At 63.1% G+C, this 57671-nt stretch carries 46 protein-coding genes (2 of these 46 only partly in view); 24 read left to right on the top strand and 22 right to left on the bottom strand.

Annotated features, from left to right (window positions below):
* A protein-coding gene (locus ABD687_RS04160; protein ID WP_310293284.1) for a glycosyltransferase family 2 protein crosses the window boundary here: on the top strand, positions 1-1386 show its 3' portion. 114 nt of this gene lie to the left of the window's left edge; only the last 1386 of its 1500 coding nucleotides appear in the window; the start codon falls outside the window, past its left edge; its stop codon occupies positions 1384-1386.
* A gap of 107 nt (positions 1387-1493) precedes the next feature.
* On the opposite strand, the gene ABD687_RS04155 is transcribed toward ABD687_RS04160, so the two are convergent.
* Positions 1494-2312: a serine hydrolase domain-containing protein gene (locus ABD687_RS04155; protein WP_310293285.1), complete on the bottom strand. Its 819-nt coding sequence runs from the start codon at positions 2310-2312 to the stop codon at positions 1494-1496.
* Between the two features lie 136 nt (positions 2313-2448).
* Between ABD687_RS04155 and smc the strand changes: the two genes are divergently transcribed.
* On the top strand, positions 2449-6033 hold the full coding sequence (gene smc, locus ABD687_RS04150; RefSeq protein ID WP_310293287.1) for a chromosome segregation protein SMC: 3585 nt from the start codon (positions 2449-2451) through the stop codon (positions 6031-6033).
* A gap of 69 nt (positions 6034-6102) precedes the next feature.
* On the opposite strand, the gene ABD687_RS04145 is transcribed toward smc, so the two are convergent.
* On the bottom strand, positions 6103-7422 hold the full coding sequence (locus ABD687_RS04145; protein WP_310293289.1) for an MFS transporter: 1320 nt from the start codon (positions 7420-7422) through the stop codon (positions 6103-6105).
* A gap of 36 nt (positions 7423-7458) precedes the next feature.
* On the opposite strand from ABD687_RS04145, the gene ftsY reads away from it, so the two are divergent.
* The 3 genes from ftsY to ABD687_RS04130 all read left to right on the top strand — a co-directional run bounded on the left by ftsY (position 7459) and on the right by ABD687_RS04130 (position 10570).
* Positions 7459-8655: a signal recognition particle-docking protein FtsY gene (gene ftsY / locus ABD687_RS04140; RefSeq protein ID WP_310293290.1), complete on the top strand. Its 1197-nt coding sequence runs from the start codon at positions 7459-7461 to the stop codon at positions 8653-8655.
* Positions 8656-8903: 248 nt separating this feature from the next.
* A complete protein-coding gene (locus tag ABD687_RS04135; RefSeq protein ID WP_310293292.1) occupies positions 8904-10235 on the top strand; it encodes an ammonium transporter in 1332 nt (443 codons plus the stop codon).
* The gene (locus ABD687_RS04130; RefSeq protein ID WP_264269762.1) at positions 10232-10570 is read left to right on the top strand and encodes a P-II family nitrogen regulator; all 339 of its coding nucleotides are present in this window, start codon (positions 10232-10234) and stop codon (positions 10568-10570) included. Before ABD687_RS04135 ends, ABD687_RS04130 begins: the two co-directional genes overlap by 4 nt.
* Before the next feature lie 158 nt (positions 10571-10728).
* Here ABD687_RS04130 and ABD687_RS04125 read toward each other — a convergent pair whose 3' ends face one another.
* The 4 genes from ABD687_RS04125 to ABD687_RS04110 form a co-directional block, all read right to left on the bottom strand.
* Positions 10729-13071 carry a cell wall-binding repeat-containing protein gene (locus ABD687_RS04125; protein WP_310293294.1) on the bottom strand — a complete coding sequence of 781 codons (2343 nt, stop codon included), beginning with the start codon at positions 13069-13071 and terminating at the stop codon, positions 10729-10731.
* 333 nt (positions 13072-13404) lie between these two features.
* Entirely contained in the window at positions 13405-14856 is a 1452-nt protein-coding gene (locus ABD687_RS04120) for a glycosyltransferase family 2 protein (RefSeq protein WP_310293295.1), read from the bottom strand.
* Between the two features lie 81 nt (positions 14857-14937).
* The gene (locus ABD687_RS04115) at positions 14938-16203 is read right to left on the bottom strand and encodes a CDP-glycerol glycerophosphotransferase family protein (RefSeq protein WP_310293297.1); all 1266 of its coding nucleotides are present in this window, start codon (positions 16201-16203) and stop codon (positions 14938-14940) included.
* 217 nt (positions 16204-16420) lie between these two features.
* On the bottom strand, positions 16421-18142 hold the full coding sequence (locus ABD687_RS04110) for a glycosyltransferase (RefSeq protein WP_310293298.1): 1722 nt from the start codon (positions 18140-18142) through the stop codon (positions 16421-16423).
* 407 nt (positions 18143-18549) lie between these two features.
* Between ABD687_RS04110 and ABD687_RS04105 the strand changes: the two genes are divergently transcribed.
* Positions 18550-19062, top strand: coding sequence for a hypothetical protein (locus tag ABD687_RS04105; protein WP_310293300.1), 513 nt, complete (start codon positions 18550-18552; stop codon positions 19060-19062).
* 22 nt (positions 19063-19084) lie between these two features.
* Here the strand turns inward: ABD687_RS04105 and ABD687_RS04100 are convergent, their stop codons facing one another.
* The 4 genes from ABD687_RS04100 to ABD687_RS04085 all read right to left on the bottom strand — a co-directional run bounded on the left by ABD687_RS04100 (position 19085) and on the right by ABD687_RS04085 (position 25341).
* Positions 19085-20107 carry an NAD-dependent epimerase/dehydratase family protein gene (locus tag ABD687_RS04100; RefSeq protein ID WP_310293302.1) on the bottom strand — a complete coding sequence of 341 codons (1023 nt, stop codon included), beginning with the start codon at positions 20105-20107 and terminating at the stop codon, positions 19085-19087.
* Positions 20104-22692, bottom strand: coding sequence for an alpha/beta fold hydrolase (locus ABD687_RS04095; RefSeq protein ID WP_377700411.1), 2589 nt, complete (start codon positions 22690-22692; stop codon positions 20104-20106). The genes ABD687_RS04100 and ABD687_RS04095 overlap by 4 nt, the downstream gene beginning before the upstream one ends.
* Positions 22689-23714: a 3-oxoacyl-ACP synthase III gene (locus ABD687_RS04090; protein ID WP_310293304.1), complete on the bottom strand. Its 1026-nt coding sequence runs from the start codon at positions 23712-23714 to the stop codon at positions 22689-22691. Before ABD687_RS04090 ends, ABD687_RS04095 begins: the two co-directional genes overlap by 4 nt.
* A gap of 169 nt (positions 23715-23883) precedes the next feature.
* Entirely contained in the window at positions 23884-25341 is a 1458-nt protein-coding gene (locus tag ABD687_RS04085; protein WP_310293307.1) for a glucose-6-phosphate dehydrogenase, read from the bottom strand.
* A gap of 115 nt (positions 25342-25456) precedes the next feature.
* On the opposite strand from ABD687_RS04085, the gene ffh reads away from it, so the two are divergent.
* The 4 genes from ffh to ABD687_RS04065 all read left to right on the top strand — a co-directional run bounded on the left by ffh (position 25457) and on the right by ABD687_RS04065 (position 29959).
* A complete protein-coding gene (gene ffh, locus ABD687_RS04080; protein WP_264269753.1) occupies positions 25457-27007 on the top strand; it encodes a signal recognition particle protein in 1551 nt (516 codons plus the stop codon).
* Complete coding sequence (locus ABD687_RS04075; RefSeq protein ID WP_310293308.1) at positions 26997-28214, top strand: hypothetical protein; 1218 nt, start codon at positions 26997-26999, stop codon at positions 28212-28214. The genes ffh and ABD687_RS04075 overlap by 11 nt, the downstream gene beginning before the upstream one ends.
* A gap of 774 nt (positions 28215-28988) precedes the next feature.
* Positions 28989-29507 carry a hypothetical protein gene (locus tag ABD687_RS04070; protein WP_310293310.1) on the top strand — a complete coding sequence of 173 codons (519 nt, stop codon included), beginning with the start codon at positions 28989-28991 and terminating at the stop codon, positions 29505-29507.
* Positions 29504-29959 carry a phage holin family protein gene (locus ABD687_RS04065; protein WP_310293311.1) on the top strand — a complete coding sequence of 152 codons (456 nt, stop codon included), beginning with the start codon at positions 29504-29506 and terminating at the stop codon, positions 29957-29959. Before ABD687_RS04070 ends, ABD687_RS04065 begins: the two co-directional genes overlap by 4 nt.
* A 531-nt stretch (positions 29960-30490) precedes the next feature.
* Here the strand turns inward: ABD687_RS04065 and ABD687_RS04060 are convergent.
* The 6 genes from ABD687_RS04060 to ABD687_RS04035 all read right to left on the bottom strand — a co-directional run bounded on the left by ABD687_RS04060 (position 30491) and on the right by ABD687_RS04035 (position 37084).
* On the bottom strand, positions 30491-30700 hold the full coding sequence (locus ABD687_RS04060) for a hypothetical protein (RefSeq protein ID WP_264269748.1): 210 nt from the start codon (positions 30698-30700) through the stop codon (positions 30491-30493).
* An 850-nt stretch (positions 30701-31550) separates the two neighbouring features.
* Positions 31551-32543 (bottom strand): DNA topoisomerase IB, encoded by a 993-nt coding sequence (locus tag ABD687_RS04055; protein WP_344760961.1) that lies wholly within the window; start codon positions 32541-32543, stop codon positions 31551-31553.
* Positions 32544-33509: a non-homologous end joining protein Ku gene (gene ku / locus ABD687_RS04050; protein WP_310286996.1), complete on the bottom strand. Its 966-nt coding sequence runs from the start codon at positions 33507-33509 to the stop codon at positions 32544-32546. It lies immediately after the preceding gene.
* Positions 33510-33569: 60 nt separating this feature from the next.
* Complete coding sequence (locus tag ABD687_RS04045; RefSeq protein WP_310286999.1) at positions 33570-35105, bottom strand: FAD-dependent oxidoreductase; 1536 nt, start codon at positions 35103-35105, stop codon at positions 33570-33572.
* 67 nt (positions 35106-35172) lie between these two features.
* Positions 35173-35529, bottom strand: a complete 357-nt coding sequence (locus ABD687_RS04040) for a DUF6098 family protein (RefSeq protein WP_310287001.1) — start codon at positions 35527-35529, stop codon at positions 35173-35175.
* A gap of 1024 nt (positions 35530-36553) precedes the next feature.
* Positions 36554-37084, bottom strand: coding sequence for a DUF1118 domain-containing protein (locus ABD687_RS04035; protein WP_310287003.1), 531 nt, complete (start codon positions 37082-37084; stop codon positions 36554-36556).
* A gap of 109 nt (positions 37085-37193) precedes the next feature.
* On the opposite strand from ABD687_RS04035, the gene ABD687_RS04030 reads away from it, so the two are divergent.
* The 5 genes from ABD687_RS04030 to ABD687_RS04010 all read left to right on the top strand — a co-directional run bounded on the left by ABD687_RS04030 (position 37194) and on the right by ABD687_RS04010 (position 42812).
* Positions 37194-38405: an integrase catalytic domain-containing protein gene (locus tag ABD687_RS04030; RefSeq protein WP_007273073.1), complete on the top strand. Its 1212-nt coding sequence runs from the start codon at positions 37194-37196 to the stop codon at positions 38403-38405.
* Between the two features lie 1042 nt (positions 38406-39447).
* Positions 39448-40362, top strand: coding sequence for a hypothetical protein (locus tag ABD687_RS04025; protein WP_310287010.1), 915 nt, complete (start codon positions 39448-39450; stop codon positions 40360-40362).
* Positions 40359-40814 (top strand): phage holin family protein, encoded by a 456-nt coding sequence (locus ABD687_RS04020; RefSeq protein ID WP_264269742.1) that lies wholly within the window; start codon positions 40359-40361, stop codon positions 40812-40814. The genes ABD687_RS04025 and ABD687_RS04020 overlap by 4 nt, the downstream gene beginning before the upstream one ends.
* Positions 40811-41452 carry a DUF3618 domain-containing protein gene (locus ABD687_RS04015; protein WP_264269741.1) on the top strand — a complete coding sequence of 214 codons (642 nt, stop codon included), beginning with the start codon at positions 40811-40813 and terminating at the stop codon, positions 41450-41452. The genes ABD687_RS04020 and ABD687_RS04015 overlap by 4 nt, the downstream gene beginning before the upstream one ends.
* 187 nt (positions 41453-41639) lie before the next feature.
* Entirely contained in the window at positions 41640-42812 is a 1173-nt protein-coding gene (locus ABD687_RS04010) for a zinc-dependent alcohol dehydrogenase (protein WP_310287014.1), read from the top strand.
* A gap of 69 nt (positions 42813-42881) precedes the next feature.
* Here the strand turns inward: ABD687_RS04010 and ABD687_RS04005 are convergent, their stop codons facing one another.
* Positions 42882-43805 (bottom strand): YihY/virulence factor BrkB family protein, encoded by a 924-nt coding sequence (locus ABD687_RS04005; RefSeq protein ID WP_344760960.1) that lies wholly within the window; start codon positions 43803-43805, stop codon positions 42882-42884.
* A 16-nt stretch (positions 43806-43821) separates the two neighbouring features.
* Between ABD687_RS04005 and ABD687_RS04000 the strand changes: the two genes are divergently transcribed.
* Both ABD687_RS04000 and ABD687_RS03995 read left to right on the top strand, forming a co-directional pair.
* Positions 43822-44061 (top strand): hypothetical protein, encoded by a 240-nt coding sequence (locus ABD687_RS04000; protein WP_344760959.1) that lies wholly within the window; start codon positions 43822-43824, stop codon positions 44059-44061.
* Between the two features lie 486 nt (positions 44062-44547).
* Positions 44548-45342: an ANTAR domain-containing protein gene (locus tag ABD687_RS03995; protein ID WP_310287020.1), complete on the top strand. Its 795-nt coding sequence runs from the start codon at positions 44548-44550 to the stop codon at positions 45340-45342.
* 320 nt (positions 45343-45662) lie between these two features.
* On the opposite strand, the gene speB is transcribed toward ABD687_RS03995, so the two are convergent.
* Entirely contained in the window at positions 45663-46661 is a 999-nt protein-coding gene (speB, locus tag ABD687_RS03990; protein ID WP_310287023.1) for an agmatinase, read from the bottom strand.
* Positions 46658-48055 (bottom strand): MFS transporter, encoded by a 1398-nt coding sequence (locus tag ABD687_RS03985; RefSeq protein WP_264269736.1) that lies wholly within the window; start codon positions 48053-48055, stop codon positions 46658-46660. Before ABD687_RS03985 ends, speB begins: the two co-directional genes overlap by 4 nt.
* Before the next feature lie 207 nt (positions 48056-48262).
* Here ABD687_RS03985 and ABD687_RS03980 point away from each other — a divergent pair, with 207 nt between their 5' ends.
* From ABD687_RS03980 to ABD687_RS03965, 4 genes are all read left to right on the top strand, one after another.
* On the top strand, positions 48263-49768 hold the full coding sequence (locus tag ABD687_RS03980) for a PucR family transcriptional regulator (protein ID WP_310287026.1): 1506 nt from the start codon (positions 48263-48265) through the stop codon (positions 49766-49768).
* Between the two features lie 427 nt (positions 49769-50195).
* Positions 50196-51065: a VOC family protein gene (locus ABD687_RS03975; RefSeq protein ID WP_302265963.1), complete on the top strand. Its 870-nt coding sequence runs from the start codon at positions 50196-50198 to the stop codon at positions 51063-51065.
* Positions 51066-51232: 167 nt separating this feature from the next.
* Positions 51233-52015 carry a CatB-related O-acetyltransferase gene (locus tag ABD687_RS03970; protein ID WP_310287031.1) on the top strand — a complete coding sequence of 261 codons (783 nt, stop codon included), beginning with the start codon at positions 51233-51235 and terminating at the stop codon, positions 52013-52015.
* 340 nt (positions 52016-52355) lie between these two features.
* Positions 52356-53426 carry a 2,3-butanediol dehydrogenase gene (locus tag ABD687_RS03965; protein WP_310287033.1) on the top strand — a complete coding sequence of 357 codons (1071 nt, stop codon included), beginning with the start codon at positions 52356-52358 and terminating at the stop codon, positions 53424-53426.
* A 20-nt stretch (positions 53427-53446) separates the two neighbouring features.
* On the opposite strand, the gene ABD687_RS03960 is transcribed toward ABD687_RS03965, so the two are convergent.
* Positions 53447-54061: a flavodoxin family protein gene (locus tag ABD687_RS03960; protein ID WP_310293312.1), complete on the bottom strand. Its 615-nt coding sequence runs from the start codon at positions 54059-54061 to the stop codon at positions 53447-53449.
* A gap of 242 nt (positions 54062-54303) precedes the next feature.
* Here ABD687_RS03960 and ABD687_RS03955 point away from each other — a divergent pair, with 242 nt between their 5' ends.
* Positions 54304-54858, top strand: a complete 555-nt coding sequence (locus tag ABD687_RS03955) for an isochorismatase family protein (RefSeq protein ID WP_264269730.1) — start codon at positions 54304-54306, stop codon at positions 54856-54858.
* Between the two features lie 74 nt (positions 54859-54932).
* On the opposite strand, the gene ABD687_RS03950 is transcribed toward ABD687_RS03955, so the two are convergent.
* A complete protein-coding gene (locus ABD687_RS03950) occupies positions 54933-55811 on the bottom strand; it encodes a class I SAM-dependent methyltransferase (protein WP_310287035.1) in 879 nt (292 codons plus the stop codon).
* A gap of 68 nt (positions 55812-55879) precedes the next feature.
* Here ABD687_RS03950 and ABD687_RS03945 point away from each other — a divergent pair, with 68 nt between their 5' ends.
* Entirely contained in the window at positions 55880-56446 is a 567-nt protein-coding gene (locus tag ABD687_RS03945) for a helix-turn-helix transcriptional regulator (RefSeq protein ID WP_264269728.1), read from the top strand.
* 227 nt (positions 56447-56673) lie between these two features.
* Positions 56674-56784 (top strand): hypothetical protein, encoded by a 111-nt coding sequence (locus ABD687_RS03940; protein ID WP_344760958.1) that lies wholly within the window; start codon positions 56674-56676, stop codon positions 56782-56784.
* Positions 56785-56881: 97 nt separating this feature from the next.
* Here the strand turns inward: ABD687_RS03940 and ABD687_RS03935 are convergent, their stop codons facing one another.
* Positions 56882-57671, bottom strand: the end of a protein-coding gene (locus tag ABD687_RS03935; protein ID WP_302265967.1) for a peptide chain release factor 3. 836 nt of this gene lie beyond the right edge of the window; 790 of the gene's 1626 nt are visible here — the last part of the coding sequence; its start codon lies off the right edge, out of view — the gene reads right to left on this strand; it ends in the stop codon at positions 56882-56884.

Here is a 57671-nt window from a genome sequence, read left to right as displayed (position 1 = left end):
AAGCCAGGGGATTTCGATAACGGCGCGTCCTCCCCGCGCTCGGTGTCGGTCATCATCCCGGTTTACAACGCGATGCCGTATCTGACGGAACTCCTGAACTCCCTCGAAGCGCAAGACTTGGCTTCAACCGACTTTGACGTGATCGCCGTGGACGATGGATCCACCGACTTCAGCGGCGAGATTCTTGACGTGTATGCAGCCAGGAATGCGAACTTCCGAGTAATACACCAGGAGAACAGCGGCTGGCCAGGCAAGCCACGAAACGTGGGCATCGAGGCCAGTCGATCCGAATTCGTCTTTTTCTGCGATGCGGATGACCACCTTGGACCGGAAGCATTGCGTCGAATGGTGGACTTTGCCCGGGCACATTCCTCGGATGTTGTCGTTCCCAAAATGATTGGTGTAGGTGGGCGACGAGTGCAGGCTTCGCTGTTCACGAAGACCGTCGAAGACGTACCCCTACGCACAATCTTGCGCTCCCTGTCGCCCCAAAAACTCGTTCGACGGTCGCTGTTGCTGGAGAACAACATCAGGTTTCATGAAGAGAAAGTTCGTTTGGAAGACGGAATCGTCATGTCTGCCTGCTATCTCAAGGCTCGCAAGACTTCAATTCTTGCCGACTATGACTACTACTTCATTCGGACCCGGACAGTCGGAACGAATATCAGTAGTGCACCGATAGAACCCGCAGGCTACGTTCGTTCACTCACCGAGATTTCGAAGAATTTGCTTGATGGCGTCCAGGATAGGGACCTCGCGGACTTGCTCGTGCTCGACCTGTTCAGGCGAAAGGGACTGCGGTTCTATGAGCCTGCCAGGTTCCTCGCGATGGCTCCCCGCGTGCAAAAGCAGTGGGTCGTATCCCATGCGGCTTTCATCGATCGTTTTCTTCCGGCGGAGTCACAGCAGAAACTCGACGACGCGGACAGGGAACTGACAGCGCTTATCCACCAGCAAGACCTCGACGCGATCTTGGCAACCGTCAAAAAGCGAGAGTCCGTCAATGGTCCGATGGAGACCGTTGAAGCAAGAGCCAGTGGCGATGGCGTTAGTTTCCGGCTCTCCAGCCTAGCGCCGTTGAGCAGTGCCGACCTGGTGCTGAAAAACCGTACAGGGACCAAGCAAAAAACGTTCGACGTAGGGGTTGATGGGTCGGCAGTGGATTCCGGTAGGAACCTGCACACCGTTTCGATCAGCGCTGACGACTTGAAGGCTTTTGGGAAAGAGATCATCGATGTCTGGACGGTCGCCCGCGATGCCGCCGGTCAGGAAGGAGCCCCGGCACGGACAACTTGTCCGGCAGGAGTCGCCCTCCCGCCGCCACTGCCGGGCATCCGCGTTTACGCCACGGTCCACGGCAGCCTGAGCTTGGACCTCCGGAAATAGACCGAAAACACTGGTGAGTCCTCAGCTGGCGGTTTCGTGGATACGCTTCATCGCATTCACGAAACCGCCCGTTAAGTCGCCGGGGGAGCCGTTCGACTGTCGACCCTTCAGCTGCCCATGACTTCTCTGACTACTTCGTCGTTGAACGGCGTCCATGCCTCGACCGCCCATGGGCCAAAGGGTTTGTCGGTCAAAGTCACACAGGCCGCACCCAGTACCGGGTCGACCCAAAGGAACGTTCCAGCCTGACCAAAGTGTCCGTAGGTTTCCGGCGAGTTCAGCGTGCCGGTCCAGTGCGGGGACTTCTCCGACCGGATTTCAAAACCCAGTCCCCAGGTGTTGTTCTTTTGCCGTCCGTAGCCCGGGAGGATCCCGGGAAGCTCCGGGAAAACTACGTGAGTTGCCTGGGAGTGGGTTTGCACGTCCAACAGTGTCGGGTCCTGCAATTCGGCCGCGAACGTCATGAGATCGCCCAGGGTCGAGACGCCGTCCGCTGCGGCGCTGCCGTCCAGGGACGTGGAGTCCATGCCGAGCGGTTGCAGGACGGCTTCGCGAAGGTAGTCGGTGAATCTCATGTCGGTGGCTTTCTCCAACGTCTCGGCCAAGACCTCAAAGCCGGCATTCGAATACAGGCGCCGGTCACCAGGGGTAAAGCGCACCTTGCGTTCGGCAAAATCGTAACCGGAGGTGTGGGCCAGGAGATGCTTGACGGTGGAGCCTTCGGGGCCGGCAGGCGTGTCGAGCTCAAAAGCTCCCTCCTCCACCGCGACCAGAAATGCGTAGGTACTGAGCAGCTTGGTGACCGAGGCAAGTGCAAAGCGGTGCCCAACATCGCCGTGTGATCCCAGGACTGCGCCGTCAGCGGCAACCACTGCCGAAGCCGCCTGTGTCGAAGGCCATGAATCGATGGCCGTAAGACTCTTCAAAGGGTCTTCTCCTAGCATTCTTGATGAAAATACCTGTATGCCGGGCTTGACCTACGCTCTTGAGCCAACCTGACTCGATAGTATGGAAGGCAGCCCTCCGACCACTTTAGCCACCAATTAGCCAGGACGCTCCCACGTGCATTTGAAAACACTCACCGTTCGCGGATTCAAGTCGTTTGCCTCGGCAACGACCTTTGAATTCGAACCGGGTGTCACCGCCGTGGTCGGCCCCAATGGTTCGGGCAAGTCAAACGTTGTCGATGCACTTGCCTGGGTCATGGGGGAGCAGGGCGCCAAGACCCTGCGTGGCGGCAAGATGGAGGATGTCATCTTCGCCGGCACCTCCGGCCGCGCGCCGCTGGGCCGCGCCCACGTCTCCCTGACGATCGACAACAGCGACGGTGCGCTGCCCATCGAATACGCCGAAGTCACCATTTCCAGGACCCTGTTCAGGGCGGGAGGCTCCGAATACGCCATCAACGGCAATTCCTGCAGGCTACTGGATATCCAGGAACTCCTCTCGGACTCCGGCCTGGGACGGGAAATGCACGTGATCGTCGGCCAAGGACAGCTTGACCGAATCCTGCATGCCACGCCCGAGGACCGCAGGGGCTTCATCGAGGAAGCCGCCGGTGTGCTCAAGCACCGTCGGCGCAAGGAAAAGACCGTACGGAAACTTGACGCCATGCAGGGCAACCTGAACCGGCTCGAAGACCTCACCAGCGAGATCCGCCGCCAGCTCACACCCCTTGGCAAACAGGCCAAGATCGCCCGTCGCGCCCAGAGCGTCCAGTTCGACGTGCGTGATGCCAAGTCCAGGCTCCTGGCCGATGACCTGGTGACCTTACGCGGCACACTGGAAAAGGACATCGCCGACGAAGAGTCACAGCGGGCAGCCCAGCAAGTGGTCCAGGCCCGGCTCGAAGAAGCCCGGGCTGAGCTCACCAAGCTTGAAGTCGCGGCCGCCCACGCCACCCCCGCCCTCAATAAGGCGCGGGACCTCTGGTTTGGCTTGACCTCCACGCGGGAACGCTTCAGGTCCCTGGGTGCCCTGTCAGCGGAACGCTCCCGCCTGCTCGGAACCGACGGCATTGACGTCGACCCGAGCCGTGATCCAGACCGGCTCGAAGCACAGGCCGAGCGACTGCGCGAAGAGCTGGAGGCACTCGAGGAAAACCTCGAGATGCGCCAGGACCTGCTGGAGGAAGCCCTCGAGGCCAAATCGCAGGCCGAGAAAGCAGCACATGCCGAACAACAGCGCCTGACCAGCGAATTGCGGGTGGCAGCGGACCGCAGGGAAGGGCTTGCGCGGCTCGCCGGGCAAGTGGGCGCCTCCCGCAGCAAGGTCGAAGCGGCAGAAGGTGAATTGGGCAGGTTGCGCGATTCGCTTCAGGGCTGGTCAGCGCGTCGCGAGGGTACCGCCAACGAGTTTGCCGCCCTCGAGCAACAGGCGGCATCCGTCCAGGACGGAGAGGAAGACCTCGATACGGCCTACGAACATGCTGCCGACCGCCACGAGGCGCTGGTAGCCCAGATGGATACCCAACGCCGGACTGAACAAGAACTTGCCACGCAATTGGGTTCCCTGCGCGGAAGGCTTGAGGCACTGCGCGAAGGTGCCGTCCGCAAGGATGCCTCGGAAGACATCCTGGCCGGCGGACATGAAGGCCTGCTGGGTCGGCTGTCGGAACACCTGGAAGTCGAGACGGGCTATGAGATTGCCGTTGCGGCCGCCTTGGGCCCGATTGCCGAAGCCATTGCCGTCCAGGAACTGGACCACGCCCTGGAGATCCTGGGCGGGCTGCGCGCATCAGAGGGAGGACGTGTCCATCTGGTCAGTGGAAATCTTGACGCCTCTGCCCACGGCATATCGCCTGTGTCTTCGGGGAAGCATGTATTGGACGTCATCAGTGCACCCGAAGCATTGCGCGGCACGTTGGCACACCTGTTGGGAACCACGGTGGTCGCCACGGACCTTGCCGAGGCGAAGCATTTGTTGTCGCAGGATGCAGGTACCCGCGCAGTGACACTGGCCGGAGACATTCTCACTGCGGGTTCCGCCAGTGGCGGCACTACTGCCGCCCCTTCGCTGATAGAACAGAATGCGGCCATCGCCGAAACCGAAGCAGAACTGGCTCTGATTGAGGAACGCCTTGGCTCCTTGCGCCTGGAGGCAGCTGACCTTACCGCCGGGCTCATGGCCGCCGAGGAGGCCGCAGACACGGCATTGAGCCGTTTGCACGATTCGGATGCGAGGATCTCTGCCGTAGCCCAGCGGATGGAGCACCTGGGATCGCTGCTCCGGCAGGGCCAGGACGATCGCGAGCGCCTCGAACAGCAGATTGCCGTTGCCCAGGAAAAGCTGGAAGTCGAGCAGGAGAGGCTCGCCGAACTCATCGAGCGCCTGGACATGGCCCAGGAGTCGCCGCAGGACGATGAACCCGAGACCGACCAGCGCGATGAACTGGCGGCTGCCGCCTCAAGCGCGCGGCAAAAGGAACTGGATGCCCGTCTGGCCCTGCGCAGCGCGGAGGAGCGTGCCAACGGGCTGCGCGGTCGGGTCGAGTCCCTGAAACGTGCGGCGGAAACCGAACGCCGGGCACGTGCCGAGGCGCGACGCCGGGCCGAGATCCGCCGCAGGCAGGCCGCCGCTGCCCGCGAGGTCTCGGCCAAGGTCGAACGCGTCGTTTCGTTCATGGACATATCGATCGAGCTGGCCGACAGGGAGCGGGAAGAATTCCAGGCCCGGCGCGAGGAACTGGAAGCCGAACTTTCCCTCGTGCGCGGACGCGTCGACAAGCTGGGCCATGAGTTGGCGGAGCTGACGAATTCGGTCCACCGCGACGAGATGGCACGGGCGGAACAGCGCATGCGCATCGAGACGCTGGAAAACCGGTCCATCGAGGAACTCGGATTGACCAGCGAGCACCTCATTGAGAACTTCGGTCCGCACCTGCCGGTTCCGCAGCCCGCTGCCGAGGACGACAAATGGGCTGCCCTGCGCGCTGAAGTGGATGACGAGGGCAACGCCATACCCGAAGGAATCCCGTTTGACCGGGTCGAGCAGGAAAAAAGGCTGAAAAGGGCCGAACGGGATCTTGCTGCGTTGGGCAGGGTTAATCCGCTGGCGCTGGAAGAGTTCGATGCGCTTGAGGAGAGGCACAAGTTCCTGACCTCGCAACTGGAGGACCTGCGGAAGAGCCGCAAGGACCTGCTCGATATCATCAAGGACGTCGACGAGCGCGTGGAGCGTGCCTTCACGGAGGCCTACAACGACACCGCGGCACAGTTCGAGCGGGTCTTTGGGAGATTGTTCCCCGGGGGAGAAGGGCGCTTGGTCCTCACGGATCCGGAGAACATGCTGACCACCGGCATTGAAGTGGAAGCCCGTCCCGCCGGGAAGAAGATCAAGCGGCTTTCCTTGCTCTCCGGTGGCGAGCGGTCGTTGACGGCCGTCGCACTGTTGGTGGCGATCTTCAAGGCTCGTCCGTCACCCTTCTACGTCATGGATGAAGTGGAAGCCGCGCTGGACGACACCAACCTGGGTCGCCTGATCACCATCTTTGAGGAGCTGCGCGAATCCAGCCAACTCATCGTGATCACGCACCAAAAGCGCACCATGGAAGTGGCGGACGCGCTCTACGGCGTCACCATGCGTGGAGACGGCGTTTCCATGGTGATCAGTCAGCGCATCGAACGCCAGGATGCACAAAGCGCCTAAGGCAGCGTTCCCGCTGCTCGTCGCCCCCTGGGGTTCGGGGAGCTTCCCTTCCGATGTGGGCTGGCAGCGCTATTGCCTGTCGTCGAGGCCATCCCGGAAAGGGCCGGGCTCGCTTATCGCCCTTGAGGAATCGGTGGCAGCAGCCGGACGCTTTTCCTTCACCGGCAACCACGCGATGACCCCCATCAGACCCAGGGCGCCACTGACGGTGAATGCCCACCCGAAGCCTGCCCGGTCGGCGATCAAACCAGCCAGGATCGGACCGATGATGGAGCCGAAGTCGGTTGCCATCTGGAAGGTGGCCATGACCTTTCCGCCGTTGCGGCCCTGGCCGACCACGTCGGCGATGGCTGCCTGCTGGGCCGGGCCCATCAGCCCGGTCCCGAGGCCTCCGATGACCGACAAGGCGATGAAGAGGGGAATGGTGTCGACCCAGCCGATCGCGGCAGTGGCCAGCGAGGCAACGGTCAGCCCGACCAGGATCGGCAGGCGGCGGCCGTAGGTGTCGGTGAGCCTGCCCGCCACAGTGAGGGCAGCACCGTTGCCCACGGCGAAGATCGCCAGCGCCAGGCCGGCGAGCAGAGTGCCCTGCGAGGCGAAGGCCGCAACGGCAAAGAGCGGAATCAAGGACATCCGCACGCCGAAGGCCATCCAGCCATTGGTGAAGCCGGAAACCAAAGCAGCCTTGAAGGACGCCGCACCCCAGGCCTCGGAGAGGGGTATGCGGTCCACAGTCGGAGCCGCCTTTTCCGCAGCCGTCTTCATGGTAGCGCGGCGCGAGTGGGACAGAGAGAAATAGACGATGGAGGCCGCCACTACTAGCGCCCCGCCGTAGATGAAGAAGGGAATCCGGAACCCCATGCCGGCGGCAAGGGAACCGAGCACCGGACCTGCCACGTTCCCGAGCAGGAACGAGCCTGAATACAGCCCGGCGATGCGTCCGCGGATTTGCGGCGGCGACATGCGGGCAATCAACGCCATCGCCGAGACCGTGAACATGGTCGAGCCCAGTCCACCCAGCCCGCGGAAAATGAGCAGCTGCGTGTAGGACTGGGCAAAGCCACAGAGAATGGTCGAGGCGGCAACGATGAGGACACCGGTGACGTACACGGTCGGTTCGCCGAGCCAATCGGTCAACTTTCCGCTGACTGGGGCAAAGATCAATCGGGCAAAGGCAAAAATGCTGACAATGACGCTGGCTGCGGCAACGCCGACATTAAAGCTCGTTGCGAATTGGGGCAGGATCGGTGCAATGAGGCCGAATCCGAGGGCGACGACAAAGGCGGCCGCGACAAGCACGCGGATTTCACGGGGAACCGACGGCAACTTTTCGGAACCGGCATTAACCGGCTTTTCCGGGAAGTTGGGGGTCGAGGCATTCTTAGACATAAGTAAGACAAGTTTAGTCTGTGAGAAGCTTGGACGGTGTCAGAACAACTTAACTTGATCATTGTCCTCGTTGCAGTGGTTGCCGTCATCGGTATCGGTGCTGCCTTCTTCCTTGTCCGGGGCCGCAAGGCGCCCAAGGGAACGTACACCGGTCCGCGAGACGCCAACGACCCAGCGCCCACGCTCACCACGGACGCGCCGTCCACCGAAGCCCCCGAAGTGGTGGCCCCGACTGAAACCGCGGAAGCCCCGGCAACGGATGTTGTCGACGAAACCGTCGGCAAGGTCGTCGTCCCCGTCGATGTACCCGAGCCCGTCCAGGGACGGCTGGCACGCCTCCGGGCTCGCCTGTCCAAGTCAAACAACGTCCTGGGCAAGGGTCTGCTGGCCCTGTTGAGCCAGGACAAGATTGACGAAGACGTCTGGGACGAAATCGAAGAGACCCTGCTCCTGGCTGACTTGGGGACCGAACCCACCCTCGAATTGGTTGATGCCCTGCGCGAGCGCGTCAAGGTGGAAGGAAGCCGGGATCCCCAGCGCGTCCACGACATGTTGCGTGAAGAACTCATCAAGCTGGTCGACCCGAGCATGGACCGCAGCTTCATCCCGGTTCGCCATGCTGACCGTCCAAATGTGATCATGGTCGTTGGCGTCAACGGCGTTGGCAAGACCACCACGATCGGCAAGATGGCACGCGTGCTGGTTGCCGAGAACAAGGACGTCATCCTTGGTGCCGCCGACACCTTCCGTGCCGCCGCCGCCGAGCAGCTTGCAACCTGGGGAGACCGCGTAGGCGTCCCCACGGTCAAGTCCGATGTCGATGGCGCCGACCCGGCTTCCGTAGCCTTCGAGGCAGTAAAGGCCGGCATCGAGCAGGAAGTCGACATCGTCATGATCGACACCGCGGGCCGCCTCCAGAACAAGGTCGGCCTGATGGACGAACTTGGGAAGATCAAACGCGTCATCGAGAAGAAGGCCACCGTCGACGAAGTTCTCCTGGTTCTCGACGCCACCACCGGCCAGAACGGCCTGAACCAGGCCAAGGTCTTCTCCGAGGTTGTCAATGTCACCGGCATCGTCCTGACGAAGCTGGATGGCACCGCCAAGGGCGGCATCGTTGTTGCCATCCAGCGCCAGCTCGGTGTCCCGGTGAAGCTGGTCGGCCTGGGCGAGGGCCCCGACGACTTGGCGCCATTCGATGCTGCGGCATTCGTCGACGCACTGCTCGACTGACCCGGCAGCGGGGTTCTTGACCAGCTAACTGCCTCAAAGGCGGCCACGGATTTTTTCTTCCGTGGCCGCCTTTGCCATGCGGACAAGGTTTCGGAAACATCGCCGAAATGAGTGCGACACCGGCCTTTTACCTCCGGGGGGAATCGGTAACCACCGCGAAATGCTTGGCCGTGCCGGACGTAACACCGAGAGGGGATTCTTGAATACAGGCGAGAAAGACTCGCAAGCGATTCAGGGAGGCGTTAGACATGGAGCTAACAACGACTCAGGTATGGATGATGGTGTGCGCCGCACTCGTCCTGCTGATGACCCCGGCACTGGCATTCTTCTACGGTGGAATGACCCGGGCCAAAAGCGTGCTGAACATGATGATGATGAGCTTCTCGGCCATCGCCCTCGTGACCGTGGTGTGGGTACTCTGGGGCAACTCCATGGCAGGTGGCGGAGCAAACGTGGGCGGCTTGTTTGGAAACCCGGCAGACGGTTTCGGGATGGGATCAATGCTCGGCACCGATGGCTTCATCGCCGCCGGTTACGGAGCGACCTTCGCGATCATCACCGTCGCCCTGATTTCCGGGGCCGTGGCGGACCGAGCCAAATTCAGCGCTTGGTTGGTCTTCGTCCCGGTCTGGGTGACCCTCGTCTACGCTCCCATCGCCTTCTGGATCTGGGGTGGCGGAATCCTGGGATCCGAGGGAGCCATTGGCTCCGTGGTCGGTGAGGCCATTGACTTCGCCGGTGGCACCGTAGTCCACATCAACGCCGGTGTCGCAGGCCTGATCCTCGCGCTCATCCTCGGCAAGCGCCGCGGCTTCGGGAAGGACCCGAGCCAGCGCCCGCACAACATCCCCTTCGTCATGCTCGGTGCCGCCCTGCTCTGGTTCGGCTGGTTCGGATTCAACGGCGGCGCAGCAAGCACCGCCGAAGAGGCCGGCTTGATTTGGGTCAACACCCTCGCTGCGCCCTCCGCCGCCCTCCTGGGCTGGATCCTGGTTGAACGCTTCCGCGACGGACACAGCACCTCCCTGGGTGCAGCATCGGGCATCGTTGCAGGCCTGGTGGCCATCACCCCGGCCTGCGCCAACATCAGCCCCGTCGCGGCCATTGGCCTGGGTCTCATCGCCGGCGTTGCCTCCGCCCTGGCAGTTGGCTTGAAGTACCGCTGGGGCTACGACGACTCCCTGGACGTCGTCGGCGTGCACCTGGTATCCGGGATCATCGGCACCCTCGCCCTGGGCTTCATCGCACTTCCCGTCGACGGGATCGGCGGCGGCCTGTTCTACGGCGGCGGATTCGCCCAGCTCTGGGCCCAAGTCGTTGCCTGTGTCGTGGTCATGGTCTTCACCGCCGTCATGACAACCATCATCGGCCTGGCCATCCACAGGATCATGGGCTTCCGCATCAGCACCGAGGAGGAAATCGCCGGCATCGACCTGATGCAGCACGCCGAAACCGGCTACGAGTTCGGCGGCCTGGGCACCGGTGGAACCTTCGTTCCCCACCCGGCCACCTCGGCACACCTGAAGTCCTCTGCAACCGAAAAGGATGCGGCCCGAGCCAAGGAAGAGGTCAGCGCATGAAACTCGTGACAGCCATCATCCGACCCGAAAAGACCGACGAGATCCGTCAAGCACTGGAAAACTACGGAGTCCAGGGCATGACCATCAGCCAAGCCAGCGGCTACGGCCGGCAGCGCGGACACACCCAGGTCTATCGCGGAGCCGAATACACGGTCGACCTGTTGCCCAAGGTGCGCCTTGAAGTCCTGGTGGAGGAGAGCACCTGTGACGACATCCTGGACGTCCTGATCTCCACCGCAAACACCGGCAGCGCCGGAGACGGGAAGATCTGGGTCACGAACGTCGAGGAAGTGATCCGGGTCCGTACCGGAGAACGCGGCATGGCAGCCGTCTAAAAAATCCATCAGCGGGATCGATGCCCACCGAAAAGCCCCAACCACATGGTTGGGGCTTTTTGTGGATGTCGGGCGGGATCAGAACCTCGAGCCGATCGAGATCCAAGACCGCTTGTGGCTTTCAGCCGGAGGAAGCGGTGCGTGGTTCCCGTTGGCTATCAGCAGACGTTGGGCTGGCCGTTTGTCCGGTAGGCGACCGTTGAGTCAAGTGCCACCGGTCCGCCGAGCAGGATATTGGTCCAGCCCTTCATGGATACCAGGGCGTCGGACACCGAGGCGGGCAGGCACGACTTCCGCGCCAGCAGCAACGGCGCCCCGTTGTAGCCTGCTGCAACGGCCCCGGTCAGCCCGTCAGGGAAGTCCGAGCCGGTGGCGATGAATTGGCGCTGCGAGCCGCCGGACCAGAATGCCTTGGCGATCATCGCGCTGGTGTCGTAGCGGTTGCTGCCCCCATAGCGCACCACCGTTGCATTTGGCACCGCCTTGCGTAGTTGCGTCTCTGCGGCGGCGGAGATGGCAACGGGGCCTCCGGCCAGGTACACCCGGCTCGGATTCAAGCGCTTGAGCTCGTTCAGGGTGCTCGTCGGGATGAAGGATTGCCGGGTGAGCAGCATGGGGGACTTGCGCCCGGCCGCGACGGCTGCCATGGACAGGGCATCCTCAAATCCCTGACCGGTGACCACGAAAGCGGTTGAAGCGGAGCTCCAGTTCCCGGAGATCTTCGCGCTAGTGTCATAGCGGTTGCTGCCATAGACCCTGGTGACCGGCGCATAGGCCTTGAGCTTCGCGACGGTTGCATCACTCACGGCGATCGGGCCTCCGAGCACCAAGATGTTCTTGGGGCGAAGTCGCTGCAGCTCGGTGGCCACGGCCGCCGGCAGCACATCCTTCCGCGTCAGCAACAGTGGCGCGTTCTTCAAGGTGGCCAGCGGGGAGCCGGCCAGGGCATCGGGGAAGTTCTCGCCCGAGGCGACGACAACTGTCGCTGCGGTGGATGGGAAAGTGCGCTTTGAAATGGCCACGGGGGTCTCGTACCGGTTGGCCCCGGAGAGCCTGACCGGAGCAAGGCGTGTTGGCCACACATCGGCGTTGCCCAGATAGTCGGTGATCATCCGGTACGGGGTGGAGCGCGTGTTGCGCGCGAAGTCGCGCAGCGAGGTCAGGTCGCCGTTCCACACATTCGCGTCCACGTTCTTGTCCGAGCCGATCAAATCGGCGTTGGAGGAGTACTGCCAGACGTTGAACGTCGTCCAGCCTTCTGGCAGCTCGCGCGGGTTCTTGGGGACTTCGGCGGTGGGGAACAGCGAAACGTGCAACGGCCAGCCCTTGAAGGCGGTGGAGTCGCCGGTGCAGTCATCCCACCAGGACTGGGCGGTATAGATCATCGGCAGGCGCCCCGTCGCGGCCTTGACGGTGTTGCCAAAATCCGTGATCCAGGCAACCATCTGACTCGGCGTCATGCCGTAACAAGCATCGCCCTTGCCCGCGCCGTAAGCATCGGCGGTGTAAGGGTTCCACTCAATGTCCAGCAATGGCGGGAGGGTCTTGCCGTCTGCGGACCAGCCGCCGCCGTTGGCGAGGAATTGCTTTGCCTGGGTGGCACCCGAAGAGTGGGCCGGCATGGCGAAGTGGTACGCACCGCGCATGAATCCTTGATTGAAGGAACCGGAGTAGTTTTGCCCGAACTTGGGATCCTTGAAGAGCGTGGTCGGCCAGGACTGGGTTGCCTTGATGTAGGCGAATCGGGCACCCTTGCCCCAAGCGTGTGACCAATTTACGTCGCCTTGGTGATGGGAAACATCAACGCCAAGTACGCCCGGGGGACGCCAGGTGCGCAGATCCGCCAGCGAGGTGGGCATGGCGATTCCGGCCAATGAAGCCTCGAATGCCGCTGCGGTGTCGGTGGTCCGTGAGGCGCTGTCGACGTTGAAGGAACTTACGGCTTCGGGTGTCGTTCCGGTGGCCGGTGGGCTCGCCTCCTCGGACGGGCCGGGCACTGCTGCGTCGTCGTTCGACGGTTCGGGGGCCGATTCGGCCAGCTCCTGGGTGGCGCTTGCCAAGGACTCTAGTTCCTCCAGCGTTGGGGCCTTGGCGTCTCCGGATTCCTCGATGCGTCGCTGGCCCTGTCCGAGCTGGGCATCCAGCGCCTCGATTCCCACGGCCGTGAGCGCCTGATCGGACAACTCGATGCGTTCAGTTGCCGTGAGCTTGCCGCCGGACTTGAGCTCGGTTCGGATTTCCTTGGCGGCGATGGTGGCCGCGCCGGTATCGACTTCCGTGAGGGCGGGGGTTTTCGTGGCAGGCTTGAGGGCCGAGTCCAATAGGGCGGCGGCACCGGAGCCCGGGGGTGGCTGTTGAACAGAATCGGTGGCGGCAGCTCCGAGTGTAGTGTCGACAACGGGTGCCGCGGCGGCCGTGCCGGCCAGCGCAAGGGGTGCGACCAGCGATGCCGCGAGAGATAGTGTGAACAAACGAGACAGTGGCAACCGGAATTCCGGCATGGGTGGTCCTTGGGGTTGGGGGCAGGCTGCTTGGTGGTCAGTCTACAAAGCCCGGCACTTTCCCCGTGGGAAGCTCGCCGCATGGGTCGTCTTTCGCCGGGTGACCTCTGACTCAAGCGATGTCACCCCGCTGGATATGAGGACTGCGCGGGAGCACTCCTTGTCGCCACCTGTATCCCAGGGCGGCCCGTTGCGGACGGTTCTGTTCGTTCCTCATGGGAGTGGAACGAACGAAGGCAGACTTGCCCCGGCGCCATCAAGCGACGACCCGCCCAGAGAACGCCGGTATGGGGCCCAATGGTTCGGCGGAGATTCGGAAGTCGGCGCCTGAGGTCAGCGGCGCCGATCGATGCTGAGATTTCCATTGACCGTTGCGTAGAAGCGAGTGCCACCCAGTTCAAGGGGCAGGCCGGTGTCCGGCGCGGCAACGCGACGCAGAGGGCCCTGAAGCCCGTCGATTTCCAATCGCACAAAAAAGTCCGCCACGAAGTTCTCCAGGCTTTCAAGCTTATGGACCGGATCGTCCAGGACGTATTCATGGCCATCGTGCCGGAGGAGATGTGAATGGATGGTTTCGGGTGCCCGGCCCTTGATCACCAAAGTGACAGATTCGAAGTCCGCATCGGGCGCCAACCAAAATCGAAGTCCGAGCGGGTCCGGGTCAGACGGGGCTGCCCGGCAATTCGCATTCAATTGTTGTTCGGTCGCGGCGAGCCGCAGCAACCCGGCCGCATCTTGACGTCGAACCAGGCGGGATCGCTGCAGGAAGGGGAATCCCAAATCCGTTTCAAGGGTTTCGGGAATATTGTCCCGGATGAATGGTGCATGTGCCTTGACCCAGCGCTTCCGCCGCCGGGGCGACATGGCCGGGTAGCGCACGGGGTCGTAGAAGCGAAGCGCCTTGCGCCGGTAGAGATCCAGCACCAATTGATCCGCGAATGAGGGATCAGGGTGCATTTCCTTGATGATCCTGGCAATTTTCGACACCGACGAGGTATAGCCTTCGGGGTTGGCCCGTCCGCTACTGATGTTGCTGCCGTTCAATCGGGTGCGGATGAAGTAGTAGTCATAGTCGGCGAGGATTGAGTTGCGGCTGGAGGCCAAGTAGCACCGAGTGAGCATCATGCCGTCTTCGAGTCTGATCTTGCCTTCGGGGAACCGGATTCCGTGCTCCTCAAGGAGGCTGCGCCGGATCATTTTCTGCGGGGAGAGGGTGCCAAGGATCGTTCGCAGAGGCGCATCGATGAGTGTGGAAGTAAAAAGACTGTTCGCGACGTTGCGCCCGCCGATGCCGACCAACTTGGGTGCCAACACATCAACCTGGTGGGCATCGGCGAAATCAACCATCCTGCGCAGTGCTTCCGGACCCAACATGTCGTCGGAGTCGCAGAAGAATACGTAGTCGGACCGGCCTGCGTCGATCCCGACGTTGCGTGGTTTTCCAGGCCAGCCGCTGTTGCGCTGGTGAATGACACGCATATTGGGCAGCCGTGTCACATAGGAATCCAACAGCTTGCCACCGCCGTCAGTGGAACCGTCGTCCACGGCGATCACCTCAAACATATCCGGTGCCAAGTCTTGCGCCGCCAAGGACTCCAACAGCTCCCTCAGGTACGGCATCGAATTGAACACGGGGACGATGACCGCGACTCGCGCAGTGTGCGCACTGGGGCTGGGCCCGGAGTCGGACTCCCGGATCCGCAGCTGGCCGAGCCTGACGCTGATCCTTGAAGTCAACTTGGCCAGCCTGCGATGCAGGGATCTCCGAGCCGTCGTGATGGCCATTCTCGCCCTTTCTCCGATGCTCATTGATGTGCCGGTCAAGCGCCTCCGCGCGGCTGGCGGATATTCCGCAGCTTGTTTCGCTTAGCCGACTTCCCCGGAGTCTACGGGTTGTCCATGGAACTCGTAACCACGCATCGCCACTGCGCGGTCATTGATGAGCTTGCCGATGGCTTCGATGAACGAAATTGTCGAGGATCCTCGCTCCCGATCGCCGAAATAGTAGCTCCGCATCTGGAGCCGTTGCTCGGCACTGGAGGATTCGAGCAACGACTCCAAACCGGGCAAGATCTCTTCCCGGGTTGTTTCGCTGATGACGGGGCAGGCACGGCTGACAGGTACTTCGCGGTTGAGCTTTTCGAGGTCGTCTCGCCGGTCTGTAAGAATCAGCGGCTTTTCCGGGTGCAGGTACAGGTAGTCAAGGCCCACACTCGATACGTCCGTAATCAATCCGTCAACGTCATTGAAGAGAGCCAGGATGTTCTCTTTCTCCGTTATCAGGTGCTGGCCGCCGGCAGCAATCTGCTCTTCGAGGATCTCCCTGATTCGCGCGTGTGCGGCGGCGATCGCCGGGTTCGAGGATGTGGTGATTCGTGGATGCGGCTTGTAGATGACCCGCGTATTGGGCAACGCGACCAGCCTCTCGATGATGGCCTCACCGAAGACATCCATGGAGGTGTAGTTGTTTGCGTCGTTTTCGCCCTCCCATGTAGGCGCGTACATGATGGTGCGGCCATGGAACGCTGGTAGCTCGGCTACGAAATGGGTATCCAGTTGGGGCCTGCCGACGCTGGTCAGCCGGTCCAGATCGAAGTCCAGAAGGACTGTCCGGTGCCTCTCGATGGCGGCGGGACCGGCAACAAAGATCTTGTCGTAGGCCTTGGCTTGGTTGGAGACCATGGAGAGCTTGTCGCTTTCGCCATGGTTGATATGGACATGTACCGGCCTGGCTGCGCTCAAGGACTGGAAATTCGCCACACCATTGTTGACGTACAAGCAGAGTTTAAAGTTGTTGAATTCGTAGAAGTTGACCAAATCGTCAAGACGCCGGACGAAAATTTTCGGCAATCCGGTCAGCTTGCGAAAGTGCCGCAACGTGGGAACCTTGCGAAACACCAAGACCACGCGATGGGTTTCGTGGAGTTTTTCCAAGGTGGGCAGCCACTGTTCGAGCTGATAGGCCTTGTTCACGACGTCGCTGAAATAAACCACCACATCGGCGGCCACAGGTATTTGGTCGAGTTCGTGGTTGGCGACCGGAGCGCTGCCCAGCCCCAGCCACCGACGCGTCTTGACCCCGTGTGTGGAGCTAATTGCGGCTCTGAGTTGTTGGCCCAGCCAAGCTTTCACTAACATCAACTACTTTCGTGATTTTCGTGCTCGTGCGCCAAGAGACGCGCTTGCCCGGTACCCGGGCGATGATTGCAATTCTTCTGTCAAAAACGCTGTCACGCCAAAATGTGCAAAGCATGATCGCGCCCTTAACGGACCCTAGACGGCGGCATTGTGCTGAGCGAATACGGCATTCGTGTTCTCGAAGGACTCAACATGGCGGATGGCGGGCAGTCTACTTGAGGCTGAGGTTGCCGTAGACGGTGAAGTAAGGCGTCGTCTGCATCGATGGGCTTGCCCCCAACCGAATTGTGCGAGTCATTGAGCCGATGCCAAGAACTAGATTGAGGTCCAAGGCATCTCCGGCGGGTTGTTGCGCCCGTAGGTCGGCGGGCAACCTAAAGTGGAAGACGCTGTCGTCGCCATGGTGGGGTTGAATCTCAATTCCGTTGCCGTCCGGAATGCCGCGCTGTCTGCTTTGCAGGCAGAGTCTGCTGAGATTTGCCTCTCCGATCTCGACATACACTTCAAGGTCCATGTCGCCGTCCGGATGGAATCTGATGCCCGCAATCCGCACGTTGGCAGCGGTCAAGGCGTCACGGCCGGCCCTGTTGGCCCTGGCCGTGTCGAGGGCTTCCATCCACTTCCCGAAAATTACGTCGCTTCGGAAATGTACCGAGTCATTGAATCCCTGGGTGGACATCGCTTCACATAACGAGTCATCCGTCAACAGGCTCGTCACCGCCTGGACCGCCGTCTCCTGCTCTCCAAAGGGAACCAGGAATCCATTGCGTCGGTTTTCGATCACGTCCCTGGGGCCGAAATCAACATCGTAGGCAACCGGCACGCAACCGTGCGCCTGCGCCTCGAGGATAGCCAGCGACTGGCCCTCGAATTTGCTGCAAAGCAACAGGACACGGGCTCGGTGGAGTCGTTGGCCGACGTCATTGACGTGGCCGTGGAATGTGATGAGATCCTCGGCACCGAGCTGGCGCACCTTGGCCTCCAGCTCGGGACGCTGGTCCCCGTCACCCACCAGATCCAGGTGTATCGGGACCCCTGCCGTGGCGACCTTCTTGGCGATTTCCAATAACTCGCCGATGTTCTTACCCTTGGTGAAACGACCGACATGGATCACCGAGTTGGGCTTGCGGTCTCCAAATGCCGGCAGCGTCCGCGGGCCGTCCACCGGATTGCTGATCACGAAGGTGTTCGACGTTTCCCCGAAGCGCTGCACGAACGCGGTCCGCTGGGATTCGGTCAGGAAGGTGATTCCGTCCCAGGCGTCGCGGTTCTGGATGATCTTTTGGTGGGTGGCGGAGAGTTTTCCCGTCAGGGCGTCCTTCCCCGGACTCACGTGGGTGCTATGGAAATTCACGATTTTCACCGCTTCGGGGTGCTTCCACGACCAGAGGAACCCGGCCGAGTATTTGCTGTCAACCACAACGTCCGCGTGTGCCAAGTCAACCAGTTCGGTGAGGAAGCGGCGGTAGAGTTTGGCTGCACTGGTGAACGTGGCGGTGACGTAGCCGTCAGGGTCAACAAGTTGCAACGTCCGAGAGCTCTCTTGGGCGGCGTCTTCAGCGGGCGTCGTCGAATCAACCAGGTAGACCGTCCCGTCGATGCGATGGTATTCACGCAGTGCGCCGGTGTCACGGCCCGGCATTCGGTAATCGACGTGGAAAAGCGAACCATCGTCTGAGCGATGCGTCCTGGCACCCTCCACCCATTCGGCCGCGCGGGGGCGGGACGGCACCTGCCTGTCTGTGCGCGCCGGCGAATTGCCGGCGTAAAAGTCATGGAGATTGAGCAGCGGGACATCCGGATTGAGCCTGCCGGCCTCGACCAGGCTGGAGCGGAGTGCCCCCAGTTCGGGGATGGCATCGAAGGTCACCACGGCGCTGGGAATCCCGCGTTCGTGGAACAAACCCGCACGTTTGAGGCACATGGCCGTCATCCCGCCAAAGCCCTCCTGGATTGACCACGTGACCATGAGAACCGGTCGGCTTGAGTGCCGGGCATCTGCGGGCCGGCCTTGAAGCCAGTCTGAGAAGTCGGTCCCGGAATCATGTCGCATGGAAAAGCGCTCCTTCGTTGGTGCCTTCGGGGCGGAATGGTGATGGGGCTACCCTAACCCGCGAGCCTTCGGGCTTCCTTCAAAACTGCGCCGTTGTCCGGGATTGTGTCGCCACCATGGGTGCCGACGCATCACGCGCGTGAACCCGTCTCAGCGCTGCCTTCGCCGACCTGAGGGCAATCGCCCGTTCCACACCCGGGAATCCTAAAGGGGTAGTGTGTTGGACAAATGAGATATTCGACATGCCATCGGGCCGACCGCGGAAAGAACGAATCGGAGTCAACGACGTGAAATTGCATTCCAGGAAGCTGCTGCTGAAACTGGCCTGGGGAACTGCCGTGGTGCTGGTGGCGGTTCACGTGGGAAACCTGATGCTGTTGGGAAGCCGGCTCCCCGAAGCACTGGGTAGCCACTGGAACCTGGGTGGAACCGCCGATGCCGCCGGGAGCTTGCCGCAGACCGTGTGGGGCGGGGTTGCGGCGATTGTGGTGCTGTGCGGGCTGGCGACGCTGGGACTGTTGCCGCCCAGCCGGGGCAAGCAGGAAGCGGGACCGCTGCTCCTGGGCGTGTGCACCGGCGGCGCCGTGGTTGCCACCGGAATGATGCTGGCAGGCACCCTGGGGCAGCTCGACAGCGCCTCCGGCGTCGGCTCGCCGATGCACCTGCCCACATCGATCGGCGCCCTGGTGGCCGGTGCGGCCTGGGGGATCGGCAGCGCGATGCTGCTGAACGCATCGGCCCCCGATGCCCCGAGGCCGGCACGCAGGGACTCGGCGACGGGAGCCGGTCCAGGGAACTGAAATACCCGTCGGTTCGAGTTTGCTACTGCCCGGGGGCGGTGCCGCCGTAGTGCGCGGCGAGGCGCTTCAGGCCCTCGTCGATTCCCACCCGGGGTGCCCAATCCAGCACCTCGCGGGTCTCGCGCTGGTCGAACCAATGCGCTGTCGAGAGCTGCTCTGCCAGGAACCTGGTCATGGGCGGCTCGTCGTGCACCAGGTTTCGTGATCCTGCGGCCAGCCAGGCGCGCTCGATGAGCGAGCCCGCGCCGCGGGCCAGCCAGCCCGGGACGCTGAGGCGGGGTGCGGGCACGCCGCCGGCGCGGCAGATCCCGGAGATCAATTCGCCCACCGGGCGCGGTTCTCCGTTGGTGATAACCAGGGCCCGGCCGTGGGCGTGTTCCATGCGTTCAAGCCCGCGCACGATGGCATCGGCGGCGTTGTCAATGTAGGTGGTGTCGATCAACGCGGCACCGCCATCGAGCAGCGGCAGCCTTCCCGACCTGGCGCGTTCGATGACGCGCTCCACCAATTGGGTGTCGCCGGGTCCCCAGACCACGTGCGGCCTGATGGCGGTGACACGGAAGTCGGCCGCATCCAGTGCCAGTGCGCTGAGCTCTGCCGCCGCCTTGGAACGGGCATAGTTTCCGCGGGCACAGTCCGGGTCCGCCATCCCAGCACCGGCGCCCGCCAGCGGCTCGCCGAAGTGGGCGACCGAGGGGGAAGAGACGAACACGAAGTCCGCCGCCCCCGCGCTGCGGGCTGCCTCCAGCAGGGTCTTGGTCCCGGTGATGTTGGTTGCCGTGAAATCGTGCCAGGACCCGGTGAAGGAGACCTTCGCCGCCAGGTGGATGACGGCGTCCATGCCGTCAACGGCCCGGCGCACCGCGGCAGGATCGGTCAGCGAGCCCAGCACCTCGTCGGTGGCTCCCGCGCTGGCCCGGCGCTGAAAGGTGCGCACCCGGTGTCCCTTGGCGCGCAGCAGCGAAGCCACCGCGCCGCCAAGCAGCCCGCTGGCACCGGTGACCAGCACGCGGCGGCCGGTGTCCAGCTTCCCCTGGTTGCTCACGGGTTGCGGATCCGTCCGCCGGCCAGGGTGTCGGTGGCCCAGGAGGCCAGCGCGGCCCGATCGATCTTGGAATTGTGCCGGATGTCGGTGGGCAGCGCCGGGACCACCAGCACCGCGGACACCTCGGTCCCGGTGCCTGCGACTGCGGTGCGCACGGCTGTGGCCAGTGCCTCGGGGGCGGGTGCCGCGCGGCGCACCGGCGGCACCGTCTCCATGACGATGACGGGGGCCTGGGTGCCCGCGGGCCCCACGCCGACCAGCGCTGCGCGTCCGGCGCCCCGGACCGATTCGGCTGCCTGTTCACCGGCGACCGGGGTCCGCGGTCCGGAGGCGGTGTCCAGCACGTGGCCGAGCCTGCCTTCCACCCAGAGCCGTCCGGCAGTATCGAGGTGTCCCACGTCCCCGGTGCGGTGCCAACCCGGGATGGAGCTGCTGACTTGTTCGGTGATCCAGAGCCTGTCGTAGCGGTCCTTCACGTGCGGGGCGCGCACCAGGATTTCCCCGGTGAGGTCGGCAGCGGTCTGCGGCTGGTCGCCGGCTCGCCCGTTGGCGTCCAGCGGGGCGATGGCGACCCGGGCACCGGCGACGGGGGTGCCGACGCAGACCCCGTTGCCGGCCCCGGCAGCCCGGATGCCCTCGAGGTCGATGTCGGTCACCGGCAGGGCTTCGGTCATCCCGTACGGGGTGTGCACGCGGGCACCGGGCACGAGGTCCTGGACCTTTGCCAGCAGCGGCTCGGGGATCGGGGCGCCGGCCGAGAGCAGCAGCGAGATGCCTGCCAGGGTCCGGCGTTGGGCGTCATCGAGGCCTTCCCGGGTTTCCAGGACGTTGGCCAGGGCAGCGGGGGAGGCGAAGACCGCGGTGGCGTCCACGGCGGCCGCCGCATCTGCCAGTGCCGCGGCGGTGAGCGTGCGCGGGGCTGTGACATCCATGTCGGGGGTCACCGAGGTGGCGCCCAGGGCGGGGCCGAGCAACGCGAACGGGGCGAAGCCCGCCACGAGTGCCGAACCGGCTTTCAGGTCATAGGTGTCGCGCAGGGTGTCCCGCATGGCCGCCAACTGGCGGTGGGTGTACACCACGCCCTTGGCGGGGCCGGTGGATCCCGAGGTGAAGAGCACCGCCGCATCGGCATCGGGGTCCGCCGGGGTGAATTCCCGGCGTTGGGCGGCGGTGGTCGTGCCCGCCTGAAGCAGTTCGGGCACGGTGTGTGCCACGCCGAGCAGGGCGCGCTTGGCGGCGGGCATGTCCCCGGCGGCAATCCGGATTCCGGGCCAGCCCAGGAACCTCGCCCCGGCCAGTGCACGGTCGATTCCAATGAGGTAGCCGGGGCCGGCCCCGCGGATGGCGCGGCCCAGCCCCTTGGTGCCCAGGCCCGCATCGGCCACCACGATCACCGCGCCCAAACGCAGGCAGGCATAGATCAGCGAGGTCAGTTCGATGCCCGGAGGCACCAGAAGGTTGACCCGGTCACCGGACTTGACCCCGATGTGCGCCAGGCCGCGGGCCAGCGCGTTGACCCGGTTGCCCAGTTCCGCCCATGACAGCGAGCCGGCCGGGTTGATGTCCACCACCGCGGTGCCGGTGTCCTGCGTGCGCCCATCGAGTTCGGCCAGCATGGGCCGGTATGCGGCCAGGGCCTCGGCGCGCCCGGCGGTGTGCGCGGTGTTTGCCCGGGCCAGCCAGTCAAAGACCGGGGTGGCGATGTCGCGGTCCTCGGGAAGCAGGTGGCCCGCGCCCTCGAAGCGGTGCACCGCGGCGTGGGGGAGCCGGTCCATCAGGTCACGCAGGTAGCGGTCGGAGAATACCGGGTCCTTGGGTCCCCAGAGCAGCAAGGCCGGAACCTCCAGCGAGCGCAGGCCATCGGCGATGGCATCGAGGGCGGTGCGGCTGGGGTGGTCCTCGGTGAAGGGGATGTCGGCAACGAAGTTCGCCACTCCGGTCCTCCGCCCCGCATTGGCATAGGGGGCCATGAAGGCCTGGCGGACGTCCGGTTCCAGGGCCGGCTGCGCCAGCGAGTGGGTGGTGCGCACGAAGGCGTCGGTGGTTTTGGTGCCCCAGCCGTGGACGGCGGGGTGGGAGGCCAGGCGCAGCGCAGCGGGCAGTTCGTAGCCGGCCGGGTGCACTGCGGTGTTGGTGAGCACCACGTTGGCCAGTTGGTCCGGGTGTGCCAGGGCCCAGCCCAGGGAAATGAGTCCGCCCCAGTCGTGGCCGACCGTGGTCACCTCCCCGGTCAGCTTCAAGGCGTTGGAGAGGTCGCCGAGGTCGTTGACTCGGTCGGCTAACCGGCGGAACACGCCGGTGCGCACGGAGAAGCCCATGTCCAGCTGGTCAACCGCCACCACGCGCCAGGGCAGGTCGTGGGTGGACACGTGCTGCAGCAGGCCGCGCCACAGGTAGGACCAGGTGGGATTGCCGTGCACGCACAATAGCGTGCCGACCGGAGTAATGCCCTTGTCGGCCAGCTCGGAGGCGTTGTCCAGCAGGTGCCATTGGTGGCTGGTGCCCGGTGCATCCACGTCCGAGGTGGAGGGCACCATGACGCGGTGGGAGTACCGGGAATCGACACCGGGGAAGAGCTCGGTCACCAGGCAAGCTCCAGCATGGCGGTGTTCAGCCCGGAACCAACCCCCATGCACAGCACCCGATCACCGGGTTTCAGTGTCTTGGCTTCCTGGGAGAGGGTCATGGGCAGCGACGCCGGCCCGACATTGCCCCACTTGGGGAACGTGATGGGCACCCTGTCGCGGACCAGGCCGACGGCCTTGATGATGGCATTTGTGTAGGAATTGGATACCTGGTGGGTGACGTAGCGATCCATGGTTTTCCAGTTCCAGCCGGCTTGGTGGGCCTCGTCCCAGGCATCGACCACCAGTTCCAGGCCGTTGTCCAGCAGCCCCTTGGTGTCGGTGTACATGCCCGACGGGCCTCCGACGCAGAGTTTGTGGTGTTCGGTTCCCGCACGGGACACCCCGCCAACGATGCGGTGCGCGCCGGGGTGCGCATCGGCCGGGCCGATGACCGCGGCGGCGGCGCCCGAACCAAGAGTGAGGGTCGCGAATTCCCGCAGGTAGTCCTCGCGGGTGGAGTCCTCGGCATTGAGCCGGCGGAACGTGGTTTCCTGGGTCGGCTGGGCATCCTCTCCGGCGACCACCAGGGCGTACTTGATCTGCCCGGAGTCGATCATGTTCGCGGCCAAGGTCATGCCGTTGACGAAGCCCAGGCAGGCGTTGGCCACGTCGAAGTTCATGGCCGAGGACGGCAGTCCCAGGTCGTGGTGGATCTTGGAGGCCACAGAGGGTTCCAGGTTGCGGCGGGTGACCGAGGTGTTGATCAGCAGGCCGATCTCGCCCGGCTCGATGCCGGCCTCGGCCAGGGCCTTGCCTCCGGCCTCGACCGCGGCATCATCGAAGCTGGTCCCCTCCGACCACCAGCGGCGCTCCATCACTCCGGCAACACGTTCCAACAGCTTTTTCGACAAGCGCAGGCGCTTGAGGCTGGGGCCCAGACGTTCGTCGAATTCCCCGGAGGTCATGACCACCGGGGCCTGCACGCTGGTGACGGCCAAGAGGGCCGAATTATGGTGCCGAAACGTTGCATTGCCGTTCAAAATCTAGCCTTTGTGTCGGGGCCGTCGTGCCGGTGTCGGGCGCGAAGAATACGGACGCCGGATCCATCTCAAGGTCCAACGATTAAAAATGTCCTCGTCCTACCGTATTCCCTCGGCGTGCCCGGGGCACACACGGGCGCGCCAAGCGTCGTCCGCGGGGATCGCGTTGCTAGTGCCTGGCCTTGGCCTTTGCGGGCGTGCCATTGACGGGCTTGGTGCAATTGGTGTCCCAGTCGGCCGGGCCGTTTCCGCCCGCGGCGTATTCAGCCAAGGGCACCGCATCGTCGGCCCACGCGGTGAGGATCGGATCGACAATGCGCCAGCATTCCTCCGCTGTGTCTCCGCGCACAGACAGGGTCGGGTCGCCGGAGAGCACGCCGAGGAGGACTTCGCCGTAGGGGAGGAGGTCCGGGGAATTGAGTTCAGCGGCCAGGGTGACGCGGTCCAGGGTGTAGAGGTCGCCGGGGCCGTTGACGTCCAGGTCCAGTGACAGCGTGTCGGGGCCGAATCCGATCCGCAGTTTCGTGGGTTCGTCGGTGCCCTTGAATCCGGTGGGCAGGTGGGAGACCGGGCGGAAGGTGATGATGGCTTCCTTGCGCGCGGTTCCCAGGGCCTTGCCGGCACGCAGGATGAACGGAACCCCGGCCCAGCGCGAGTTGTTGATGTTCAGCGTGACCTCTGCCAGCGTCTCGGTCTTCAATGCCGGCTCCACGCCTTCCTCGCTGGCGTAGTCGGGCACCGGACGGCCCTTCGAGGTGCCGGCGGTGTAGCGGGCACGGCGCGTGTTTTGGGCGGGGTTGCCGGCCAGGGCTGTGGCGCGCAGCACCGAGCCGAGGTGGTCGCGCACGTCGCGTTCCTTCAGTGTCGCCGGGGCGTTCATGGTCAGCAGGCCAAGGATCTGCAAGAGGTGCGACTGGATCATGTCGCGCAGCGCCCCGGCGCCGTCGTAGTAGCCGGCGCGGCCCTCCAGGGCGAGTTCCTCGTCGTAGAAGATTTCCATCTTCTCCACGTGTTCGGAGGTGAACAGGGGCTCGAGCAGGTGGTTGGCGAAGCGCAGGCCCAAGATGTTGAAGACCGTGCCCTTGCCCAGGAAGTGGTCGACGCGGTGGATGTTTTCCTCCGGGACCAGGCGGATCAGCGTGCGGTTCAGTTCCTGCGCGGATTGCTGGTTGGAGCCAAAGGGCTTTTCCATGACCAACAGCGTGGACTCGGGAAGTTCCCCCGGTTCCAGGACCTCGCAGGCCTTCTGGCTCACCGCGGGGGGAAGCGCGAAGTACAGTGCCACCGGCCCTTCAAGGGAATGGACCAGGGCGGCCAGTTCGCCGGGTTTTGTGACGTCGAGTTCGGCGAAGCGGGTGTCGGCGGCAATCTTGTCGAGTTCGGTGCCGCCCTGGCCCGTGGCCTGTTTCTTCGCCGCCGCGCAGACCTCGTTGACGCGCTGTTGCCATTTCTCCTGTGAATAGCCCGGGCCGCCGGCTCCGGCAAGCTTCAGCCCGCGGGCTCGGCCCGAGCCAACCAGCCGGGCCAGGCCCGGAAGCAACAGCCTTCCGGTGAGGTCCCCGGAGGCGCCGAGGATCAATAATGTGGTTACGTGGGTACCGGTCTGGGAGCTTGAATCAGGGTTCACATCTCCAAGACTGCCATGTGTTGAAGAAAGAGCCCCATGTTATTGGTAATCTTGGATGTTGAGTCCAGCGGGTTAGACCGCGCCTAACGCCCACAACGAAAGAAGTGCACGGCACGTGTTCAATTCACTCTCCGACCGCCTGACATCCACCTTCAAGAACCTCCGCGGCAAGGGACGGCTGACCGAGGCCGATATCGACGGCACCGTTCGTGAGATCCGCCGTGCCCTGCTGGACGCCGACGTCGCCGTCACGGTGGTCCGTGCCTTCGTGGCCCATGTCAAGGAACGTGCCCTGGGCGAAGAGGTTTCGGCCTCGCTGAACCCGGGCCAGCAGATCGTCAAGATCGTCAACGAGGAACTCGTCGACATCCTGGGCGGGGAGACCCGCCGGCTGAACCTGGCCAAGGTCGCCCCCACGGTCATCATGCTCGCCGGCCTGCAGGGTGCGGGGAAGACCACCTTGGCCGGCAAGCTGGCCAAGCACCTCAAGGCCCAGGGCCACACCCCGCTGCTGGTGGCGTGTGACCTCCAGCGCCCCAATGCCGTCAAGCAGCTGCAGGTCAACGGCGAACGCGCCGGGGTGCCGGTCTACGCACCGCACCCGGGCGTCTCCTCCGAGTTCGAGTCCGCCACCGGCGACCCGGTGGCAGTGGCGCGCGACGGCGTTGCCGAGGCCCGCACCAAGCTGCACGACGTGGTCATCGTGGACACCGCCGGACGCCTGGGCATCGATGCCGAAATGATGCAGCAGGCAGCTGACATCCGCGCCGCCGTCAATCCGGACGAGGTACTCTTCGTCATTGACGCGATGATCGGCCAGGACGCTGTCAACACCGCCCAGGCTTTCAACGACGGCGTCGGGGTCACCGGCGTGGTGCTCACCAAGCTCGACGGCGACGCCCGCGGCGGTGCCGCCCTCTCGGTGGCCTCGGTCACCGGCAAGCCCGTCATGTACGCCTCCACCGGCGAGAACCTCGACGACTTCGAGATCTTCCACCCGGACCGCATGGCGTCCCGCATCCTGGACATGGGCGACATCCTCACCCTGATCGAACAGGCCGAGCAGAACTGGGACAAGGGCGAGGCCGAGCGGATGGCGAAGAAGTTCGCCGACCGCGAGGACTTCACGCTCGATGACTTCCTGGCCCAGATGGCCCAGATCCGCAAGATGGGGTCGATGAAGAAGATCCTGGGCATGATGCCCGGATCGCAGATCTCCCGCCAGCAGCTCGAGCAGTTCGACGAGTCGCAGATCGACCGGATCGAGGCCATCGTCCGCTCCATGACCCCGCACGAGCGCGTGGCACCGAAGATCATCAACGGCTCGCGCCGCGCACGTATCGCCAAGGGCTCGGGCGTGCACGTCTCCGAGGTCAACTCGATGCTCGAGCGCTTCGGCGAGGCCCAGAAGATGATGAAGAAGCTGGCCTCCGGCGGGGCCATCCCGGGCATGCCCGGCGGGCGTCCAGGCGCCAAGAAGGGTTCCAAGGGCTCGGCCAAGAAGAAGCAGAAGTTCGGGAATCCGGCCAAGGCCGCGCAGCTGGCGGCGGCGGAGGCCAACAAGGCCAAGACTCCCTCGGGTGCGGCCTTCGGCGCCGGGCCCAAGGACTTTGACCCCTCCGAATTGAACCTGCCGAAGGGGTTTGAGAAGTTCCTTGGCAAGTAGCCCCGGGGAGCCGGATGGAGGCGTCGCGCCAGCGTGGCTGATCGCCTCCATGGCGTTCATCTTCGATGAGCCCTCCGGCGTCCAGGCCCACCGACGCCTGAAGGAGACCCTGCGCGCCCGGCAAAGCATTTCCCTGCTGGCCGAACCCGTCTCCTGGGGCAAGCTCTCGGTGGTCGAGATGGTCGTGGCGGTGAACCCCGACGGTTTCATCGTCATGGCCGATGAAGCGGGGGAGATCTCCTTCGGCCAGCAGATCGAGGGATTCGCCATCGCCCTGAAACGTGGCACCGGAGCGCTTTACGCCGACTTCGACGGGGTGGATGCCGAGAGCGGGGAACCTATCGCCGACGACGCGCTCGAGCACCCGACCGGAGGACGATCGGTGCTGTTGGGCACGTTCAAGGAATCCGAGGTGGCGTTCTTTGCCGGTGCCACCAAGACGGCCTGGCAGCACTTCTCCACCGAACACGGCGACGTGGCGGTGCACCAGGGCTACATGCCCGAGATCATGTTGTCGAAGTCGACGTTCCCCGCCATCATGCTCTCGCGCCTTGGCCCGCGCTTTTCCATGGTCTTCTGGTTCGAGGGCCAGAGCCGAAAGCTCCACGGCTACCCGGGCTTCGGCCACGGCTGGTCGGTCGCTGCCGAGCCGGTGCTCGACCCCGTTTCGGGCACCAAGGCGGCCGAGGTTTCCGACTTCCTCACCCGCGAATGGCTCGCGCCGGACCTGGAATCCATTGCCCGGCTCTCCGAATACGGCATCGGCGAGGACGTGATCACCCAGCTCAACGAGGCACTTGCCGGCAGCGGGTCGGTCGAGAAGTTGCGCGCCGTGCTGGAAATCTTTGGCAGGCCCCGTGCCTTGGCCGACTACGTCGAGGATGGCACGGTGCCGGAATCTGCGCACCTGGTCGAGCCCCGCGGACTGGGCCCAACCGTTGCCAAGGCCATGGGCGCCGACGCGCGCGAGGCCAAGGGCATCCGCAAGTTCTTCAACATTCTTTCCTGGCGACCCCGCACGCAGGTCCTTTGGGGCCTGTTCGAGGCGGTGGTTGCCATGGCACTGGTGCTGCTCACCGACTGGCAGCAACCCTGGCTGCCATTCTGGGCCGTGGCGCTCATCGCCGCGCTCTGGGGAGTTGACGCACTGTCGAACATCGGCATCGGCACCTGGCGGCTCACCCGGGATCGTCGCTCGGGCCACTAGCAAGTACCCCCAACTCCCGGCCGGACTGCGCACACGATGTCCGCTGGCGGGGTCCGGGCCCCGGCCCTTTGCCGTCGATTCCGGGCCGACCAGGACAGCACGCACCCATGCGACCATGGGGGCGACTCCGGGACGCGCAGTGTTTCCCTCGCCGACAGGTCATAAGCCGTCCAGTGAAGCGATTCCCTGCCTCCGATGTCAAAACCCTTGTGCCGAGGCGGAACTATTGCTTTGCTCTTATTGACAGGGTTTTCCCGGGCGCCCCAGAGCTCCGGAAGACCGCATCGTGGCAGCGCCGATGGCCGCCGGGATACGTTGAGGACCCCACATGGGGCCGCTGTCTCCAACGGCGTCGACACGCAACGACGGGCCATTCACCAATTCACATCGAGTCCAGAGATAACCGAACCGGGGCGCGAGGAGAATCATGCGCTGTGAAAGGTCATGGGCGGCCGGGTATCCATGGCAGACATCGCTTCCAAGGCGCGGACCTATTGGAGGAAGACCATGAACGTCAATGATTTCAGTGCCCCCTACCCACCGGGGGTCCCGTTGGATCGGCAAGCAGTTCGGCCCACCGTGCAGCCGGCAATCAAGAACCAGTGGACCGATACCGCCAGACGGACGGCGACCGGACCCGCCCCTCCGGCAGTGGGCCCCTCCGGTCCGGCCGTAGATGGGGAAGCCGGTAACGACGCGCCGGGACCGGTCGTCTCCGGGAGCGAGTCCGCGGGGAGCCATATTGCGCGGGACCTTGGGGATGAGGGGTCCAGATTGTTCTCCACACTCGTCGGCGAGATCGGGAACCAGGCCTCCCGCCAGCAACGCCGGGTCGCCACCACGCTCCGTGAAATCAGCGACGAATTCGCGTGGATGCTGCATGACGGTTCAGCCAGGGGTCTGGCCGCGAACGTCGTCGAACGGGCAACGGTGTACAGCGCAAACGCGGCTGATTGGTTGGACGGTCGGGACCCCGGCGACCTTGTTCAGGAGACCAAGCGGTTTGCGAAGCGACACCCGGCGGCATTGCTTGGAATTGCCCTGGGCGCCGGCCTGGTTGCCGGCCGTCTGACCCGGAACGCCAGCGAAGGTGTGTCCGTACGGGAGGCAAACGACGCACGGACAGGCAGGAACCCGGTGTCCGTAGAGCGTCCATGGAATGACTCCGCGATGCAGCCGGCGAAAGGTGCGAACATTGGCGGCATCGAGCCTCGGCGCACCGAAGGCGAGCCCGATGTTGGAGGAAAGCCTTCGGGACTGCACGGCCTGGGGCCGGGATTCAGCCGACCATGAGCAGGAAACCAGCGGACGTCCAGCCCGAAGGCACCTTGGATTCGCCCCGCACCCATGGGTCGGACCGGAAGCAGCTCCATGCTCTGGAGGACCGGTTCAAGGGATTCACCGAAAAATTTGATGTCATCGTCCACCAGCAGATCGGGCTGGTCAAGGGCGAGATCCGGATCCTCTACCGGACGGTGCGCAAGGGGGTGAGGCTCTATGCCGGGGCCCTCCTGGCCGGACAGTTCGCGTTCCTCTTCCTGGCATTGGCCGCCCTGGCAGGCCTGGCAACCTGGATCGGCTGGGGATACGCAGGACTTCTTCTGGCAGCGTTCTGGGTCATCATCGCCGCCGTACTCATCGGCATGGGCAGGAACGGGTTCGAAGCTTTCGATGGCTTGCCCGATGGCAACGCAACCCACCGGGAGAGGCCCCCGAAAACCAGTTCCCGGCACACGGCACCGTGAAACGCGCGCCGGAGACGGAAAGGATGCGCTTGGACGATGAAGCATGACACTTCCCGGCTTCCGCCGGGGATGCCCTGGGGGGACCGGGAAGGAGGTTTCGAGCGGGACAAGCAAGGTAGGGGACCTGTCTCGCCTCATCCTTCCGGAACGGAAAAAAATTGGTTTACCCCCCGAAGAAGACCATACAATAGGAGCAACCATGGCTACGTGCGATATGTGCGGCAATGACTATGACAAGACCTTCACGCTCACCCGGGGCGGGGAGACCCGGACGTTCGACAGTTTTGAATGTGCCATCCACATGATGGCACCTGCATGCGCCCACTGCGGATGCAGGATCCTGGGCCACGGCGTGGAAAGTGAGACCGGTATGTACTGTTGTGCCCATTGCGCCCGCGAGGCGGGGCACGCGCAGGCAACCGACAGGGCCTGACAATCGCGAGGCGTTCGCTCGGCTCACGGGAGGGGCATTGGCCCCGACCGGAAAATGAAAGCCCGGAGGGCGGAGGGCGAGGCGAGAACGCGTTGCTCTCAGCCTTTCGTGGCCACTTTCCTCGGTAGTCCCGCGACGTGGGGAATGTCGCCGGACTCTTTTCGGGCTGCGGCGATTTCCGCGGCGGGGACACCGTGTTCCAGCGCCGCGCGCGTGATGGCGTCCAAGGTTTCCTGGCGTTGTCTCAGCAAGAGCCGAGCGGCCGCCACGTCTTCGCTGGCTGCTCGGATCAGGTCCAACTCATGCACGGCACTTTCCTTTCACTGGCCGCTTCAATGCGGCCTCTTATCTTCGGTCAATTCGTTCGTCAGGCAGGCTGGACAACTGGAACGCGGACAGCGTGCTGGTCGATGCTTCCGGCACATCATGGGCGGCTTGCTTCGGCACTCGTTTCGAAGGGACAGTCCGTCCTTCGGCATCCGATGGTGTCATGCCAGCCTCTTTCCGCTCATCCCAAGTCAAGCATTGGCCAGCTGGTGGATCAATGAATGGGAGTCAGATGCGCCCGTGTTCCCGTCCCGTCGCCGCATTAAGGATGGAATGCGGCGTTAGCGGCGGTTGGGTGGTCCGCACCGCCAGGAATGCCTCGCACCGGCCGCACCAGCATTCAATCTCCCAAGTTGCCGGTTCGGAACTCCGATGCGGAAGGGGGATGACTTTTTCGAAGACGAGGTAGTGATCGCTTTGGCAGCTTTCACAGATGACTGCCGAACCATTTTTTGGCGAGGCTGGCGACGTAGGGACGCGCATGGCGGCCGCCGGCACGGGCAAGGAACCGTGACGTTGCGGTTCCGCAAGCAATTGGGGGGACTTCATGAACCCGATCCTCGAGTTTCGCTGTAAGACAACGGGTTCCCGGGGACTGGAGAAGCGCCGTGTGGCTGGCGGAAGAATCCGCCAATTGAAGACCTTTTGATTATGTAGGTGAGGTGTCGCGGAGCACAAGCATTTCGACATCCACGCGTCCATGTTCGTCACACGCCCCGGGGAGGGCCGACTGAGCACACACCTCATCCAAGGACGTCGAATGCAATAGCTCATGAGCTAAAGGATTCGGGCGTTCGTGTTTAGCGGTGACCACCTGGAGCGGTACAGAGCTCACCCACGGTGTCCTCCACGCCCATCGAGCAAGAGGTCGAGCACCGCACGATCCGGCCGGTGCCCGGGATTGGCAACCACGCCACGTTCAAAGAGCGCAATCACCCGAGGGTTCACGTAGGAGTCCCGGGCGACGGCGGGGGTGTTGTGCAACCAGTCGGCGGCTTCCTGGATGGCGGCGGTGACGGCTGCGGGCGACGTGGCCCCCGCCCGCTGGGCACGGCCCAAGGACACGGCCGCCACTACGGTGCCCTGCCATGTGCGAAAGTCCTTGGCGGTGAACCCATGACCGGCAACGTCGCCCAGATAAGCGTTAACCTCGGTATCCGATACTGCCGTCCATTGCTTCCGGCGACCGTTTGCCACGGCGTGGCAGATCGCCGGCCCCGAGCCGGGTGTGCGCGGCAGCGAGGAAAAAAAGTCGGCCAGTAGGGGATCGCTGATCGTCACGTCCCAGGTTCCGGATGATTTGCCGGAGAAATGCAGGTGTACGGTGTGCCTCTCGGTTTCAACGTGTCGCTTGAGCAGCGTGGTCGCGCCGAAAGAACCGTTCTCCTGGGCATAGGCAACGCCGCCGATCCGAAGTCCGGCTCGGTCCATGAGCCGTACGGCAGCTGCCAGCGCCCGTCGTCTGGGGTCTTCGGTCTGCTTAAGGTCACGGGTCACAATGCGGCGGAGAACCGGGAGTCGCTGGGCGAAGGCCAGGGAGCGGATGAATTTTTCGTCATCGCGCACCTCGCGCCAGCGGGCATGGTAGAGGTACTGCGTGCGTCCCGCTGCGTCCACCCCTGTTGCCTGGATGTGGGCCTTGGGGGAGGAAGCGATCCAGACCTCCGTCCAGGCCGGGGGAATCGCGAGTTGCCTGATTCGCTCGAGCAGCCGCTCCGAGCGGATCCGCCGCCCGTTGGCCGACAGGTAACTGAAGCCGCGCCCGGCAACCTGCCTGCGAATGCCCGCGGTACCGGGCGCCACGCGTTCAAGGCCATCGTGCATTTACGCGCCCTTGCGGGACTTGCTTTTTGCAGCGGGGGCATCGGCGGTCTTGGTTGTCGTGGTCTTCTTTTTCGCCGGTGTCTTCTTCTTCTCCGGCGTCTTTTTTGTGCCCGTCGCCTTCTTGCCGGTAGCGCTTTGCCCCTCCGTGCCGCCCTTGTCCTTGTCCTTGGGCTGGCCCTTCCGGGCAATGCTGCGCTTGAGCGCCTCCATCAAGTCAATGACGTCCCCGGACTCGGTCTCCTGCGTATCGGTGTCCTTCGCGCCGAAGGTCTTTTCGGTGTCAAGGGAATCGCCTTGCTTGAGCTTCTCCTCGATCAGCGTACGCAACTGGGCCTGATAGTCGTCCTCGAATTCCTCGGGAGTGAAATCGGCGCTGAATTGCTGGACGAGGGCCGCCGACATCTTCAGCTCCTGCGGACTGATCTTGCTGTCCTTCCGGGCCTCCGGGAAGTCAGCCTCGCGGACCTCGTCCCCCCAGAGCAGCCCCTGGAGCACCAAAACGTCCCCGCGCACGCGCATGGCACCCAATCGGGTCTTCTGCCGCAGCGCAAACTTCACCACCGCGGTCAGTTCGGTCTCTTCAAGGGTGCGGCGCAGCAGCGAGTAGGCCTTGGGCGATTTCGAATCGGGGGCGAGGTAGTAGCTGCGTTCGAGCATGATGGGATCAATTTGATCGCTGGGCACAAACTGAACCACCTCGATCTCCCGGCTCTTCTCCGCTGGAAGGGCTTCCATGTCCGAGCCGCTGAGCACCACCGTCCGCTCACCGTCGTCATAGGCCTTGTCGATGTGCTCGTAGTCGATCTTCTTGCCGCAGACCTCGCAGCGGCGCTGGTAGCGAATTCGGCCGCCATCGGCGTCGTGCACCTGATGGAGTTGGACGTCGTGGTCCTCCGTGGCGCCATAGGCCTTGACCGGCACATTGACCAGCCCGAACGCGATGGATCCGGTCCAGATTGCTCTCATGTTCCCAGTCAAGCACCCGGGGCATTCGGTGACCAGAGAATGCGCATCCATTCCCTCCTTCTATGTCCGGTCGTCCGCGGGCTTCAGGTCGCTGGTCGCAGGGCCCTCGATCAAGATGCCCGAGGGAGTGAAGCGGGAGCCATGCAGCGGGCAGTCCCAAGAACGTTCCTCGTCGTTCCAGGTGAGGATCCCGCCCAAATGGGTGCAGACGGCCGAGACCCGACAGGTACGCCCATCCACGATTGATTCGGCGACGGGGTGAACGCCGTCATGGACCACCCTGCCATCTGTTCGTCCCGGCGCGGTTGCCTCGTCGTCGTCGGGGGCTTTTTCGGCGACGCGGGAATTGGACTCGGTCAGCGCGTGCGCCCAACCGGTCACCAGCCCCTTGGCAACACCCGCATTGAATTTGCCGGTTTCGGCCAGTGCCGCGGCACCGGAGGTGCGATGGGCCAACACCGCGCCCCAGGGGGTCTCCTCGCCCAGGATTTCGGTTGAGAGCCTCAATGCGGCAGCGACGGCGTTGGTCATGCCCCACTTGTTATATCCGGTGGCGACGTGGATCCGGCCGCCGCCGCGCGGCATCGGACCGACGAACGGCACGGCATTGACTGAACGGTAGTCCTGTGCGGACCAAGCGTGCGTGCGTTCGGCCACCGTGAAGTGCTCCTTGGCCCACAGGTCCAGGTCCCGGGCAGCTGCGCTTGGGGACCCTGCGCCAACCGGGTGGCCATTGCCTCCCACCAGCAATACGGGCTTTCCGTGGCGTGTGGCAGTGCGCAGGGAACGACCTGGGTTCCCGACCGAGAGATACATGCCTTGCGGAAAGGGCCGGCCGTCGGGGGCACCGGTGTAGGCAGCGAGGTAAGACCGGGAAGGTTCCAGTTTGGCGAAGAATCCACCCCTGTCCAAGACAGGGGTGCCGGTGGCGATGATCAGCGTGTCGGCGAACAGCAATCCTTGACTGGTGGTGATCTCCACGGGTGCGGAATTGCCCGCGCCGGTGAGACGGGTGTCCTCAAAGACCTTGACTCCGCGGGCGCGGACGTCGTTGCATAGGGCCGTCAACACGTCCACGGGGTCGAACTGGGCCTGGTCGCGCAGGACGAGGGCTCCGGCAACCGCGTACGGCAGCCCGATATCCGGATCCTCCAGGGTGTCGATTTGCAGTCCGGCTTCACTGCTGGCCTCCGCCTCCTTTTCGAGTTGTTCGCGGCCCGAGGCATCGACTGCATAGGTGAAGGCATCACGGGATTGGTGCGGTACCCCGACCTCGTCAAGATACCGCAATAGCCAGGACTGTCCCTCCTTGTTCCCTTCCATATAGGCATGTGCGACTTCCGCAGGGAAATTCTTGCGGATTTCCTGCATCGTGGTGCCTTGAAGCAGACTCAGCTTCGCCGTGGTGTGCCCGGTGGTCCCGGCGCCCACGAATCGGGACTCGATCACTGCCACGCGCAATCCGGCCCTGCTAAGAAGCAGCGAGCTAACCAGACCGGTGAGGCCGGCCCCGGCCACCACCGCGTCGTAGTGCCCGTCGGGTACGAAGAGGTCTGTTGCAATGCCAGGTCGAGGATCTAGCCATATCGAGTCCATGGTGTGCTCCTTGGGTTGCTTCTGCGGTTTTTTGTGGTGTCAGCGTCACTGGAGTGTTTCCCTCCAGCTACTGGGGACGCCTATTCTTCGGGTCATTTTCCAGCAAGGCATCCGAAAGCTTGGCCGCTGACTCGACCTGGGTGAAAAGCGGATCGCAGTCCGGCCCCCGTCCTGCGTTGTTGCCATGTGCGATCCATCCCTTGCGCTTCGGGTTCTCCCCAAACAGGAGCTTGAATTGGCAAAGCTGGCGGGCCAACCAATCCGTCAGGGGTCTTGTCCAGCAAAGTTCCGGGGATAGCGGATTGACTGATAAGGCCAGCATCTCGATCCCGCTCTCGTGGTCTTTGCTTCCCCGTTCGCGATCCGTCCCACCCTTCTGCATACCTGACATAGAGATCAGCAGATTGTTTGACCATTCGTTCAAGATCGACGAGCGAATCCAGCATCGGGACATCCACTGGTTTGCTTTCTCGCTCGCCCTGCCATGGGCTTGGATGGATCGCTGGCATATGGATCCAACGCGTGATGGCGTGCTCGATATCGAGGGAGGGTCGAAGGACCACTCGTCTGCGTCGTTCGCCTGTGTGGTTCACTCTGTTAGCGCCGATGTGCCAGGACGGCTGCCGTGGGACGTCTTCTCGAAACGCGGAGATTGCGCGTGATGTCCGGCTCATGGGAGCAATTGCGGACTGCTCATCAGCAAACGGTCCCTTTGTTGGCAGTCGCGGTCGTCGGACCTCATCCTTCCGTGACTGTGCAAAACCGAATTCGGTTATGACTCTCCTGGATCTGGCGTTCTGCGCCATGCTTCGCCCCTTGCACGTCGGCGGGAAAAACATCGTAGTCATTCCGGGCGACCCAGGGTTCCCTGACCAAGCCCGGCAGTTGCATTGGTTTCGACGGTGCCCAGTCCTCGATCACGGGACCGTCGCCCGCTAGCTAGTATTCGCCGCGCAGGCGGCTCTGAGCTCTGCTAACCGAGCCATATGACGGTCCCATGGTCGGGCTGTGTAGTTCGACTCTAATGGCACTCTTGCCATGCAAGGAAGGACTTTACACGTTGCCCGGAACATTCAATATCGACGTATTTATCGAATCGCGTGGAAGGCATCTCCAGTATCGGAATATTACGGGGTTGAATCACCTGGAGGACCTTCGGTGCAACCGGAATTGAAGGCGATGGAAGGTTTTTACGGTTCAAAAGCCACCTCGGCGAGTCGCCAAAAACGGGTTGTCACGTCGGTGCTGGTTTATTACATTAGGTCTCGTCATCCCGCTCGTATAGGGGTCGAAGATACAAAAGGAGAAGAATCATGGCAGATGAATACAACTCCGGACAGTTCGGAAACCAAGACGAAAACGAGAACCAAGATCTGATCGGCGGGGAGGCCGATGCTGGCAGCTTCGGCAACGGACAAAGCACGGATGGCTCGGAAATGGTCAGTGATTTAGGCGGCGATGGCGGCGGCCAGGAGTCCGGTGGGTTCGGCGGCGGTGGCCAGGAGTCCGGTGGGTTCGGCGGTGGCCAGGAGTCCGGTGGATTCGGCGGTGGCCAGGAGTCCGGTGGGTTCGGTGGCGGCGATGGCGGTGGCCAGGAGTCCGGTGGGTTCGGCGGTGGCCAGGAGTCCGGTGGGTTCGGCGGTGGCCAGGAGTCCGGTGGGTTCGGTGGCGGCGATGGCGGTGGCCAGGAGTCCGGTGGGTTCGGCGGTGGCCAGGAGTCCGGTGGCGGCCAGGAGTCCGGTGGGTTCGGCGGCGGCGACGGCGAACCCCTCGAGTCCGAGCAGCTCGGCGACCGTACCGGTAGCAGTGAAGACGAGACACTTGGCGAATTCGGCAACGAGGATCGTTAAGTATCGAGCGTGTGTCCAATAGAGGACGAGAACACCTTCAGTGGTCGCTGTTCTTCGGAACGGCGACCACTGTCGCTTGGTTAGGGTAAGTGTCTTTCGGTTGAGCGTCAACACTCCGCGTTGACTCACTAGTAATGCTCGCGAAATGAGGTGCGTGCCTCATTTAAGAATGCTCGCGAAACTCTGGCCACCAGGGCGGGCAGCAGGCTGTGCTGGGGAGATGAAACAGGGGATATCGATGCACACCCGGCGAGAGCTCGTCAGCGGCTTCGCCGCCGAGTATGCGAAAGGGACCAAGGGACAGAAGGGCGTGATGCTCGACTACCTGTGCGCATCGACCGGCTGGTCAAGGGCCAACGCCCGCCGGCGTCTGGCCACGGAACTGCGTAAGCCCGCACGCGGGATTCCGAAGCCCCTGCCGCGGCGCAGGCCCCGCAAGTACGGGCCGGCGGCCCTCAAGCTCCTGGAACGAATCTGGACGCTTTCCGGAGAGCCCTGCGGGAAATACTTGGCTCCGATCATGGCCGACGAGCTCGAGCGTTTGGAACGCTTCGACGAACTCGGGACAGTGGCGGGACTGCTGACCGACGAGGTCAGGGACGAGCTGCTATCCATGTCGGCCTCCACGATGGATCGGTATCTGAAGCCGTTGCGCGCCGCTCGATACCCCTCGGCACTGTCCTCGACCAAGCCCGGGGCGATGCTGCGTTCGGAGATCCCGGTGCGGTGGTCGGGCACGCCCATGGAGCAGGAACCGGGGTTCTTCGAGATCGACACCGTCGCCCACTGCGGACACAGCCTCAAGGGCGAGTTCCTGTATTCGATCACCCTGACAGATGTGTTCACCGGGTGGACCGTGAACACGTGTGTGAAAAACCGTGCGCACAGCCATGTCGTGGCCGGGGTCGACCTGCTGGTCCGGTCCCTGCCCTACCCGATGCGGGCCCTGGATTTCGACAATGGCGGTGAATTCATCAACACCCAGCTCATCGAGTGGGCGCAGGAACGAAACATTGATCTGACTAGGGCGCGGGCGTATAAGCATAACGACAATGCGCATGTCGAGCAGCGAAATCGGGATTGGGTCCGTCGCCATGCCTTCAGGTTCCGCTACGAGGGTCCGGAGGAGATGGCCCTGCTCAATGAGCTCTGGGCGCTGGTGAACCAGCGCAAGAACCACCTGCTGCCGATGGTCAAGGCCAACGGCTACGGCACCGCACGTTCGGGTCGCAGGAAGCGGACTTATGACCGGCCGCGGACCGCGTACCAGCGCATCATGGATCTGGAGGCCATGGACCCGGAACATGCCAAGGCCCTGGCGGGCATCCACGGGGACCTGAATCCGGCGGCCATCACTCGCCGCATCAATGCCATCCAGAACCATCTCATCAACCGGGCCAAGATGCGCGCGCAGTCCGGGGATGCCCTATTTGGCGAGCAAATTAGTTGAGGCATGCGGGATTATTTCGCGAGCATATTGACATGAGGCAAGGCGCACTCCAAGAGCCCGTTGTTCCGATTGTTCAATTGACATCGGAAACTCAGCATTCATCTCACGCTACTAGGTGGGGACGCAACTGCACTTCCCGCACTCGGCCGCCCATTAGTTGAAAATGCCGCGCGAGAGTGGGCCGCTGCGATTCACGAGCCTTTGACGGGTTGCCGGAGAATGTGGATCTTCGTTCATTGGAGTAGCTTCAAACGGATTCGATCGACCTGAACCGAAGCAGACCGACAACGTGATAGTAGACGTGGCACGGGCGATGTCGTGGACCTCCAGTGCGAGGCAATCAATCCTGCTCATTCCCATAGGATCATTCCCGCAGGGCCCAAATTCACAGCCAGAAAATCATGCGCTCCCAGTCGCCTGTCCTTGCAGTATTCCGGCACTGCGGAGGTTCCGTGGCTCCTCCCTGTATTGCAGACGCGAGCTCCGCTTGAGTCGATGAAAAGTAGTCGCGATCGGTCCTCCGTACGTCAATTGACGATGGATGATTCAAGGCGCCACGTTTCCCACCCGCCGACGTGTACGCCAACGCTGGGCCTGGAGTCCGGTCGAAGGCCAGTTTCCGCTCTAGACACCCTCTACGGTTATTGACGACTCAACCTCAAAGCAACGGCAACGACCGTCCTCAAGGCTGTTTCTGACGGCCGCTCCGAAGCGCCGCGACAGAGATCCCAACAATTTTCATGGGGTCGATGTCAAAAAGGTTGTGTCCGCGCGATTCTCTTGTTTTGCTAATTGATATCGCGGATCCTTTAGCAGCGGGGATCCAGCGGTTAGGTTCGGCATGGAAAGTTTCCTCTCTTGATCCTGAGCAAAGCGCGAACATTCAGGAAGCCGAAATACTGAGAACAAGTCAAGTTCATTGATTCGCATACGCGCCAAGGACCCGGTGCGATGCACGCACGGTGTCCCGCCACACAGGCTGCGGGTCACGAAATCCGACGAATACTGCCCCACGGGGCGTGGATCAATTGGAGGTCAACCAATGAGTGAGAATGATTTCAACGCCGCATACCCGCCAGAGGGAAACATGGGCAACGCAGGTCGTGTGCCCCCACCGAAGACGGGAGGACACAACGTCCAAGCGCATCGGAATGACCCGGTTTCCGAGCCGTTCGAGACGGGCGATCCCATTGTGCCGCCGGAACCACTTCTGCCTCCCGATCTAGGTGGACCCAGTACCGCCGGCGGCGACGCGAAAGTCTCCGGCGCCCCTGTGGTGGGCGCTCCTCAGCCGGGTTCCACGTCCGGGAAAAGCCAAGAAGCCAAGGTACAGGCTCGCGAACTGGCCGAAGACGGCAAGGAATCCGCCAAGCACGTAGGCCAGGCAGCCAAACGAGAGGCGGAGTCTGTACTCGACGACGCGAAAAAGCAGACCAGCAACCTGCTGGATGAACTTGGCTCGGACGTGAAGGCCCAGACCGCCGTCGCGCAGGAAAAAGTTTCCACGAACCTGCGCCAGATCAGCGATGAACTTCGCTCCATGGTGCAGTCCTCGGACGCCTCGGGCACTGCATCAAACCTCGTGGCCCAAGCGGCCCGCTATAGCGGCGACGCCGCGCAGTGGCTTGGAAACAAGGAGCCGGGCGACATCCTCCACGAAGTCAAGGACTTTGCCCGACGTCGTCCCGGGGCCTTTTTGGGCATCGCACTTGGTGCAGGATTGCTCGCCGGCAGAATCACCCGAAACGCCGGAAGCGGTCCAGATGCCTCCGAAAAGTCCCGGGCCTCAACGGCGCAAATTCCCGAAATGGGCGAACCACGGGACGTAAGTCCTCTTCCGCCAACGGTTAACCAAACCATGGGTTCAGGTGCCATCGGCGGCACAGGCATCGACCCGGGGGTGGAGTACTACCCGCCCACGGGTCGACGGAGCGAACAGGGGTTCAGCGGATCATGAGCGAATTCCCGACAAATACCGGTGCCCATCAGGCCGGCGCTCCGCCGAACGCGGAAACCACCAATGCTGCCGCGGACCTGTCGTTGGGAGACCTCTTTAGTGACCTGACACAGAACGTTTCGAACCTGGTACGCCAGGAAACCGAACTTGCCAAGGCCGAACTACGGGCTTCGGCCCGATCTGCAAGTAAGGGGGCGGGGCTCTACGGAGGCGCAGGAGTTGCAGGTCACTTCGTCCTGCTTTTCCTGTCCATAGCGGCCATGGTCGGGATCGCGAACTGGGTCGGCTACGGCTGGTCCGCCGTCATCGTTGCGGTGGTATGGGCCATTGTCGCCGCGGTCATGGCAAGCGTTGCCAAGAAGCAATTCAAAGAGGTGAAGGGGCTTCCCCAGACCGCCGAAACCATCAAGGACATCCCGCCAGCATTCAACCCCAAGGAGGAAACCCCATGAGCAGGGAGCCGGAAGAGATTCGTGATGACATTGAGCGTACCCGCGGAAACCTCAGTGAGGACGTGGACGCCATTGCCGACAAGGTCAGTCCCTCGAGTATTGCCCACCGGCAAAGCGAGCGGATTAAGGGTTCGGTACGTCGGGCCAAGGACGCGGTGATGGGCAGCGTTGAAACCGCGGGGGAAGATGCGAGCGGCATGTTGCATAATGCCCCGGACACCATGGTCTCCAAGACCCGTGGGAACCCGCTGGCAGCGGGGCTCATCGCCTTTGGTGCCGGACTTCTCGTCTCTTCCCTCATACCGGGTAGCGACCAGGAACGCGAGATGGTTCATACGCTAAAGGAGAAAGCGGAGCCATTGACCGATGAACTGTCCGCGGCTGCCAAGACCATCGCCGAGGACATGAAGGAACCGGCAACCGAGGCCGTGGAGAACCTGAAGTCCTCCGCTCGCGAATCGGCCGATACACTCCGGACGGAGACGGCCGACGAAGCCAGCCACCTGAAGGACCACGCCGGCGGAGCCGCGGCGAATGTATCGGACTCGGGCGGAACGACGGGCGCAACACCGCGCACCACCACGGATGGCGGGGCAGCTTTCCCCGATCCGCCACGCACGAGCGGCGGATTCCAGTAGCGCAAGGCGTTGTGCCGCGGGACCGGGGGATCCCGGCCCCGCGGCACACTGCTGTGCACCTCGTTCCCGCGCCCATCGATCGAATCGGGCTGTGACGGCCTGCTTCGCCGAACCCCGGGGCGATCTCTCTAGCCGCTGCGGCCACAAACACACACCAATTGAATCCACCACGCTTCGGGAGGAAACCATGAAGGCATTGACCTGGCAGGGAAAACGAAAGATCGAGTTCACGGAGGTGCCCGATCCGTGCATTGAAGAGCCCGGGGACATCATCATAAAAGTAACATCGAGCGCAATCTGCGGATCCGACCTCCACCTCTACGAATTGTTGGGACCGTACATGCACGCCGGCGATGTTGTGGGTCACGAACCCATGGGCATTGTCGAGGAAATCGGGTCGTCGGTTTCCAGGGTGAAGGTCGGGGACCGGGTGGTCATACCCTTCAATATCTCCTGCGGCAGCTGCTGGATGTGTGAGCGCGGACTGCAGTCGCAGTGCGAGGTCACCCAGGTGCGGTCCCACAACAAGGGGGCTGCATTCTTTGGTTACTCGGAACTTTATGGCCGGGTGCCCGGAGGACAAGCGGAATACCTACGTGTTCCCCATGCCGATTACGGCGCGATCGTGGTCGGAAAGGAACTGCCCGACCACCGCTACCTCTTCCTTTCCGACATCCTGCCCACCGCTTGGCAGGGCGTGGCCTACGCCGATGTCCCGCAAGGGGGGACCCTGGCGGTCTTCGGGCTAGGACCAGTGGGCCAGCTTGCCGCACGCATCGGCACGCACCTGGGCCAAAGGGTGATTGGAGTGGACCCCGTGCCCGAACGCCGGGCCATGGCCGAACGCCACGGCATCGAGACCATGGACTTTGGCAAACACATTGCCAAGGAACTATTGGATGCAACGGGCCGGGGACCGGACGCAGTGCTGGATGCGGTGGGGATGGAAGCCCACGACTCCCCGGGAGCCCAGGTGTTGCAACAGGCCACCGGGCTGCTACCGGACAAGATTGCGAAGCTGGCCCTTGAAAAGGTCTCGGTTGATCGCACCGCAGTGCTTCACGCGGCCGTGGCCTCGGTGCGCCGGGGCGGCACGATTTCCCTCAGTGGCGTGTATTCCGGGGCGGCTACTCCCATGCCCATGTTGGAGATGTTCGACAAGCAGATCCAGTTGCGTCAGGGGCAATGCAATGTCCGGCATTGGACCGAGGAGCTACTTCCCTTGGCCGAGGACACAACGGACCCCTTAGGTTTGGATGATCTGGTGACACACACGGTGCCCCTGGACCGTGGCCCTGAACTCTATGAGACATTCCAGAAGAAGCAGGACGGCTGCATCAAGGTCGTGTTGCAGCCCTGATCGGGGGAATGGGGAAGGGGAACCGGACGTGTTGTCCGCGATCCCCTTCCCATTCCTTTGCCCACCGGGCTACGTGTTCCTTCGTTCGTTTGCGTCAGGATCCTCGTCGCGTGCCGTGGCTTCCAGACGAAGATCCTTGCCCTCCTGTATGTCCTTTTCCTCGCGTTTCCGTAGCTTGTCGCTGGCCTTGGTGTCGCGAGGCGGCAATTGAAGTGATGCCTCGGCCTCTATGCCGCCTTGCAATTCGCGAGCCCGTTCTGCTTCACTGTCGAAGATGGCGCCGAAGAGCAACGACAGATTGGCAATCCAGATCCACAGCAGCATCACGATGACTCCGCCAATGGTTCCGTAGGTCTTGTTGTAATTGCCGAAGTTCGAGACGTAAAAGAAGAAGCCCAGGGTCGCGATCGCCAGGATGAGCAAGGCAATGGCCGAGCCGGGACTGAGCCAGTGGAACTTTGGTTGCTTGACGTTGGGGGTGCCGTAATAGAGCACCGCTATCAGGACTATGGCGAAAAGCACCAGCACCGGCCACTTGGCAATGTTCCAGATACTGACCGTGGTTTCGCCTAAACCGACGGCGTCGCCGATGGTTTGGGCCAGCGGTCCGGAAATGACGAGCAGTATCGCCATGCCGGCGGTCATGAGGAGCAGTACGAGGGTCAGCAACAGCAACAGCGGTTTCAGTTTATAGAACGGGCGTCCCTCTTCCACGTCGTAAATACGATTCATCGCCCGCCCGAAGGCTCCGACGTAGCCGGAAGCACTCCAGAGTGCACCCAGGAGACCGGCGATCAATGCCAGTCCGGCCGATGGCGTACTGGCGAGCTGTTCGATGGGCTGGCGCAAGGTATTTGCGACTTCGGGGCTCGCAATGCCTTCAAGCACCTGCATCATCGTCTGAGTGGTGCTTTCGGCTTGTCCCACGACGCCGAGCAACGAAACCAAGGCAAGGAGGGCAGGGAATAGCGAAAGCATTGCAAAGTAGGTCAAGGCGGCGGCGAGGTCAGTGCATTTTTCACGCGAGAATTCCCTGATGGACCGGGTGAAGATGTACTTCCACGATGTCCCATTCAAATCCGTGGGACTTTCCGGCTTCCGTTTGTCGTCGGGAGCGGGAGCCGACCTGCCCTTGGCTGCGGTATCGGCTGCTGATCCGCTGTGGCTGTTGGATCCCTTGGGGCTGGGCATAGAACACCTCGGCAATCTATTGTCTTCCGTGGATATTTTCCTGCTTGCCAAAAGTTAAACACGACCCCTCGGACGGAGCAACGATTTTGACATTCGTTGGAACCAACACACGGCAAAGTTTCGTTCAGTCCATCTTTTGATCGTCCATCAACTACTCCGCCGCCTGGGACTGTAACCCGGACACAGGGTCCGATGGCCGGACGCGGTGCCCGTGTCTGTCATCCAGGGCGATGGGCCACCGCGCCCACGGTCTCGTCGAGCCGGGTCCAGGGTCCGGCGGGATCTTGAATTGCCCGCGGTGCACATGCAGGGGGGGGCGGGCTGAGACTTCCATGACCAGGTCCCCGCGTGATTGTCGGAGTCACGACAGGGAAAGAATGCGAAACGTGACCACCGTAACGACTACGCACGGCATGCGAGAGATCACTTTAGGCCATAAGATTGGTACTTACGGTTAAGCAAAGAGCCGTTGGCATGCCTTTCGGGATCCAACCCCTAGCGAATGCCCCCAGACGTACCGGAATCCCGGTTTTTTCCATGGGGCATGGACGCGTTCGATCCCAGGCACAACGGAAACGGCAAATTGAACGTGGCCAGTAACACGACCGCACATCCCGACGCAGCTGAATCGTCCATCAGCGACTATCTCCAAGGCTTGATTCTGGAGAGCAAAGACATCGAAGAGTTCCTCAATGGCCTCGCTAGCCATGCCGCACTTATTCTCTCCAACGACGATGACCAAGTCTTGTGTGGAATCACCCTTCTGCGAGACCGGAAGGCCGCAACCGTTGCCAGCAGCAGTGATCACGCTCGGCAAATGGACGAAATCCAATACAGTTTCGGCGACGGTCCGTGTATGACCGCAGCCCGAGACCAATTGACGATCGAGATCCCGGACCTCGATGCCGAACTACGGTGGCCTGAATACGCAGCGGCCGTGCGCCAGTATGGGATTTGCTCGGTATTGGCCGTGCCCTTCGATCTCGAGGACGACGCAAAAGCGGCGTTGAACCTGTACTCGGCGACACCTGAAAGGTTCGATGCGGAGGCCGTGGAGGCCGCCAAGAGGTACACCGAGCAAGTCAACAAGGTCTTGCGACTCGGATTGCGCCTCGCGCGCCTCGTTGAGACTGCCGCCCATCTACGGTCGGCGCTGGAATCACGAACCATCATTGACCTTGCCGTTGGTATCATCATGGCCCAAAACCGATGCAGCCAGGAAACCGCGGTGGAAATTCTCAAGTCGGCGTCAAATGGGCGCAATCTCAAGCTGCGTGACATTGCGGACACCCTGGTGCGGTCCATTAGCAGGGAAGAGACCCACACGCATTTCGACTGAGGCATGTCGCTTGCGTGGTATTTGAGTGGGCCTGTTTCGTCGGCAACATGGCCTGCCGACGGAGCAGGCCCAGCAGTGCACCATCCCTGGTTCTCGCGGTGTGACGCTATCGCTGACCGGCCAGATCAAATAGATCTCGATGGAGTGCGTCCTCCCGTGCTTCTGTGCATGGTGGGAGGCAACCTTTCTGCTTTCGGCGGGTGTTTTGGCAACATCATTCGGGCGGGCCAGCCAGCTCCGGCACGTTTGGTTCTCTCTACAGCGCCGGCCCGGCCAACGCCTCAGACGTTGGCCGGGCCAAAAGCACCGTGGGTGCTGGCCTAGACCCTGGCAGGCTGAGAAGTCAGTTCAGACTGTTCCCGGATCAGATGGCCCGAATTGACCATCAGGCCCATCATGTCAAAAACTACCGTGGCCGCGGCGAGCGAAGTGATGTCGGCATGATCGTAGGCCGGGGCGACCTCGACGACGTCGGCACCGACGATGTTGATGCCGTTCAGGCCGCGCAGCAGGCGCAGCAGCTCGCGGGAGTGCAGGCCGCCCATTTCCGGGGTGCCGGTGCCCGGGGCGAAGGCCGGGTCCAGCACGTCGATGTCCACCGACAGGTACACCGGGGTGTCGCCCAGGCGTTCACGCACCTTCGCAATGGCCGCCGGCACGCCGATCTCGTCGATGTCGGTGGAGCGGATGATCTGGAAGCCGAACTCGTGGTCGCGCAGGAAGTCGTCCTGGTCGTAGACCGGGCCGCGGATGCCCACGTGCATCGACTTGTCCTCGATCAGCAGGCCTTCCTCGAAGGCCCGGCGGAACATCGTGCCGTGGGTGATCGGCTCGTCGAAGTAGGTGTCCCAGGTGTCCAGGTGCGCATCGAAGTGCAGCAGGGCCACCGGTCCGTGGACCTTGTTCACGGCCCTGAGCATCGGCAGGGCAATGGTGTGGTCCCCGCCGACGGCGATCACGCGCTTGTCCTTGGCGAGCAGCGGCAGGGCCTGTTCCTCGATCTGCTCAACGGCCTTGCCGATGTCGTACGGCGTGCAGGCCACGTCGCCGGCATCTACGACCTGGACTGCCTCAACCGGGGTGACTTCGAGCTCGACGTGGTAGCCGGGGCGCAGCAGGCGGGAGGCCTCGCGTACCGCGGCCGGACCGAACCGGGCGCCCGGCCTAAAGGAGGTACCGCCATCGAAGGGTACGCCGAGCACTGCGATGTCGTAGTCGGGGACCGCATCGATCTGTGGAAGGCGGGCGAAGGTTCCAAGCCCGGCGAACCGGGGGACCTTGGTGGCCTCGACGGGGCCGATGGGCTGGTGCTTGCTCATACGAGGGTTCCTTTGACTGTCGTTTCCGTGGTCTTGCCGTGGGGCTTGGTGTGTTTCTTGTTGCCGTCCCCCGAGATGTCGGCAAGGGAACGGTTGGCCGTTTCGGGGGCCAGGATGAAGGTGGCGATGAGCCCCACCAAGGAGATCCCGGCACCAATCAACAGGGCGCCGGAAGCACCGAAGCTGATGATTGCAACCGGCATGAGGTAGGTGCTTGCCGCCGAGCCCACCCGGCTGACCGCGGTGCCGAAGCCGACGGCGGTGGCCCGGATCTCGGTGGGGAAAAGCTCGTTGGGGTATACAACTTCGAGGAAGCTGGAAGCACCCGAGGCCAGGGCAAAAATTGCCAGGGCCGTGAACAGGGTCTTTGGACCGACACCGGGGATGAACGCTGGGGCTGCCAATGCCAGGACAATGATGCCGAAGGTCCATAGGAGCAGCTTGCGCCGTCCGATGCGCTCGACCAGCCACAGGCCCGGGATGCCACCGACGACAAAGAGCAGGGAAATCAGCAGCGACCCGCCGTAGAGGTTGGCATCCCCGTCCAGGCCGAAGGAGGCGAGCAGCTCCGGGGCGAAGGTGTAGACCGCGAAGAGGGGGATGACTTGGGCAGTCCAGAAAATTGAGACAAAGAGGGTGTGGCGCCAGAACTTCTTGTTGAAGATGTCGGTGAACGTGGCTGCGCGCTTGCCGGTGTCCTCGTCCTCGCCGAGCGAATTGACGTCGTAGTCGTTGCCGTAGACCTTCTTGATGACGGTGCGTGCCTCGTCGACTCGGCCGCGGGAGAGCAGCCAGCGCGGGGACTCGGGGGTGCCCAACCGGAACAGCAGCGTGATGATCGCGAAGATGGCCGGGCTGGCGAGCATCCAGCGCCAGGCGTCCGGCCCCACGCCGCGCATGGCGAACCCGACGGCGAATGCGGCCGCCGCGCCGATGGCCCAGACCACGAACGTGGCACCCAGGAGCCGGCCGCGATGCTTGCGTGGGAGGAACTCAGCCAGGAGCGAGGTTGCAATCGGGTAGTCGGCTCCGATGGCAACGCCCAGGAGGAAGCGCCATAGAACCAGCTGCCAGATATCTGTGGAGAAGGCACTGAGGATGGAGAAAACCGCCAGGGCAATGAGGTCCAGGATGTACATGGTGTGGCGACCGACCTTGTCGGTTACCCAGCCAAAGACACCCCCGCCAAAGAAGATGCCGACCAGGCTGGCTGCGCCGACCATGCCGATTTCCTTGGGGCCCAGGTCAAGCGCCGGGGTCATGGTGATCAGGGCGATTCCAATGATTGACAGGGCGTAGCCGTCAATGAAGGGACCGCCGGAGGAAAACACGGTCAGCTTTTTATGGAACCGCGTCAGTGGCGCATCGTCAATGAGGCGAACGGAGGTGCTCATTGCGGGCTCTTTTCTCTCTGTATGCCCGAGAACTACGGGCTGGCTAGTGGTGTGGTTCCATCATTCGTGATCGGAGTCACGACGACAATCGACATGTGTCAACTATCGCTGGCACCGACTAGACATTTGTATGACAGGTCGCGTTTGATGGGAGGATCCCGCCGGAACGGCGGCGGTGCCGCGGACGTCGACAAAAGGGAATGCGCAATGGCCATGAGCGTGAAGGAGTTGCTGGACGAACCGCAATTGGGTCTGCAGTTGGTGGCCGGGGCGCAAGGGTTGGGGCATTCGATCACCTGGTCGCACACATCGGACCTGCCCAACCTCTGGGAATGGGTGTCACCGGGGGTGCTCTTGATGACCAATGGCCTTTCGATCCCGTCGGATCCCGCGGGGCAGGTCCACCTCGCCCAAGCGCTGGCGAACGCAGGGGCTGTGGCGCTGGCGGTGGGAGAGAAGATGCATTCCCCGGACTTCTCCGACGAGTTCCTCAAGGCCTGCGATTCCTTGCCCCTTCCATTGGTCTCCGTTCCCTACCCTCTGCCTTTTATGGCGATCTCCCGGTCCATTGCCGAGGCGAGCCTGCTCGAGGAATCACGCCGGATCAAGCAAACCGCTCGCATCTACGACTTGTTGCGCAAGGCCACGACGCCCGGCGAAACCTGGTCCCAGTTACTCGAGGGGATCGGGAGGGAAATCGACGCTCGGCTGTATGTGGTGGATGATCGCTGCCTGCATACCTGGCAACCAGGGGATGCCGCCCTGCCCGATGATGTGCTGGAGCGTGTGCGGCGAATCAGCTCCGAATCCACGGCAGAGACCCGCCACTTTCTGTGGAGTTCCGACGGCGGGGACTCCATGATGCTCATGGATATTCCCACCCATCCGCATGCCTTGCTGGTCGTGTTGCCCGCGGGGAATACGCAACCGGACGGGGTCGTCCTGTTGCATTCGGCCACCGTGCTCGGATTGGGACTTTCGCGCTCGGCATTGTCCATGGAAAGCCGCTTCCAGTCGGGAGGGGAATTCTTGTTGCAATCATTCGAAGGACGCATAGGTGTGGCTGAAGCCGCGCGCCGCCTCGAAGAGTTCGGACTAATGGCTGGCGACTTACGCCTGGTTGCCGTGCCGGCCCGATCCGAAACGGGCCTGCCGCAGGTCCACCGCGCTTTGTGGCGCCATGGAGTGAACAGCATTTGTCTGGCGGTTGAGGGAAAACTGCATTTGCTCGTCTCCGAAGATTGCCCCGAGGATCTGCTGCAACACGTCTTGGAGGCCAGGCTGCCCATTGGCCTGAGCACTCCGGTCGGAGTCGATGAAATTCAACGTGGTCTACGCGAATCCTTGTGGGCGTTGGGCCAGGCCGCGGCCCAGGGCATGCGGTTGGTCGGGTATGCGGAGGAGGGAGACTGGTTCGGGATGCGCGGGCACCGTGACGGCGCGGCACTGGTGCAGAGACTGCTCGGACCGGTGATTGAGCACGATCGGGTTAACCAAACCGAATTCATGGACACTCTCCGGAGCTATCTGGAAAACCAGCGATCGGCTCAAAAAGTTGCCACGTTGCTTTTTGTCCATCGGCAAACCATCATCTATCGCATCCGCAGGATTCGCGAACTCACCGGGCTGGATCTGGCTGAATCCTCCGCGGTAGCCCAATTGTGGCTGGCCTTTCAGGCATATGAGGCGATGGACCCTGCCGAGCGACCGTGACGGGACAGGCCCGACTTGCCGTTGGACTCCTGGATTAGACCTGCCGCCAGGCGGGGCGGGCGAGGCGAACATCTCGAAACGAACGGTGCACGTTGCGCTGGCCCTAAGAATCTTGTGCACCGCCGCCGCCTGGTCCCGCGCCACGAAGTGCACCGCCGCCGCCTGGTCCCGCGCCACGAAGCGCCCTCCGCCGCGCGATCCTTTGACGAGCAGGTTGGTGAAGCGCTGAACCCAGCACGGACTCCTGCTGCGACTCAGGCATCCCATGAGCAGGCGGTGATGCACCTGTAACCCGCGGTGCCTTTGGCAAAGCCGACACTGTGGCGTGTGGTGATCTACGGAACAAGATCAATGATTGTAGCTTCAAGTAAATCGTGTCATACTTGAAGCAAGAACATCCCACGATCACGCATCAGGAGCTGTCAAGATGAGCACCATCACCCAAGATCAATTGTCCGCCGATCTGGCCATGGGCACCGTCATGCTCAAGGTCGGGGACATGAAGAAGATGAGCGCGTACTACCAGAAGGCCCTGGGCCTCGAAGTTCTATCGGAGGGACCGACGGGGACAGGCCTGGGCCGTCGTGGTCTCGAGCTCGTTCACTTAGCAGACGGCACGGGCTTGAATCTTCCTGGCCGTGGTGAAGCGGGCCTCTTCCACACGGCGCTGCTCTTTGACACGCAGTCGGACCTGGCTGCCACCGTGCTCTCTGCTGCCCAGTTCGACGGATCGCTGTTCACCGGCAGCTCCGACCACCTGGTCTCCGAGGCCTTCTACTTCAACGATCCCGAGGGCAACGGCATCGAGCTCTACTGGGACCGACCGCGTGACACCTGGACCTGGAACGGCGACACCGTCGCCATGGACACCATCTACCTGGATCCCAATGACTACCTCAACAAATACCTTAACGAGGCGGCCGTGAGCGGATTGACCGCCGCGAATGCCGGCATCGGCCATGTGCACCTGCAGGTGGGCGACGTGGCCACGGCGGAAAAGTTCTATGTGGACACCCTGGGCTTTGCCAAGACCACGAGCTTCCACGGACAGGCACTCTTCGTCTCCGCCGGCGGCTACCACCACCACATGGCCATGAACGTGTGGAACTCCCGCGGCGCCGGTCCCCGCAAGGACACCTTGGGCCTGGGTGAAGTCGTCATCACCGTCCCGAACCAGGACGAGGTCGGCGCTCTTGCCGAACGCCTCAAGGTTGCCGGGATCTCCAGCCACCACACCGGTGCCGAGCTGCGCTTCGAAGACCCGTGGCGGAACCAGCTGCGCGTCGCGGTCGGCTAATGTCATTCGCCAACCATGACGGCGGGCCGGGGACTTCACGATTTCGCGTGGATCCCCGGCCCGCTTTCTGCCTTGGCGTTCTTCCGTGACTGCCGGTCATGGTTTTGCCAGTAAGTGCCGATGAAACCACCGGGTTCGATGACTACGGTTGAACGATGCATTTACGCTTGAGCGAACTACGCCCTCACTTGGTTGCGAACCGGATCTTTTTCATGGGTCCCGGCGCCAAGTCGATAGAAGCCACCGGAGCCAGCTACGGGGATGACACCCAGATCAAGTTCGGCGACGACGTGCGCCTTGAGCCCTACGCCACCTATTGGGCAGGTAGCGGCCGGCACTTGGTGAGCCTGGGATCCTTTTCATACACCCATTCCCGCCTTCCGCTTTCGGCCAAGGTGGGGCGCTACACCTCCATTGCCAAGGGCGTGAAGGTCATGGGCGCACGGCATCCGCACGAATGGGCCTCCACCAGCCCGGTCTTTTACAACCGCCGGCTCATGATGGAGACCTTCGAGCGGGACAGGGGAGAGCGGCCCACCTACCGGAAGTTCGACTACACCCCGAATCCGGTCACCATCGGCAACGACGTATGGATCGGCGAGGACGTCACCCTGGGCCACGGCGTGACGATTGGCGACGGGGCGGTGGTGGCATCCAACTCGATCGTCACCCGCGACGTGCCTCCATATACCGTGGTCGGCGGCGTACCCGCCAAGACCATCAGGCCGCGCTTCGATGAGGAAACCACCAACGATCTGCTGCGCAGCAGTTGGTGGAACTACTCGCCCACCGCATTGAACCAATTGGACATCCGGAATCCGGCGGAATTCGCCCGCGGTGCCATCGGCCTCATCGAGGCGGGGGCCATCGAACCCTACCGGCCGGAAGTCGTCACGGGTCACGAACTGGCTGCGGCGCTCGATCCGTCCAACTCCAGCGCCGCGTCCTAAGCCCATCACGGCATTTTCGCCGGTTCCCAGTGCGGGCCCCGTGGTGCTGCCGAATCCGGGGCATGCGGATGGGGCGGTCAAGAGTCGCCCGTAGGGATATTGTCCTATTCATCGCAGGGGGCAGTTTTCCCGCTGCCCACCCTCGAACCAGGCAACAAGTGGAGAGTTTTATCTGGTCCCGGCCGTATTCCCGAAACGTTGTGCATTGCCCCTAGCCAGTGTCGAGGGCACAGCGGTAACGTCGATCATGAGCGTTGCCCGGCGGCCGGTGCGCAAGATTGTTGTCGGGAATCGCGAGGGCGCGAGTCGCCGCGTCCGATCTTTCGAGAAAGGACTTGCCGTGAAGGCTGCTCGTTTTTACGCCCAAAAGGACATCCGCATTGAAGAGATTCCCGAGCCCGCGCTGCGCCCCGGGGCGGTGACCATCGATGTCGCGTGGTGCGGCATCTGCGGCACCGACCTGCACGAGTACCTGGAGGGCCCGATCTTCACCCCGGGGCCCGGGCACCCGCACCCGCTGTCCCACGAAGAGGCCCCGGTGACCCTCGGCCACGAATTCTCCGGAACCATCACGGCGGTTGGCGAGGGCGTCATGGATCTGTCAGTCGGACAGAACGTCGTGGTCGAGCCCTACTTTGTCTGCGGACAGTGTGCCTCCAGCCAGGACGGGAACTACCACCTTTGCGTCAAGATGGGCTTCATCGGGCTTGCCGGCGGAGGCGGGGGACTCGGGGAGAAGATCGTCGTCGACGCGCGCTGGGTCCATCCCATCGGGAACATCCCGCTGGACGAGGCCGCGCTGATCGAACCCTTGTCGGTGGGGCATCATGCGGTAGTGCGCAGCGGCGTGATGCCGGGGCAGGTAGCCCTCGTGGGTGGCGCCGGACCCATCGGCCTGCTGACTGCCGCGGTGCTCAAGGGAATGGGAGTCACCACGATCGTCAGCGAGCTTTCGGCTGCCCGCAAGGACAAGGCGCGCGAAAGCGGGGTCGCCGACCACGTGCTCGATCCCAGCGCCGAGGACGTCAAGTCGCGGGTCTTGAAAATCACCAACGGAATCGGTGTCGACGTGGCCTTCGAATGCGCCGGGGTCAACGCGGTGCTCGACACCCTGCTGGATGCGCTGAAGCCCACCGGCGTATTGGTCAATGTCTCCATCTGGGGTCGCCCGGCCACCGTGGACATGCAAAAAATCGTACTCAAGGAAATCGATGTGCGCGGCACTATCGCCTACGTGCGCGACCACGCCGAGGTCATCGAGCTGGTCGGCAGCGGAAAGATTGACCTCAAGCCGTTCATCACCGGGCGCATCGCCCTGGAGGACCTGATCGACAAGGGCTTCGACACTTTGATCAATCACAATGAGACGGCGGTGAAGATCATCGTCTCGCCTAGTGGCAGGGGACTTTAGTACGGACAAACGGGCACGACCTAGGCCGCAGGATAGGGCCCGTCCCTCAGCGCTGCTGCCAGATGCACGGTGTTCCGGACCGAGATCCGAGTGGCGTTGGCGGTCACCTCGGGCGTTTGTTCCAGATCCTGGTAATCGGTGGTGTGCATGGCTTCGCCCACCCAATATGTTGATCCTTGGGCCGGGATGGTGTAGCCAACTTCGGCCAGACCTTGGGACAGGTCGGCAATGACATGGTGTGCCCCATCCTCGTTGCCGACCACTCCAACCATGGCCACCTTGTCGAACAGGATGGGACGACCTTGGTCGTCGGTTTCGGATAGCTCGGCATCAAGACGTTCCAAAACCCGTTGGGCCAGGCTCGAGGGATGCCCCACCCAGATCGGGGTGGCGAGCACCAGGATCTGCGCTTCCAGGAGCTTTTTTCTGAGATCAGGCCAGTCATCGCCAGCGCCCATGTCCTTCAGGACGCCGGGCATCACGTTGTGGTCGACAATGCGTACCAGTTCGCTCTCCACCTTGTGCTTGGCGAACTCGGCAGCAATCTGTCGCGCCAACATGTCGCTGCTGGATGCCTTGGGGGATGGGGAAAGCGTGCAAATGAGGATCAGGGCGTTCAAGGGTTCATTGGTCATGTCTCCACTCTGCCGGGTCGGCGCGGAGGCGACCAGTGATTGCGCATCCTGCAGAATTGATTCCTCGAGGTATCGGGGCACGTAGCCGGATTGAAGGAACGACGAATCCGAAGTTGCCGTAACCATGCCATGGACCTGAGCCAAGAATTGTTCGAATATTCACTCGCGCCATTCACAAATGTCTGGATCGCGGCGTAGGTTGGTTCGTGGATAAACTCCATGACGCCCGCGAAGGATTTCTCATGAGCACATTTTCCGATCGAACCCGCTCCGCTCTCATCGTGATCGATGTGCAGCGGGACGTCGTGGCGAACGCCTATCGGCGAGACGAAACCATTGGCAACATTAGTGGCCTCGTGAAGCGTGCCCGTGCGGCCGGGGCGCCGGTGGTGTGGGTGCAGCATTCGGACGAGGAAATGGAGAAGGGCAGCGACGCCTGGCAGATCGTTCCTGAACTCTCGCCGGCCGCCGACGAGCCGGTGATCCACAAGATCTATGGGGACTCCTTTGAGGCCACCGATCTCGAGGACGTGCTTTCCGCCGCCGGCGTCGGCCGGCTGGTGGTCTCCGGCGCCGAGTCCGATGCCTGCATCCGCTCGACCGTCCATGGCGCCTTCACCCGCGGCTACGACGTGACGCTGGTGTCCGACGCGCACACCACCAGTGACATGACCCAGTGGGGCGCCCCGCCCCCGGAGGTCGCCATCTCCCATATCAACCTCTACTGGCAATTCCAGGGGGCGCCGGAGCGCACCGCGGCGGTCACCGCCGCGCAGGACGTCGACTTCCGGTCCTGACGGTCCCCAACAATCCGACCCGAACAGGTCGGACCGCCGGTGAATAACTGGCGCAGGTGCCCTGCGGGTTGTTCCTACCGGGGGAGACGTGCCGCCCACACCGTGCGGCTGCCGCGCATCGACAGGTCGGTGCGTGTGAGCACCGAGCGCGAGTCCTTGGCATCCAGCAGCGCTTCCAGGGCTTGGAGGTCCGCCGCCGGCAGCGTGTCCGTCAGGGAATCGCGCATTCGGGACAGCCACCGGTGGGCGGCGCGTGCCACCAGCTCCTGGTCCTGGTCGATCGCGTAAACAAAGGTTCGCTGGTCGATGACCTCCATCCCCGCGTCCTTGATCGGGCCGGCCCAGTCCGGGTGGGCGTTCCAGTTGGCGCTGCCTGCTGCGGCGTGGCAGCGTTCCTCCAGGCCCGGGTCGCCGAAGCCCAGGTCCCGGGGCAGGTAGCGGGGGAACGAATCCATTTCCACGACCACCAGCAGCCCGTCGGAGGACAGCGTGCCGGCGATCTGCTCGTATACGTTGGCAGGATCGCTCATGTGGTGCATGGAGGATGCTGCCCACACCAGGTCAATGTCCCTCAAATTCGGCCACGACGTGTCCAGGTCCACCTGCAGTGTCGTGAGCCGCTCCTCGAACCCATGGTCCCTCGCCTTCTTCGACAGGCGCCCGAGCATGAACTCCGACTGGTCCAGGGCCACGACCGCGGCCTCGGGGAAAGTCCGGGCCAGTCCGAGCGTTCCGGTGCCCGTGCCGGCGCCCAGGTCCAGGATGGTGCGCGGGTCTGGCTGGTGCCCGGAGGTCCAGGCGAAGATCTCCTGGAGGTGGTCCTTCATCAACTGGGCATCCAGGTCGAGCATTTCCGCGATGCCCTGCTCGTTCGAGTGCTGGTGCCCGTGGTGATTGGCGTTGTTCCCGCCGTGATGGTGGTGGCCGTGTTCCGGGGAATGCTGTGTCGTCATGGGTCCAGCCTAACCAGTGGATGCGTGATTAGCATACACTCTTGCGTATGACGCAAGAAGATTTTTCCATGGACACTGTGATCCGCCAGCGCCTCAAGGGCCTGCGGCTGGCCAAGGGCTGGTCGCTGGATTCACTGGCGGCCCGCTGCTTCCTGAGCCCCTCCACGCTTAGCCGGATTGAGACCGGCCACCGGAGGATCGCCCTGGACCAACTCGTTCCCCTGGCCAAGGCGCTGGGCACCACCCTCGACCAGCTGGTGGAGCCGACCAGCGACGAGGACGTGGTGATCCGACCCGAACCCGAGCACCAGCCCGGACTCACCACCTGGCTGCTCTCGCGCGAGCACTCCGTCAATGGAACCACTGTGGCGAAGATGCGCATCACCCACGAGCGGACCACGAATGACATCGGCCTGAGCGTGCATCCGGGCCGCGAGTGGTTCACCGTGCTTTCCGGGACGGCGTCCCTGGTGCTGGGGGAGCGCACCATCCTGGTTTCCGAGGGGCAGGCCGCCGAATTTTCCACCATGGTCCCACACCACATCGGGGCGCACGAGGGTCCGGTGGAGATCCTGACGATCTTCGACCACGGCGGGGAACGGGCCCACATGCACCACGACCACGCGGCGGATTAACGCATCCCGCAGGACGCGACTGGAGATTACGGTCAAGGCCGTGCCCGGGGGACCCGCCTCTACTTGGCTGCCCGACGCGCTGGCCCCCGGCACAGTGACCGTCGCCCACGGTCCGCTGGGCGGCTTCGCCCCGCTGGTGTCCATTACCCGGGCGCTGCTGGATGCCGGCGCCCGGGTAATGCCGGCGCACCATCGACTGCGCGGCGGACGAGTTCATCCTCGACGCCGTGCTGGCCGCGGGGGCTCCCGTGCCTTCCTCGTGCACGCCGGGGATGCGCGGCGCCTGCAAGTTCTCCCTGCTCGGGGGCACGGGAGATGAACCACGCCGGAGGGATTAGGCCCGGGGAGATCGCCGCGGGCAAGATCCTGATCTGCTGCTCCACGCCGACCGGCGACCTGGTGATCGACGCCTAGCCGGCTCCGCAGGTTCCCGTGTTATTTGGCTTCGTCGCCGGTGATGCCGAAGAGCTCGGGGCTATCGGCCATGGTGCGACCGAGCTTCCACTGGTTCCTGAAGAGTCCCACGGGATTCCCATTCGACCGGTAGACGACCTCGACGGCGGCGGCCTTGGCGGTCTGTACCGGATCCGGGCCGTAGAGGTCCCTGGCCATTTCATAGGGCAGTGCCTCTTCGATGACGGCCGGAGCGTTGAACTCGCGCTTCAACCGATCCAGGGCCACATCGAACTGCAGGACTCCGACTGCCGCGAAGATCGGCGACTGGCTCGTCCCGGAGCTGCGGTAGAGAACCTGGATGGTGCCTTCTTCTTCGAGGTGGGAGATTCCACGGGCGAACGCCTTGGCTCGACCGGCATCCAGGCTGCGCACCATGCGGAAGTGTTCGGCGTTGAAGTGCGGCAGTCGCGGAAAGGATACAGCCTCGCCGGCATGCACCGTATCGCCGATCCGCAAACCGCTGACATTGCTGAAGCCCACCACGTCACCGGGCCACGATTCATCCGCTGAATCGCGGTCCCTGCCGCTCATGTGGTGGGTGTACTTGGAGGAAACGGGCTTTGCCGTTGAATCGTTCCGTAGTGCCATGCCCCGCCGGAAGGTCCCGGAGCACACCCGGACAAAGGCAAGCTTGTCGTGGTGGTTCGGGTTCATGCCCGACTGCATCTTGAAGACGAACCCGGAGAAATCCGAATCCAATGCACGTAAGGTGCCGGCCTCATCCGCGCGCGGACCAGGCGCGGGCGCCCGGTTCACCAGGAAATCCAAG

The organism is Paeniglutamicibacter sulfureus, assembly GCF_039535115.1.
GTDB classification, from domain to species: Bacteria; Actinomycetota; Actinomycetes; order Actinomycetales; family Micrococcaceae; genus Paeniglutamicibacter; species Paeniglutamicibacter sulfureus.
This window is presented reverse-complemented; position numbering and strand designations above follow the sequence as displayed.

Coding starts and splice junctions, on each gene's coding strand:
- ABD687_RS04145 (WP_310293289.1), bottom strand. CDS start 7,422: ATGTCTAAGAATGCCTCGACCCCCAACTTCCCGGAAAAGCCGGTTAAT.
- ABD687_RS04135 (WP_310293292.1), top strand. CDS start 8,904: ATGGAGCTAACAACGACTCAGGTATGGATGATGGTGTGCGCCGCACTC.
- ABD687_RS04130 (WP_264269762.1), top strand. CDS start 10,232: ATGAAACTCGTGACAGCCATCATCCGACCCGAAAAGACCGACGAGATC.
- ABD687_RS04125 (WP_310293294.1), bottom strand. CDS start 13,071: ATGCCGGAATTCCGGTTGCCACTGTCTCGTTTGTTCACACTATCTCTC.
- ABD687_RS04120 (WP_310293295.1), bottom strand. CDS start 14,856: ATGGCCATCACGACGGCTCGGAGATCCCTGCATCGCAGGCTGGCCAAG.
- ABD687_RS04110 (WP_310293298.1), bottom strand. CDS start 18,142: ATGACGGCCATGTGCCTCAAACGTGCGGGTTTGTTCCACGAACGCGGG.
- ABD687_RS04065 (WP_310293311.1), top strand. CDS start 29,504: ATGAGCAGGAAACCAGCGGACGTCCAGCCCGAAGGCACCTTGGATTCG.
- ABD687_RS04055 (WP_344760961.1), bottom strand. CDS start 32,543: ATGCACGATGGCCTTGAACGCGTGGCGCCCGGTACCGCGGGCATTCGC.
- ku (WP_310286996.1), bottom strand. CDS start 33,509: ATGAGAGCAATCTGGACCGGATCCATCGCGTTCGGGCTGGTCAATGTG.
- ABD687_RS04045 (WP_310286999.1), bottom strand. CDS start 35,105: ATGGACTCGATATGGCTAGATCCTCGACCTGGCATTGCAACAGACCTC.
- ABD687_RS04030 (WP_007273073.1), top strand. CDS start 37,194: ATGCACACCCGGCGAGAGCTCGTCAGCGGCTTCGCCGCCGAGTATGCG.
- ABD687_RS04025 (WP_310287010.1), top strand. CDS start 39,448: ATGAGTGAGAATGATTTCAACGCCGCATACCCGCCAGAGGGAAACATG.
- ABD687_RS04020 (WP_264269742.1), top strand. CDS start 40,359: ATGAGCGAATTCCCGACAAATACCGGTGCCCATCAGGCCGGCGCTCCG.
- ABD687_RS04015 (WP_264269741.1), top strand. CDS start 40,811: ATGAGCAGGGAGCCGGAAGAGATTCGTGATGACATTGAGCGTACCCGC.
- ABD687_RS04010 (WP_310287014.1), top strand. CDS start 41,640: ATGAAGGCATTGACCTGGCAGGGAAAACGAAAGATCGAGTTCACGGAG.
- ABD687_RS03995 (WP_310287020.1), top strand. CDS start 44,548: ATGGACGCGTTCGATCCCAGGCACAACGGAAACGGCAAATTGAACGTG.
- speB (WP_310287023.1), bottom strand. CDS start 46,661: ATGAGCAAGCACCAGCCCATCGGCCCCGTCGAGGCCACCAAGGTCCCC.
- ABD687_RS03985 (WP_264269736.1), bottom strand. CDS start 48,055: ATGAGCACCTCCGTTCGCCTCATTGACGATGCGCCACTGACGCGGTTC.
- ABD687_RS03980 (WP_310287026.1), top strand. CDS start 48,263: ATGGCCATGAGCGTGAAGGAGTTGCTGGACGAACCGCAATTGGGTCTG.
- ABD687_RS03975 (WP_302265963.1), top strand. CDS start 50,196: ATGAGCACCATCACCCAAGATCAATTGTCCGCCGATCTGGCCATGGGC.
- ABD687_RS03960 (WP_310293312.1), bottom strand. CDS start 54,061: ATGACCAATGAACCCTTGAACGCCCTGATCCTCATTTGCACGCTTTCC.
- ABD687_RS03955 (WP_264269730.1), top strand. CDS start 54,304: ATGAGCACATTTTCCGATCGAACCCGCTCCGCTCTCATCGTGATCGAT.
- ABD687_RS03950 (WP_310287035.1), bottom strand. CDS start 55,811: ATGACGACACAGCATTCCCCGGAACACGGCCACCACCATCACGGCGGG.
- ABD687_RS03945 (WP_264269728.1), top strand. CDS start 55,880: ATGGACACTGTGATCCGCCAGCGCCTCAAGGGCCTGCGGCTGGCCAAG.